Below are 55,399 nucleotides of genomic sequence, written 5' to 3'. Positions count from 1 at the left end.
GGGCCGGTTCGGCGACTTCCGGAGGGCGGGTCGTGCGCGCTCGCGGAGTGGCGGCACGTACGTGGCGCGGGGCCCGCGCGTGCCGACCCGCCGACGGGTTCTCCGGGAGAACACCCGGGCCTCATCCGTCCCAGGAGGGAAGCGATTGGCAGATCTGTGCCACCCCGACCGCCTCTCGACCGCCTGACCTGGGACTTTCCGAGCGCCTCTGGCTCAAATCTTCCAATCACCGCCGGAGCCACCCCGATTGGGCCACCGTCGCAACTCGGGAGAGCCGCCGAGAGGCCCCCAACCCACCGAGAGCCGCTGAGCCCACCCGGCGTGCATGCGCGGCGCGAGCGCGCACCCCACCCACGAACCCGTAAGCCGCTGAACCGGCCCGGCGTGCATGCGAGGTGCCGGCGCGCTCCGCAGCCGACGGGGCCAAGTCAGCGCCCTCGGGGCCGGTACCGGTCGGGGCCACCGCTCTTCCGGGCCGCTCGCTCGCTTCTTTCCCGGGGTGGAGCGAGGTGTGTCAAGGGTGGCCCGGAGGGCCATCGCCGAAGGCGACGCGCACGCGCCCTTGACTCACCTCGCGGAAGCCCGACACTGGCCGAGAAGCGAGCGGCCCAACGGCAACTGGCAAGCTTGGGCCCACAGCAGCGGACTTCGCCTCACCGCCCGGCCGACCCAGTCGGGTGGGCGGGTGGGCAAACGACGTCAGTGGTGCAGCGCAGCCGACCCCTCGGGTACGTGGGACGTGACAACCCGCCCCACCGACGGAGTCCCCCGGCGGCGGTCCACCGCGTACGCTACGCTCGCCACGCCCAGACCGAGCACCGCCAGCATCGCGCCCGCCAGCGCCGGGGACGTCGTACCGAAGCCCGCCGCCAGTGCCAGGCCGCCGATCCAGGCGCCGCCGGCGTTGGCCAGGTTGAAGGCCGCCTGGTTGGCGGAGGAGGCCAGGGAGGGGGCCGCCGATGCCTTCTCCATCACCATCAGCTGCAGCGGCGAACCCGTGATGAACGCCGCCATGCCCAGCAGGGTCACCGCGAGCGCCGCGCTCCACTCTGACCGCATGAGGAGGGGGAACAGCAGCAGGACGAGGCCCAGCGAGGCCAGGCCGCCGAACAGCGTGCCCCGCAGCGAGTGGTCCGCCAGGCGGCCGCCCAGCAGGTTGCCCGCCGTGGCGCCCACGCCGAACAGAGCCAGGAGCAGCGTCACGCTGCCCTCCGCGAACCCGGCCGACTGCGTCAGCATCGGGGTCACGTAGCTGTAGGCCGCGAAGAGCGCGCCGAAGCCCGCCACCGTCGTACCCAGAGCCAGCCAGACCGGCAGGGACCTCAGCGCGGCCAACTCGCCGCGCAGACCCGCCGACGAGGCGGCCTGCCCCCGGTCGTGCGGGATCAGCAGCGCCAGCGAGGCGATCGCTGCCAGGCCGATCGCGCTCACGCCCAGGAAGGCGGCCCGCCAGCCCAGGTGCTGGCCCATCAGCGTGGCCACCGGTACGCCCGCGATGTTGGCGACGGTCAGGCCGAGGAACATCAGGGACACCGAGCGGGCCTTGCGCTCCGGCGGGACCATCGTCGTGGCGACGACCGCTCCCACGCCGAAGAAGGCGCCGTGCGGCAGGCCGCTGAGGAAGCGGGCGGCCAGCAGGGAGTCGTTGCCGGGGGCGAACGCCGAGAGCGCGTTGCCCGCGACGAACAGCGCCATCAGGGCGATCAGGACCGTACGGCGGGACATACGGGCCGTCAGCGCGGCCAGCAGGGGGGCGCCGATCACCACGCCCAGCGCGTACGCCGAGACCAGATGCCCGGCGGTGGGGATCGAGATGTGCAGGTCGTCCGCGACGTCGGGCAGCAGGCCCATCATCACGAACTCGGTCGTACCGATACCGAAAGCGCCGACGGCCAGAGCGAGCAGGGCCAGGGGCATGAAGGGCCTGTGCCTTTCCAAGTCAGGGAGAAGCGAAAGAGGGTTCCGTCACAGCATATGTTCAGCTGCGGAACAAAGCCTCGCAGGCCCAGTATTCCAAGGGGTTACGACGACGTGTCCAGCTTCACACGGGCAGCCACCGGCAGGTGGTCGCTGCCGGTGCGCGGCAGTGTCCAGGAGCTCTCCGGCTCCACACCCCGGACCATGATCTGGTCGATCCGCGCCATCGGGAACGACGCCGGCCAGCTGAACCCGAAGCCGCTGCCCGCCGCACCCTGCGTGGAGCGCATCTGGGAGGTGACGGCGTTGAGGGAACGGTCGTTCATCGTGCCGTTCAGGTCGCCGAGCAGCACCACCCGCTTCAGCGGCTCGTCGGCGATGGCCTCGCCGAGCGCGTTGGCGCTCTTGTCGCGCTCCCGGGCGGTGAACCCGGCCTTCACCTTCACCCGTACCGAGGGCATGTGGGCGACGTACACCGCGATGGGGCCGTGCGGGGTGGCGACGGTGGCCCGCATCGCGCGCTTCCAGCCGAGCTTGATGTCCACCGCCCGCACATCGCTCATCGGGTACTTGCTCCACAGGCCGACCGTGCCCTCGACCCCGTGGTACCGGTACGTCGGCGCGAGCGCCTTCTCGTAGGTGGACACGGCCGTCCCCGGGACCTCCTCCAGGGCCAGGATGTCGGCGCCGGAGGCGGCCACCTCGCGGGCGGTCGTGGCGGGGTCGGGGTTCTCGGCGTTGACGTTGTGGGTCGCCACCATGAGGTCGCCACCCGAGCCCGTCTTGTCGCTGAGCAGTCCGCCGAACAGGTTCAGCCACACGATCGCCGGGAGGAGTACGGCGATCAGCGCGGTCGCCGACCTCCGCAGCAGCCCGAGCACCAGCAGCACCGGGATGGCGAGGCCCAGCCACGGCAGAAACGTCTCGGTGAGGCTGCCGAGGTTGCCCACCTGGTTCGGGATGTGCGAGTGCAGCAGCATCACCAGGGCGAGCAGGAGGGCGAGGACCGCGAGGACGACGCCCCGGCGCCAGATACGCGGATCGCCGCGCCATCCGGCGAACAGGCGGTGCACCAGGCGCCGAAGCCGGGATCCCGGTCGCTCGGGCCCCGAGCCGCCGTTGTCCGTCTCCGTCACGTACGCCTGCTGCGCCATACCGTCTGCCTCACTGCCTGCCGTGCACACCGTCGTTCCCCCCGTGTTCTTCCGACCCTAGGGGATGATCGGCTCCGCTCCCGCCGTCCCATGACGGCCGTACGGAAGACGATGACGAAGGAAGCGGGACAGGGAGTTCCGTTATCCCCGGGACACCTGGGGTTTGTGACAAAACGCGCACATGAGTGCTACGAGGCTGTCGAGCTGACGGGCCGTAGGCCTTCCAGGACCGTGTCGACGATCTGTTCCGCCAGGTCCTCGGGCAGGTCGCCCTCGGGGCGCATGACGGTGCGCACGAGCATGGGGCCGACGAACAGGTCGTTGGCCAGGTCCAGGTCGACGTCCGGTCGCAGTTCGCCGTTCTCCCGGGCCCGGTGCAGCACCTCCAGGGCGAGGGCGCGGCGGGGGGCGATGACGCCGGCGTGGTAGGCCGACCAGAGCTTCGGGCTGTGCTTCATCTGCGCGTAGACGTTGTGCAGGATCGCCGAGGAGCGGTGGACGAGTCCGCGTTGGCGCAGGGACTCCAGCAGTACGACGAGGTCGTCGCGCAGGGAGGTGCCGGGGAGTTCTGGGTCGGGGGGTTCGGCGGCGCGTACGACGTCGACGAACAGTTCCTCCTTGCCGCTCCAGCGGCGGTAGATGGTGGCCTTGCCGACCCCGGCCGTGCGCGCGACGCGCTCGATGGAGAGCTCGGCGAGCGGTACGCCGTCCTCCAGGAGCCTCATCACGCCTTCCAGAATGGCGCGTTCCACGGCCTCGCTGCGGGGGCGTCCCCGCACGGGCCCGTCCGGTCGCGGCCGGCTCTCGGCAAGGCTCACGTCGTCCGTCCTCTCACTGTGCTGCGGGAATTGTCCCGCAGCCGCCTCCTTCCCCCGTGTACGACTGCGTACGACCGCGTACGACCGCGTTTCGCGTCAGTCCGAGGCCGCGACCAACTCCGCCTCCTGTTCGCCCGCTTGCGCGGCCGGCGGCTTGCCGGGCAGGAACAGGCCCGTCACCACGGCGCCGATCAGCGCGACACCGACTCCGCACAGGGCGGTGACGTGCATGGCGTGCAGGAACGCGTCGTCGGCGGGGGTGACCAGGGCCTTGCCCTGCGGGCCGAGCTTGCCGGCGATGCCGAGGGTGGCCTCGATGGACTCGGCCGCCTTGTCGCGCAGGGCGGGCGGCAGCATGCCGAGCTTGCCCTCGATGCCGTTGCGGTAGGACGTGGCGAGCACCGAGCCGAGTACGGCGATGCCGAGCGCGCCGCCGACCTGGCGGAAGGTGTTGCTGAGCGCGGAGGCGGAGCCGGCCTTCTCGCGCGGCAGCGCCTGCATGATGACGACCGAGGTCGGCGTCATGATGTGCGCCATGCCGGTGCCCATGAGGAAGAAGACGACCTCGAGGATCCAGATCGGGGTGTCGGCCTCGAACGTGGCGAACGCGGCCAGCGTGGCGGCGATGAGCACCAGGCCGGCGGTCGTGGTGGCCTTGTTGCCGAACCGGTCGACCAGCAGCCGGGCGCGCGGCGCGAAGATCAGCTGGGCGCAGGCGAGCGGCAGCATCAGCACACCGGACTCCAGCGGCGAGTAGCCGCGCACGCTCTGGGTGTAGAAGACACCGAAGAACGTGACGCCCATGAGCGCGAAGAAGACCAGCGCGATGGCGCTCATGGCGGCCGAGAACACCTTGTTCTTGAAGTAGGTGACGTCGAGCGACGGGTGGTCGCTGCGCTTCTCGAAGACGACGAAGCCGGCCAGGACGAGGAGACCGGCGATGATGGTCGCCAGCACCTTGGCGTCGGTGAAGTCGGCGAGCTCGCCGCCCTTGATGATGCCGTAGACCAGCAGGACCAGGCCGACGACGGACAGGACGACGCCGACCGGGTCGAGGCGGCCGGGCCTGGGATCACGGGAGTCGGGCACCAGCCAGGTCATCAGGATCAGCGCGACGATCACGATCGGCACGTTGATGAAGAAGACCGAGCCCCACCAGAAGTGGTCGAGGAGCGCGCCGCCGGTGATCGGCCCGATGGCGATGGCGAGGCCGACGCCACCCGCCCAGATGCCGATGGCCTTGGGCTGCTCCTCGCGCTCGAAGACGTTCATCAGGACGGCGAGGGTGGCGGGCATGACGAAGGCGGCGCCGAGGGCCATCAGCGCGCGGAAGGCGATCAGCTGACCCGGCGAGCCGGACTCGGCGGCCAGGGCGGAGCCGATGCCGAACACGGCGATGCCGCCCAGCAGCACCTTCTTGCGCCCGAGGCGGTCGCCGATGAGGCCGGCGGTGAACAGCAGGCCGGCGAATACGAGGGTGTAGGCGTTGATCGCCCACTCGATCTGCCCCTGGGAGGCGCCGAGGCCGGTCGGCGCGGGGCTGGAGATGGTCTTGATGGCGACGTTCAGGATCGAGTTGTCGAGCACCACGATCAGCAGGCTCAACATGAGCACGCCGAGGATCGCCCAGCGGCGCCGGTGCACCGCTTCCGGTATCCGGGAGGCAGGGACGGGACTTGTCATGCGTTCGAGCCTAGGACCATTTCGATACGGAACGGTCTCGTATCTTAGTTCTTTACCAAGGCCTTACACAGTTGGGTCTCGGCCACGGTTGTGGATCACAGGCGGTTCCCCTGGCCCTGGCTGGCACGAGGTGCCACCATGGAGGCGATCCGGGGACGCCGTCAGGGCGCCTCGAGATGACTGAAGGAGCCGTTGCCATGACGCAGCTTTCGGCTGCCCAGAACAAGCCTTCCGACGGCAGCAAGGCGCTGTACGGGGGGAAGGGCACCCGCCGCATCACCGTTCGCGACATCGCCCTCGCCAAGGAGCGGGGCGAGAAGTGGCCCATGCTCACCGCCTACGACGCGATGACCGCGTCCGTCTTCGACGAGGCCGGGATCCCGGTGATCCTGGTCGGCGACTCGGCGGGCAACTGCCACCTCGGGTACGAGACGACCGTGCCCGTCACCCTCGACGAGATGACCATGCTGTCGGCGGCCGTGGTACGCGGCACGCAGCGCGCCCTGATCGTCGGCGACCTCCCCTTCGGCTCCTACCAGGAGGGCCCGGTGCAGGCGCTGCGCTCGGCGACCCGGCTGGTGAAGGACGCCGGGGTCGGCGCGGTCAAGCTGGAGGGCGGCGAGCGCTCGCACGAACAGATCCGGCTGCTGGTGGAGTCCGGCATCCCGGTCATGGCGCACATCGGGCTGACCCCGCAGTCCGTCAACGCGATGGGCTACCGCGTGCAGGGGCGCGGCGAGGAGGCGGCGCAGCAGCTGCTGCGGGACGCTAAGGCGGTGCAGGACGCCGGCGCGTTCGCCGTCGTCCTCGAACTGGTTCCGGCGGAGCTGGCGGCCGAGGTGACGCGGGTGCTGCACATCCCGACGGTGGGGATCGGTGCCGGGCCCGAGACGGACGCGCAGGTCCTGGTCTGGACGGACATGCTCGGGCTGACCTCCGGCCGGGTGCCGAAGTTCGTCAAGAAGTACGCCAACCTGCGTGAGGTCATGGGCGACGCCGTGAAGTCGTTCGCCGAGGACGTCGTCTCCGGGGCGTTCCCGCTGGAGGAACACTCCGTCCACTGAGCCATTGCGGCAACACCCGGGCAGCCCGCCGATCTTCCCCCGTCGGCGGGCTGTCCCTTTTGTGCGCCAGGACGTCGTACGCCTGGACCGGCGCCACTTCCGCAGACGTGCCGCTCGCACTCACGCGATCGCGCTCAGCACCGCCTTGACCCGCTCGGCGTAGGCGGCGGGGTGGGTCAGGTTGCCGTTGTGGCCGCCGGGGAACTCCTCGACCGGCACGCCGAGCGGCGCGCCGAGTTCGGCGGCGCACTTGCGGTCGAGGACATGCCGCGGGGTGGTACGCCCGGCGGCCGGGACGACGCGGACCGGGGTCCGGCGCAGCGCGGCGACGTCCACGTGATCACGCCTGACCGCGGTGAAGTCGTGCGCGATGAAGCAGTCGAACCCGGCGGCCCGGTCGGGGGTCAGCGGGGCGGGCCGGACGTCCGGCTCCAGCTCCTGGTTCGACGCCCAGTGTCCCGCTCCCGCCCGCCTATGTCGACACACTGGTCGACCACCTGCTGACCCGCCCGGCAGACGATGCCGCGGACGAGGGGTGACGAGGGAGAACGCCGGCTGACCGACGGACGCGCCGACGGGCTGTCGGTGCGCCGCAGGCGGCTGTCGGTGGCCTGTCGGTGGTTTGTCGGCAGCCCCTGGCACCGTCTTCTGCATGACGCGAATCCATGAAAACCCCGTCGGCGCAAGCCACGCAGTGACGGTACGGGGACTGGTCAAGCACTACGGCGAGACCAAGGCGCTGGACGGTGTCGACCTGGACGTGCGCGAGGGCACCGTGATGGGCGTGCTCGGTCCGAACGGCGCCGGCAAGACCACCCTCGTACGGATCCTGTCCACCCTGATCACCCCGGACGCCGGCCAGGCCACCGTGGCCGGGTACGACGTCGTACGGCAGCCCCGGCAGTTGCGCCGGGTCATAGGGCTCACCGGGCAGTACGCCTCCGTCGACGAGAAGCTCCCCGGCTGGGAGAACCTGTACATGATCGGCCGGCTGCTGGACCTGCCCCGCAAGGACGCCCGCGCCCGCGCCGACGAGCTGCTGGAGCGGTTCTCCCTGACGGAGGCGGCCAGGCGGCCGGCGAGCACGTACTCCGGTGGTATGCGGCGGCGACTCGACCTCGCCGCCTCGATGATCGGGCGCCCGGCCGTCCTCTACCTCGACGAGCCGACCACCGGACTCGACCCCCGTACCCGAAACGAGGTGTGGGACGAGGTGAAGGCGATGGTCGGCGACGGCGTCACCGTGCTGCTGACCACCCAGTACATGGAGGAGGCCGAGCAGCTCGCCTCCGAGCTGACCGTGGTCGACCGCGGCAAGGTCATCGCCACGGGAGGGATCGAGGAGCTGAAGGCCCGCGTCGGCGGGCGCACCCTCCGGGTCCGGCCCGTCGACCCGCTGCAGCTGCGCCCGCTCGCCACCATGCTGGACGAGCTCGGCATCACCGGTCTCGCGACCACCACCGTGGACCCCGAGTCCGGGACCCTGCTGGTGCCGATCCTCAGCGACGAACAGCTGACCGCCGTGGTCGGCGCGGTCACCGCGCGCGGCATCACGATCTCCTCCATCACCACCGAACTGCCCAGCCTGGACGAGGTGTTCCTGTCCCTCACCGGCCACCGCGCCAGTGCCCCGCAGGACACCACGCCCGCCGACTCCCGTGAAGAGGTCGCCGTATGAGCGCCCACCCGTCGCCCACCACCACCCTGCACGAGGCGCTTCGCGCCGCCCCTACGATCACCGCCGTACCCACCGACGCCGACGTCCGGATCCCGCTGCGCGGGCATCTGCGGCACACCGGCGCGCTCGTCCGCCGCAATCTGCTCTGGATCCGCCAGGACCCGGAGTCGATGTTCGACGCGCTGCTGATGCCGGTCGTCTTCACCCTGCTGTTCGTGTACGTCTTCGGCGGGTCCATCGGGCAGGCGCTCGGCGGCGGCCAGGGCCAGTACGTGCAGTACGTCATCCCGGGCATGATCGCGATGATGAGCATGACGCTGTCCCAGGGCGTCGGCACCGGGTTCAGCCAGGACTTCAACAGCGGGGTCATGGACCGGTTCCGGTCGCTGCCGATCGGGCGCGGGTCCGTGCTGTTCGCGAAGATCGCCGTCGAGCTGGCCCGGATGCTGTTCGCCACGGCCGTGCTGATGGTCGTCGCCGTGCTGGTCGGCTTCCACATCAGCCACTGGGCCGGCCTGTTCGCGGCGGTGGGTCTGTCCGCGCTGTTCGCCTCCTCGATCATGTGGGTGTTCCTCACCCTGGGCGTGATCCTGAAGAACGCGCAGTCCGTGCAGGCGATGGGCTTCCTGGTGCTGTTCCCGCTGCAGTTCGGCTCGTCGATCTTCGCGCCGACCAAGTCGATGCCGGGCTGGCTGCAGAGCTTCACCGACTACAACCCGCTGTCGACGCTCGCGGACGCGGCCCGCGGCCTGATGATCGGCGGCCCGGTCGCGCACGACCTGTGGGTGACCGTGGCCTGGTCGGTGGCGATCACGGCGGTCATGGGACCGGTCGCGATCCACAAGTTCCGTACCAAGAGCTGACGTCCGCCCGCTCGGAGCGGGACGGCTCAGACCAGGGCGGTGGCCTCCGCGAGGGAGAGGCCACCGCCCTCGGCGTACGCGGCCCGGTAGGCGGGTTCGTCCAGGACCTCCCGGATCCGGCTCTCGGCCATGTCATGGCACCGGCGCTCGACACCGGAGAGGATGTGCCCGGACGGCAGCAGGGTCTGGGCGGCGCCCAGGCAGCGGGCGGCGTCGACGGCGCGGCTGCCACCGTCGAGGCGGGCGAGGCCCATCGCCGCGGTGTAGAGGCAGATGGAGTCCAGATGCGGGGCGACCGCCTTGGACAGCGGGTCCTGAGCGAGCTCCAGCGCCCGCCGGACCCCGTCCAGCGCGTCCTCGGCACGGCCGTCGAGGGCGTCCAGCCAGGCCTCCTGAGTGAGGATCATGGCGTCGAAGACGACGAAGTGCGCGATCTTGAACTCCTCGCGCAGCGCCCGCAGTTGCTCACGGGCCTCACCGGTACGGCCGGTCAGGCCGAGCCAGCAGGCGAGGAACAGCCGGGCGGCGGGCATGGCCTCGTTGAGGGAGCCGTCCTTGCTCGCGATGACGTCCCTCAGCAGTTGCTCGCCGCGCTCCATGTCCCCCGCCTCCATGAGCACGCTGCCGAGGCGGGCGCGCAGGACGGCCATCTGGCCGCGCGCGCCGATACGTTCGGCGTATGCGATGGCCGCCCGGTAGTCGGCGGCGGCCTCCTGGTTGGCGCCCTGGCGTTCATGGGCCTCGCCACGGGCGGACAGCGCCTCGGCGGTACCCCAGGCGTCACCGAGGCGGTGGAAGATCGCCAGGGCCTCCTCGGCGTCCCGGGTGGCGTTGCCGGCCCAGGCGGCGCGGTTGGCGAGGAGGTTGGCGCGCAGCTGCAGAGCGCCGGCCAGCTCCCACTCGAAGCCGGGGGTCTCCCGGCAGGTCCGCACGCAGGCGTCGACGACCTCCCGCATCTGCTCCACACCGCCGCCGGCCAGTATCACGGCGTAGAACCACACCATGCCGGGCGCACGGCAGGTCTGCGGCAGCCCCGGTCGGTAGACCTGGGTGATGGCGCGGAGCTTGGCCTGGGCACCGGGGGTCTGCCAGGCCTCCAGCTCGTGGTCCATGCAGGCGAGGTGGGCGAGGTGGACGCCGCGCCGGGCCTCGGCGAGGACCTCGCCGCCGTACGGGGGCGGGGCGTCGGTACAGCGCTGCCACACCGGCTGCGCGGGCCGGACGGGTTCGGTGAAGGGGTCGGGACCGAGCGCCATGACCTCCCGGCACCAGTTGCGGGTCTCGATGCGCAGGTCGCGCATCTGCCAGAACCACACCAGGGACAGCACCAGGCACAGCCCCTCCTGCTCGTCGCTGGCGGCGACGGCGTGCCGCAGCGCGGTGCGCAGGTTCTCGTACTCCAGCTGGAACCGGTCGATGGCGGTGGGCTGTTCGGGGCCGCGCAGCAACGGGTCGGTGGTGCGGGCGAGTTCGCGATAGTACGTCAGATGGGCGCGCTCGGCCTCGCTGCGGTGCCCGGTCTCGTCGAGCCGTTCGCCGGCGTACTCGGCGACGGTCTCCAGGAGCCGGTAGCGCATCCCGCCCTCGGCCGAAGGGGCGGCAACCACCAGGGACTTGTCGACCAGGGAGCCGAGCGCGTCCAGGGCGACGGGCCCGCACACGGCCTCGGCGGCGGCCAGGTCGCAGCCGCCCGCGAAGACGGACAGCCGGGCGAGGACGTCCCGCTCGTCCGCGTCCAGCAGCTCCCAGGACCAGTCCACCACGGCCCGCAGGGTCTGCTGGCGGGGCAGGACGGTGCGGCTGCCGGAGGTGAGCAGCCGGAAACGGTCGTCGAGACGGTCCGCTATCTGGCGTGGGGCCAGCATCCGCAGCCGGGCCGCCGCCAGCTCGATCGCGAGCGGGAGTCCGTCGAGCCGCCGGCAGATCTCCGCACAGGCCTCGGGATCGTCCTCGACACGGAATCCGGGCCGGGCCGCCGCGCCCCGGTCGGCGAGCAGCCGCAGGGCGACCGGCTCCGGCAGCGGCTCCACGGGGCGCACCAATTCCCCCGGCACACCGAGGGGTTCGCGGCTGGTGGCGAGGACGGTGAGCTGCGGACAGCGGGCCAGGAGGCGCTCGGTGAGGTGGGCGGCGGCCTCGATCACATGCTCGCAGTTGTCCAGGACGATCAGCATCCGGCGCCGGGCGCAGTGCTCCACGATCCGTTCGAGGGGGTCGTCGTACCGGTCGGCGACCGCGCGGATGCTCTCGGCGCCGGCGCCGTGCAGCACGGTGTCGCGGGCGCCGATCGCGGTGAGCACGGCCTGCGGTACGGCCTCGGGGTCGTCCACGGGCGCCAGTTCGGCCAGCCACACCCCGTCCCGGACGGTGTGCCGTACCGCCTCGGCGGCCTCCTGGGACAGCCGGGTCTTCCCGGCGCCGCCCGGACCGAGGAGGGTGACCAGGCGGGCGGCGGCCAGATCGGCGCCGATGGCCTCCATGTCGGTCTCCCGGCCGACGAAGGAGGTGAGCCGGGCGGGCAGATTGCCGACTGCCGCCGGCCCGGGCCGCGGTGCCGGGGGCTCCTCGGTCAGCAGCTCGGTGTGCAGGGCTCGCAGTTCGGGCCCGGGGTCGGAGCCGAGCCGGTCCGCGAGCCGCCGTCGTACGTCCTCGTAGGCGGCGAGCGCCTGGGCCGGGCGGCCGGCGTCGCGCAGGGCGCGCAGCCGCAGCGCCTGGAGCGGCTCGTCCAGCGGGTGGTCGTCGCACAGGGCGGTCAGCTCGGGCAGGGACTGCTCGGCGTGCCCGAGGACAAGGGCGGCGGTGTGCCGGGCGCGCAGCGCGTCCAGGCGGCGGGTCTCCCAGCGGGCCGCCTCGGCGGCGTGGTCGGGCAGGTCGGCGAGCGCCGGGCCGTGCCACAGGGCGAGCGCGTCGTCCAGGACGGCGGCGGCCTTGGCCGGGTCGCCGTCGGCGAGGGCCCGCAGGCCGTCGCCGGTCAGCCGCTCGAAGCGGGTGAGGTCGACGTCGTCGGGCGCGGCGGTGAGCCGGTAGCCGCCCTCGGCGGAGGCGACGGCGTCCGCGCCGAGGGTACGGCGCAGCCGGCCGACCAGCGCCTGGAGCGCCCCGGCGGCGTCGGCGGGCGGGTCGGCGCCCCAGACCTCGTCGACCAGCACACCCACGGGCACGGTCCGGCCGGCCCGGAGCGCGAGCACGCCCAGCAGGGCACGCAGCCGCGCCCCGCCGACCGGGACGGCCGTACCGTCGGGGCGGAGTACCTGGGTGGTGCCGAGCAGGCGATAGCGCACGGGGTCCATTGTCACCGCAGCGGTCACCGGTGGTCACCGGGTTGCGGCGGCGTGCCGTCGGGGAGCTGCAGAGTGACGAGGACGCCGCGGGTGCGGCGGATGCGGTGGGGGCCCGGGTCCCTGCCGGGTTTTTGGCTCTCGAACCACTTCGGGCAGGTGTCGACGGCCTCCAAGGTGTGCGCGCCGGGCACCGGTTCCCCGCTGTACGGGGACGGGAGCAGGATCACGGCCGGGGCCTCCGAGGGCACGCTGGTCGGTGTACGCCAGGTACTCCTGGTGCACCAGGTCGATGGCCCGCACCCGGCCGGCGGTCTCCGCATCCGGACCGCCGTGGTTCTCCACCCACGCCTACGGCGCCGTAGCCGTGGCCCTCCCGGACGGCTTCGGCGCCGTAGGCGACCAGCTTCCACGACACCTCGTCGCCGACCGCGAACGGTGTGCCGCAGCACTCCATCTGCCAGTCCTCGTAGAACACCCTCATCCGTGGCATTCCCCCAGGGTCCAGGAACCCGACGGCGAGTGCGAGACGTTTCCCCCGCGAGGGCGCGGCCGGTACGGTCGCACTCCGCACCGTCCCCACCGCACAGGAGCCCGCCGATGACCATCGCCTCCACCCGCCGCGGCGACCACCGGGTCAGTCCCGTGTTCGTCGGGATCCTGGCCGTGACGGCGGTGACGGGCTGGGCCACCTGGACGGGGTTTGCGGCACGGCCGGGCGTCGCGGTGTTCCTGTTCGTGACGGCGGCCTGGATCGTCTCCCTGTGCCTGCACGAGTACGCGCACGCGCGCACGGCCCTGCACAGCGGCGACATCACGGTCGGCGCGAAGGGCTACCTCACCCTGAACCCGCTGAAGTACACGCACGCGCTGCTGAGCATCGTGCTCCCCGTCATCTTCGTGATCATGGGCGGGATCGGTCTGCCGGGCGGCGCGGTGTTCATCGAGCGCGGCCGGATCCGGGGCCGCTGGCGGCACAGCCTGATCTCGGCGGCGGGCCCGCTGACGAACGTACTGTTCGCGGCGGTGTGCACGGCCCCCTTCTGGCTGCACGCGCTGGACGGCATACCGAGCGACTTCCGGTTCGCGCTCGCCTTCCTGGCCCTGCTGCAGGTGACGGCGGCGATCCTGAACTTCCTGCCGGTGCCCGGCCTGGACGGCTACGGCGTGATCGAGCCGTGGCTGTCGTACAAGGTGAAGCGCCAGGTGGAGCCGTTCGCGCCGTTCGGCCTGCTGTTCGCGTTCGCGCTGCTGTGGGTGCCGTCGATCAACAGCGCGTTCTTCGGCCTGATCGACGCGATCCTGCGCGGACTGGGAGTCAGCGACCAGGACACCTCGTACGGCTGGAGCCTCTACCGCTTCTGGGCCTAGGCCGCCCGGCCGCGCTTGATGTAGTACCAGGTCATGTTGGACGTCAGGCCCGCCAGCAGCACCCAGACGATCCCCAGCCAGCTGCCCTGGACGAAGGAGACGACGGCGGCGGCCACGGCGAGCACGCAGACGACGAGGGTGTAGAGGGCGAGTCGCCGGGTCTGGGTGGGTGGGGGCGAAAAGGGCATGGGGGTCGGCTCCTTGCGGGGGACACTGCTACGCCGAACAGTGTCCCCCATCCGCTCAGACGTCGGTGATGCGGAGCCCGGCGTGTGCCTTGTAGCGGCGGTTGACGGAGATCAGGTTCGCGACCAGCGACTCGACCTGGTGGGCGCCTCGCAGCCGCCCGGCGAAGATGCCGCGCATGCCGGGGATGCGCCCGGCCAGGGCCTGCACGATCTCGACATCGGCCCGCTCCTCGCCCAGCACCATCACATCGGTGTCGATCTGCTCGATCTCCGGGTCCTGGAGCAGGACGGCCGACAGGTGGTGGAAGGCGGCGGCGACCCGGGAGTCCGGCAGCAGGGCGGCGGCCTGCTCGGCGGCGCTGCCCTCCTCGGGCCTGATCGCGTAGGCGCCCTTCTTGTCGAAGCCGAGCGGGTTGACGCAGTCCACGACGAGCTTGCCGGCCAGTTCGTCGCGCAGGGCCTTCAGCGTGTCGCCGTGGCCGTCCCACGGCACGGCGACGATCACGATGTCGCTGCGCCGCGCGGCCTCGGCGTTGGCGGCGCCCTCGACACCATGGCCGCACTCCTGGGCGGCGGCCCGGGCGCGGTCCGCGGACCGGGAGCCGATGATCACCTTCTGGCCGGCCCTGGCGAGCCGGTAGGCGAGGCCCTTGCCCTGCGGTCCGGTGCCGCCGAGCACGCCGACGACGTATCCGGAGACGTCGGGCAGGTCCCAGGGGTCCTTGGCGGGGGCCTTGGCAGGGGTCTGTGCACTGTCGGTAGTGGTCATGGGGCGAGCCTACGTCCGTGACGCTCGCGGCACGCTCAGGTGAGGCGGCGCACGGGCACCCGGCGGAAGGTGATGGTCTCGTAGGCGCTGAAGTCCCCGGTCTCGTAGAGGAGTCCCACCGTGTCCCGGTCGATGCGGACCAGGTCGGAATAGGCGGCGGGCAGCCCGTCGACGGTGAACGCCGTGCGCCAGGTGGTGCCGCCGTCGGTGGAGGCGCGGATCGTCATCAGGGCGCGGAAGGCGGGGTCGGCCGGGCCGGAGCAGAGGAGCAGGTCCGGGTCGCGGAGCTGCAGGACGGAGGCCTCGCAGACGGGTGCGGTCAGCCCGGCCTGCGGCCGGAACGGCTTGACGAGGGTCTTCCCGCCGTCCGTGGAGTGGGCGTCGGCGCGGTTGCCGGGCGAGGGCGAGTCGTTGCGGGTGTTGAAGTAGACACGCCCGTCGGGGAGTTCGGCGGCGGTGGTCTCGTTGACGTTGATGTAGCCGTCGGTGTTCTCGTCGACGTACCCGAGGTGCCAGGACTCTCCCCGGTCGTCGCTGAGCAGACAGTGGCCGCTGTTGTACCGGGGTTCGGCGCCGGTGTCGGTGCCGGTGGGCGGCACGGTGTGGTTGGCGGGGACGAGGACGCGGCCGGTGCTCAGCTGGAGGGCGTGGCCGGGGGTGGTGGCGTACCAGCGCCAGCCGCGCTTCTTCACCTGCGCGGTGATCTCCCGGGGCGCGGACCAGGTCGCCCCCTCGTCGTCGCTGTGCTGCACCCACACCCGCCGCCCGTCGGCGTCCGGGACCTGACCGCGCAGGATGGCGGCCTCGGTGGCGCCGGCGGCGGCCCGGATGTGCACGAGCAGGACGCGGCCGGTGTCGAGCACGACGGGGGCGGGGTTTCCGGCGAGGTCTTTCCCGTTTCTCGCGGCGACCTTGAGCGGCCCCCAGGTGCGGCCGCCGTCCGTGGACCGCTTGAGCACGATGTCGATGCGCCCGTGGTCGGCGGCGGAGGTGACACGGCCCTCGCAGAAGGCGAGCAGTGTGCCCGCTCGGGTGGCGACGACGGCCGGGATCCGGAAGCTGGCGTAGCCCTCGTGTCCGGCGCGGAAGGGGACGGTGACCTCGGTCATCGGACGGCTCCTCGGGAAGGGAGGGGAACGGGGACCTGTTCGCACGGTGACCGGTGAATGTCCCCGGGGCGGGCGAATTCCGGGTGAACTCCGCGTCACGAGTGACCGGTTGCGGCAGGATGCGGGCGCATGGACGCCGTACGGGTCGCGCTGCTGCGGGAAGTGCTCGCCGGGACCGAGTGGCTGGGGGCCACCCGGAGATTCGCGGGAGTGCTACGCGGGTCGGTGGTGGCGCACGGGGGCGGGCTGCTGCTGGTGGGCACACCGGAGTACGAGCCGTGGCATCTGGCGGCGCATCTGGTGGACGAGGCCGCGTGGTCCGGCACGCCCGAGCTGGCGCCGACCCTGGTACGGCATCACGCGCGCCCCTCCGACCCGCCCCACCTGGCCGTGGGGCCGGGCCGCATCGAGGCGGCGCGGCGCGGTGAGACCCTCCTGGTCGTGGCGCCCGAGGAGCCCGCGCCCCTGCTGGAGCGCGTGCACGACGCCCGCCGGGCCGGGGTGACGGTGCTGGCCCTCGGCGCGGACGGCGGCGACCTTGCCGCACTGGCCCACGACACGCTGCCCGTACCGGAGGCGGCGGAACTGGACCTGGACACCGTCCAGCACCTGGTCAGCGCGGCGGCGGGCGAGAACGGCGGCGATGTCTCTCCGAGGGTCCGGCGGGGTTTCCGGGACCGTCTGTCGAGGCTGGCGGAGATCCTGACGGCCCCGCCACCTGCCGCCTGGTGACCTTTGCCCACCCGCCCGCCCAAGGTTTTCCGGGTGCCCTCCAGCTGGGTCGGGTGGGTGGGCGGCGGAGAAAATCGGTTGCTCCGGTACCGTCGGCGGGCGAGCATGCCTCGGGTGGCCCGTGCTCTTCTCCCCGACCTCGACCCCTGGAAAGCCTCCGCGGACTTTCGCCGGCTCTGGAAGTCGGGGCTGATCAGCAACTTCGGCAGCTTCCTCACCTTCGTCGCGCTCCCGGTGCAGCTGAAGGACCTCACCGGATCCGCGGCGGCGGTGGGCGCGATCGGCGCCGTAGAGCTGCTGCCGCTGATCGTGTGCGGTCTGTACGGCGGCGCCCTCGCCGACGCGCTCGACAAGCGCAAGCTCATCGTGTGGACGGAGGCCGGGCAGGGCGTGCTGAGTGCCGTCCTGCTGCTCAACGCCCTGCTCCCGCACCCGGCGATCTGGCCGCTGTACGCCGTCGCCGCCCTCTCCTCCGCCCTGGTCTCCGTCCAGCGCCCGGCGCTCGACTCCCTGTGGCCCCGGATCGTCGCCCACGCCGACATGCCCGCCGCGGCCTCCCTGAACTCCCTGCGCTGGACCCTCGGCGGAGTCGCGGGCCCGGCCCTGGCCGGCGTGGTCGTCGCCTACGCGGGCCTCGGCTGGGCGTACGCCGCCGACCTGCTGACCTTCGCCGTCTCGCTGGCGTACATCGTGCGGATCGCCCCCTCCCCCGCCTCCCACGAGGCGTCGAAGCCCTCGCTGCACGCCATCCTGGAAGGCGCCCGCTACGCCTGGAGCCGTAAGGAACTCCTCGGCACCTACGTCGTCGACCTCGCGGCGATGTTCCTGGCCATGCCGCTCGCGGTGCTGCCGTTCCTCGCCGACGAGCTGCACGCCGACTGGGCGCTGGGCCTGATGTACGCCACCGTCCCCGCCGGGGCGATGCTGGTGAGCCTGACCAGCGGCTGGGCCTCCCGGATCCACCGGCACGGCCTGCTGGTGGTGCTGTCGGCCACGGGCTGGGGCCTCGCGGTCGCGGCGGCCGGTATCTGCGGGAACGTGTGGCTGGTCCTCGTCTTCCTGACCGTCGGCGGTGGCTTCGACATGGTCAGCGGGATCTTCCGGGCCGCCATGTGGAACCAGACGATCCCGGACGAGCTGCGCGGCCGGCTCGCCGGGATCGAGCTGCTGTCCTACTCGGTCGGCCCGCAGCTCGGCCAGGTCCGGGCGGGCGGCATGGCCGCCTGGGCGGGCGTACGGACCTCCGTCGTCTCCGGCGGGCTGGCGTGCGCGGGCGCCATGGGCCTGCTCGCGCTGTGCCTGCCAGGACTCATGACGTACGACGCCCGCACCAACGAGCACGCGGTACGGATGCGCGAGCACCGCGGCGCCGCCGTACCCACGGAGGTGTGATCACTCCTCGTCGGTGCTCCCGCCGGCCGGCGCGTCGTGCCAGCGCGGGTCGTTCTCCCACTGGAGGTTGCGCTCGGCGGCGGTCTCCATCGCGTGCCGGGCCTCCTCCGGGGAGGCGTACGGCCCGAAGCGGTCCTTGCCCGGGCACTCCGGGCCCTCCTCGACCTTCTTGTGCTCCAGGCAGTAGTACCACTCGCCGGGCTTGCCGACGGTGCGCTTCTTGAACAGGGCCATGAACAGCTCCTCTCGCCAACGACATGTTCCCCCATGTCGGCTGGATAGACTCGCTGTCATGTCTGGCCAGTCGCTGCTCGTACCTGGGGAGCTGTCCCCCACCCGTTCGGTCCCCGGAAACATCCGCCGCCCCGAGTACGTCGGCAAGCCCGCGCCGGCGCCGTACACCGGTCCGGAAGTGCAGAGCCCGGAGATCATCGAGGCGATGCGGATCGCCGGCCGTATCGCCGCGCAGGCGATGGAGGAGGCCGCGAAGATCATCGCGCCGGGGGTCACCACGGACCGGCTGGACAAGGTCGCCCACGAGTACATGTGCGACCACGGCGCCTACCCCTCCACGCTCGGCTACCGTGGCTTCCCGAAGTCCCTGTGCACCTCCGTCAACGAGGTCATCTGCCACGGCATCCCGGACTCGACGGTCCTGAGGGACGGCGACATCGTCAACCTGGACGTGACGGCGTACATCGGCGGGGTGCACGGCGACAACAACGCCACCTACCTGGTCGGGGAGGTGGACGAGGAGTCCCGGCTGCTGGTGGAGCGGACCCGGGAGGCCCTGAACCGCGCGATCAAGGCGGTCAGGCCGGGCCGGCAGATCAATGTCATCGGCCGGGTCATCGAGTCCTACGCCAAGCGGTTCGGCTACGGAGTCGTCCGCGACTTCACCGGCCACGGCATCAACTCCTCCTTCCACTCGGGCCTGATCATCCCGCACTACGACAGCCCGCACGCGACGACGGTCATGCAGCCGGGCATGACCTTCACGATCGAGCCGATGCTGACGCTGGGCACCCACGAGTACGACATGTGGGACGACGGCTGGACGGTCGTGACGAAGGACCGCCTGCGGACGGCCCAGTTCGAGCACACGCTGGTGGTGACGGAGACCGGCGCGGACATCCTGACCCTGCCGTAGCGCTGCGCTCGCTTCGGCCATGACCGCACGGCCCGCCCTCTGCGAGGGCGGGCTTTCTCTTGTAACCTTTTACCGACACGATGTCGGCAAGATGCGGGGACGGCCTCATGGACACCTTCTCGACCCTCATCCGCACCGCGTCCCACCAGGCGCACGTGGCGGCGGAGACCTCGTCGTTCATGAGCGACCTGCTCGGCGGCCGGCTGGGAGTGGCCGCCTATGCGCGCTACACCGAGCAGCTGTGGTTCGTGTACGAGGCGCTGGAGAGCGGCGCCGGACGGCTGGCGGCGGACCCGGTGGCGGGGCCGTTCGTCCGGCCCGAGCTGTTCCGGCTGGCCGCGCTGGAGCGGGACCTGGCGCATCTGCGGGGACCGGCGTGGCGGGCGGGCCTGAGCGCGCTGCCCGCCACGCAGGAGTACGCGGCCCGGGTCCGCGAGTGCGCCGCGCGCTGGCCCGGCGGCTATGTCGCCCACCACTACACCCGCTACCTCGGCGACCTGTCCGGCGGCCAGATCATCCGCGACCGGGCGGAGAAGACCTGGGGTTTCACGAGGAAGGGCGACGGCGTCCGCTTCTACGTCTTCGAGAGCGTCTCCAACCCGGCCGCGTTCAAGCGGAGTTACCGGCAACTGCTCGACGGGATACGGGCGGACGACCTGGAGAAGCAGCGGGTCGTCGTGGAGTGCGAGCGGGCTTTCGCCCTGAACACCGCGGTGTTCCGGGCGCTCGGGGACGAGTTCCCGCTGAGCGCCTAGCGTTCGGGGCGGTCAGCGCTCCAGGAACACCCGGCCCCCGACCTCCACCCACCCCTCCGGCTGGGGCGCGGTCAGGATCTGGGAGCCCCTGCCCTGGGTGATGTTCAGGGCGCGTCCCAGCCGGTCGGTGAGGAGGAGGGCGGCGGCGCCGGTGGCCTCGTCCTCGTCGATGCCGTCGTTCCGGCCGGGGAAGGCACGGGAGCGGATCCGGCCGGCCGCCTCGTCCTCCCAGGCCCAGGCGTAGACCCACTCGCCAGGCGGGGGCACGTCGAGGGCGTCGACCTCGGCCGCCGTGCCGTACTGGCGCAGGGTGCGCGGCGGCGCCCACTCCGCACGCGCCTCGATCCAGCTGAACTCGCCGTCCAGGCGGGCCCCGACCACTCCGGCGGGCGTGACCAGTTCGGGCACGTCGAGCAGCCAGGCGGTGCCGACGCAGGGGTGACCGGCGAAGGGCAGCCGCAGGGTGGGCGTGTAGATGTCGATCACGCCGCGCTCGGGGTCGTCCACGAACACGGTCTCGCTGAAGCCGAGTTTGGCCGCCAGTTCCTGCCGGTCGCTCCGCTCGGGCAGCACCGAGCCGTCTCGGACGACACCGAGTTCGTTGCCGTAGCCGCCGTTCGGTCCGCAGAAGACGCGGAGTACGTCGTAGTCAGTCACGGGGGAATTCAAACATCGCGGCAGCCGCGAGCACGTCCCAGGCGGGGGCGCCGCCGGGGAGGGGCCAGGATCGGGTGCGTGCCTCCCGGTAGGGCAGACCGGCCAGCGTGTCGGCGTATGTCCGCAGCATGGTCTCTTGCTGCCCTTCGACGCCGGAGGCGGCGGGCCGGGCGGCCGGCCGGTCCAGCCGCTTCCGGTGCCCCTCGGTCACCTCGTCGGCCGTCCGGCGCCAGTCCTCGTCTTCCGGCAGACGGGTCAGCACCACGCAGGGCGGGGCCCGCCCCTCCGCGAGCGCCGCGACGGCCCGGTCGTGACCGTCCAGGAGCAACCAGCCGTCGAGTGCGGTGACCCACCAGAGCAGAACCGGCGCCAGAGTGCCGTCACGGGCGTGCTTGCGGTAGGCCTTCACCCGCCCGGCGTCCGGCGGCGAGAGCGGGCGCAGGGGTACGACACCGTGCCAGCCCTTGCCGGACCAGTCGAGATGGCAGGTAGGCCAGTGCCGGATGAAATCCTCCGCGTGCCAGACGTACGGCGGAAACTGGTTGCGCGCCCGCAGGTGCCAGCGCGAGTCGTGCAGGGGGCCTTCCCTCGCCTCGTCCAGCCACCGCGCATACGTGTGCACCCAGTTGACGGCCCCTTGCATCGCCGCTGAGCGAACCGGCGGCAGGGGTGGGCGGTAGCCCTCGTACCGCTGCAGATACACCCCCTGGTTCCACGCCTCCACGCGGCCTAGCAGCAGGATTCGCTCGCCCTGCCGCAGCGCCATCCGGCCGCCGTCGGCCACCTCGAACCTCAAAGGGGGCGGGCCCGGCCGGTCCCCCGCACCCAGCACAACGGCCTCGTCCGCCACCAGTTCCCTGCGCGCCTTCCCCATGCCGGTCACCCTGCCACTGCCGACTCGGTCAGCGCACGCACCCGAGATGGATCACGCACGCGGATCTGCCGGTCGGTGACCTCGTACCTCACGCCTCACTCTCACCCGCAGCTCCTGCAACTCGAAGTGTGCATTTCCGGGCCATCGAACGCGTTTCGCACACAGCCCCGGGCCGTCCGCGCCTTTGAGACCTGAATCACGACCCCGAAGGGTATGAGTGAGGTAAGGCTCAGGTAAGTTAGGGCAGCCTCACCAAACGAGATCCGCCAGGAGCCCGCATGCGAGCCGTCCGACTGACCGTCACCGCCACCACGGTGGCCGCTCTGGCCGCCCTTACGGCCTGCACCGCGAAGAGCGATGCCAAGGACGGCGACGCCGTCCAGGTCACCGCGGCCGACGCGAAGTGCGACACCTCGGCGAAGTCGGTCCCGGCCGGCCAGGTCACGCTGAAGATAGAGAACAAGGGTTCCAAGGCCACCGAGGTCGAGATCCTGTTCCCGGACGACCGCATCGTCTCCGAGAAGGAGAACATCGGGCCGGGCACCAAGTACACGCTGACCGCCGAGGTGAAGGCCGGGTCGTACGAGATCGCCTGCCGCCCGGGCATGAAGGGCCACGGCGTCCGCCAGAAGCTCACCGTGACCGGTGGCGGTACGACGGCGAAGCGGGACCCCAAGCTGGACACGGCCGTTGCCCAGTACCGCATGTACGCCCAGGACCAGGCCGACGAGACGCTGCCGAAGGTCGAGGCCTTCGCCAAGGCGGTCAAGGCCGGCGACCTGGGCGCCGCGAAGAAGGCCTACGGCCTCTCCCGCCTCGGCTGGGAGCGCACCGAGCCGGTCGCCGAGTCCTTCGGTGACATCGACCCGAAGGTCGACGTCCGCGAGGACGGCCTGGAGGACGGCCAGAAGTGGACCGGCTGGCACCGGCTGGAGAAGGCCCTCTGGCGGGACAAGAAGATCGGCGCCGGGGAGAAGGCGCTCGCCGATCAGCTGGTGACCGACCTGAAGGACTGGCAGGAGCGGGTCGGCAAGGCCGAGATCACCCCGACCTCCATGGCCAACGGCGCCAAGGAGCTGCTGGACGAGGTCGCCACCGGCAAGGTCACCGGCGAGGAGGACCGCTACGCCCACACCGACCTGGTCGACTTCAAGGGCAACGTCGAGGGCGCCCAGAAGGCGTACGAGCTGCTCGAGCCCGTCGCGGCCAAGAACGACCCGGCGCTGACCAAGGAACTGGACAAGCAGTTCACCGCGCTGAACGCGCTGCTCGACACGTACCGCTCGGACAAGACGTCGTACGACTTCGTCTCCTACGACAAGGTCACCAAGGAACAGCGCAAGGAGCTGTCGGACGCGGTGAACGCGCTCGCCGAGCCGCTGTCCAAGCTCGCCGCCGCGGTGGTGAAGTAGCCATGACCGAGCACACCGACGGCAGCAGCCCGTCGCGCCGCGCGCTGATCGGCTGGGGCGGTGCCGGGCTCGCGCTCGGCGCCGCCGCGGCCGGCGGGGCCGTGGCGATGGCCAGGACCGGCGACGACATGGACCCGGCGGCCGCCGAGACGGGCGGCGCGGTGGAGTTCCACGGCGCCCACCAGGCCGGCATCGCCACCCCGGTGCAGGACCGGCTGCATTTCGCCGCGTTCGACGTGAAGACCGACGACCGCGAAGAGTTCGTCCGGATGCTGAAGGACTGGACGGCGGCGGCCCGGCGGATGACCGCCGGAAAGCCGGTCGGCGAGGGCGCCTTCGACGGTCTCGCCGAGGCCCCGCCGGACGACACCGGTGAGGCGATGGGGCTCAAGCCGTCCCGGCTGACGCTGACCATCGGCTTCGGGCCGTCGCTCTTCGACAGGTTCGGGCTCAAGGACCGCCGGCCGGAGGCCCTGGTCGACCTGCCCAAGTTCCCCGGCGACAACCTGGAGAAGGCCCGCACCGGCGGCGACCTGTGCATCCAGGCCTGCGCCGACGACCCTCAGGTCGCCGTGCACGCCGTCCGCAACCTCGCCCGCATCGGCTTCGGCAAGGTCGCCGTGCGCTGGTCCCAGCTGGGCTTCGGCAAGACCTCCTCGACCACCCCGGACGCGCAGACCCCGCGCAACCTCTTCGGGTTCAAGGACGGCACCCGCAACATCGCGGGCACCGAGACCGACCGGCTGAAGAGGTTCGTGTGGGTCGGCGACGGCGACGACCAGGACTGGATGACCGGTGGGTCGTACCTCGTCGCCCGTCGCGTCCGCATGAACATCGAGACCTGGGACCGGACTTCGCTCCAGGAGCAGGAGGACGTCTTCGGGCGGGACAAGCGCGAGGGCGCACCGGTCGGCAAGGCCAAGGAGCACGACGCGCCGTTCCTGAAGGCGATGAAGCCCGACGCGCATGTGCGCCTCGCGCACCCGGACTCGAACAACGGGATCACCATCCTGCGCCGGGGCTACTCCTTCACCGACGGCACCGACGGCCTCGGCCGGCTCGACGCCGGGCTGTTCTTCCTGGCCTACCTGCGGGACGTGCGTCAGGGCTTCATCCCGCTGCAGCGCAAGCTGTCCGCGCACGACGCGCTCAACGAGTACATCCAGCACGTGGGTTCGGCGGTCTTCGCGATACCGCCCGGCGTCCGGGACGCGGACGACTGGTGGGGCCGCTCGCTGTTCTCCAAGGAGGCCTAGCCCGTGTTCTCCAACTACCTGATCGGCCTGCGCGAGGGGCTCGAGGCGTCGCTCGTCGTCTGCATCCTGATCGCCTACCTGGTCAAGACCGGCCGCCGGGACGCGCTGAAGCCGATCTGGATCGGCATCGGCATCGCGATCGCCATCGCGATGGGCTTCGGCTGCGTGCTGGAATTCGGCTCGCAGGAACTGACGTTCCAGGCGTCGGAGGCGCTCGGCGGCTCGCTGTCGATCGTCGCCGTGGGCCTGGTGACGTGGATGGTGTTCTGGATGCGGCGAACCGCCCGGCACCTGAAGTCGGAGCTGCACGGCAAGCTGGACGCGGCCCTCGCCATGGGCACCGGCGCACTGGTCGCCACCGCCTTCCTCGCCGTCGGCCGGGAGGGCCTGGAGACCGCGCTGTTCGTGTGGGCGTCCGTGCACGCCGCTTCCGACGGAACCCCGCGCCCCCTGATCGGGGTGGCGTTGGGCCTCGCCACCGCCGTCCTCCTCGGCTGGCTGTTCTACCGGGGCGCCCTGAGGATCAACCTGGCCAAGTTCTTCACCTGGACCGGCGGCATGCTGGTCGTGGTCGCGGCGGGCGTGCTGGCGTACGGCTTCCACGACCTGCAGGAGGCGGGCTGGCTGCCCGGACTGACGCACCTGGCCTTCGACATCAGCGGCACCATCCCGCCGGACAGCTGGTACGGCACGCTGCTGAAGGGCGTGTTCAACTTCCAGCCCGACCCGACCGTCCTCCAGATCACGGTGTGGCTGCTGTACCTGATCCCGACGCTCGCGATCTTCCTCGCCCCGGTAGGGTTCGCCTCCGGAAAGGGGAAGGTGAAGGGATCCGATGAGCAGGGATCGCAGCCCGCGCAGACTCCGCAGGCGTGACCGGAACGCACTCATAGCGGCCGCGCTGACCGCTTTGTCGTTGACGGCGAGCGGATGTGTGGTGGTGCACGGGGAGCGCGAGGTGCTCCCCGCCGCCACCCGCGCCGAGGCCGCCAAGGCGCTCACCGCGTTCACGACCGCGTACAACAAGGCCGACAAGGCCTACAACAGCTCCCTGGACGCGCCCTACCTCACCGGCCCGTTCGGCGACATCACCGCCGCGCGGCTGAAGGCCGGGCACGCCAACAGCCCGTCCGGCAACCCGGACCACGTGCCGCTGAAGCTGTCGGACGTGAAGATCACGATCCCCGAGAAGGCCGGCTGGCCGCGCTGGTTCGTCGCCGACGCCCAGGGCAACAAGACCGGCACGGCACGCTGGCTGATGGTGTTCACCCGGGGCGACCTCGGCGAGCGGTGGCGGGTGGCGTATGTCACGCTCGTGGCGCCCGGCGCCGTACCGGAGTTCAAGACGGACAAGGACGGCTGGGCCGAGGCGGTACCGGCCGGCTCCCGGCAACTCGCCGTCGCGCCCGAGAAGCTGAGCCAGGAGTACGTGACGTACCTGAAGAAGGGCGGCCAGACCTTCGCCGACGGCAGGTACACCAGCGTCGAACGCGCCGCCCGGACCAAGCGGGCCCGTAAGCCGGGCCTGGTCACCCAGTTCATCGACGGTCCGCTGACGAACGGCGGCTACGCGCCGCTGGCGCTGCGCACGGCGGACGGCGGTGCGCTGGTGTTCTTCACCACCCACCACTACGAGAAGCAGACCGCCGCCACCGGCACGACGGTGCCCCCTCAGGGCAAGGACGTCCAGGCACTGACCAAGGGCGAGGTGAAGCAGTCCCTGACGCTGGAGTTCATGTCGGGAGAGGTCGCGCTCGACCCGGCGGGGAGCGGCAAGGTGGCGGTGCTGGGGCGGGTGCCGGGTCTGACCGCGGCGCAGGGCGAGTAATCCGCGCCCTGTTGGCTGCGCGGCCCCTGAAGCGCCCTGGCGCTCGCGAAGTGCTCAGTGCCGAAGAGGCCAGCCCGTACCCTCGGCGCCCGCGTACCGCGAGCACGCGTCGGTGAGCACCTCCAGCAGGCTCAGGGGATCCGGCAGCGCGTGCTCCGGCCCCCGCACCCACCGCACCCGCTGGTCGTCACCGGGCAGCCGGGCGGGCGGCACCAGCACGTACGACCCCCGGCAATGCCAGCGCAGCCCCGGGTGCTCGTCCATGGTCTCGGGGTGGCAGTCCAGCTCGCACGGCCACCACTCGTCCTCATCCTCGGGGGTGCCACGGGTGAGGGTGAAGAACAGCATGCGGCCGTCGTCGCTCTCGGCGACGGGCCCGACCTCGACACCGGAGCCGAGCAGCCGCTCAAGGGCCTCCCGGCCGGCTTCCAGGGGGACGTCGAGCACGTCGTGCACCATGCCGGTCGCGGTGATGAAGTTGGCCTGCGGCTGGTGCCGGGCCCAGCGTTCGATCTGCGCGCGGTCGGTGGTGGACTGCGTCTGCCAGGCGAACGACACCGGGTGCCGGGCCGGGGTGGGACAGCCGACGCGGTCGCAGGAACAGCGGTAGCCGGGGGCGGGGTGCGCGGCGGGGGCGAGCGGCAGGCCCGCCGCGGCGGCGGCCAGCAGCAGGGTCTCACGGCCCCCGTCGTCGGCGGCCTCCTTCGGGCGGCGTCCAAGCAGCCACTGGGAGAGTTTGCCCTGCCGGCCGGACCGGCCGCCGAACGTCGCGCTCATCTATCCCCTCGCCTCGCTGGTGTGCGGACAGTGTGCCTTATCGTCCCATCTTCGTGCGCTTCGGGGTGGCTGCCGAGGGCAGGAAGCCGACCGGGACAGGTGGGCGCGCGGGCAGATCAATGCGGTGCGATTCCGTGCAGTGCGTACTCGACCAGGGTGTCCGTGTAGTCGTACGAAATGGGCCCGGTCCTTTGCAGCCACCTCTGCGCAAGTGGCGAAACGAACAGTTCCAGGGCGATACGGGGATCGACATCGGCCCGTACCGCCCCACTGTCCTGTGCGGTGCGCAACCGGTCGACATACAGCTGAAGCTGGGGTTCGAGCAGCCTCTCGACGAACTCCCGCCCGACCTGCTCGTTGAGAAGCCCCTCCGCGGCCAGCGCCCGCGCCGGCACCTCGAAGCGTGGGTCGAGGAGCTCGTCCACCGTGGCCCGCAGCACCGCCTTGAGGTCGGCGGCGAGATCCCCGGTGTCCGGGATGGTGTACGGCTCCTGCCCCGCCGCCCGGGCCGTCTGCTCGCCGAGGTCGAGGAACGCCTCCAGCAGGACGTCCGCCTTGGAGGACCACCAGCGGTAGATCGTCTGCTTGCCGACGCCGGCCCGCGCGGCCATCCCCTCGACGGTGGTCTTCGGGTAGCCGACCTCGCCGATGAGGGCGAGGGCGGCGGCGTAGATCGCTCTGCGGGACTTCTCGCTGCGACGGGTGGCGTCGGGGGCGGGCTGCTTGACCATGGCCCGACGCTAACAAGCCGCGCCGGCTACGCGGACGGCTCCTCCGGGGAACCCTCCGGCGGCCACGGGTCACCCCACTCGGCGTCCCGGGCCGCCTTGTACAGGGAGCCGTGGCGTTTGGTGACCGTCGTACGGGCCAGCCGCTCGTCGGTCTCGCACAGGTCCAGGAGCACCAGGCCCTTGCGGATCTGCGGGCGCCGGATCACCCGCGAGGGGGCCGGCGCGGCGGGCAGTCGGGTGGCGGCGACGTAGGAGAACTTCTCGTCCTCGTACGGCAGGGTGCCGCCCTTGACCCGGCGGTGCAGGGAGGAGCGGCTCACCCGGGCGGAGAAGTGGCACCAGTCCGTGCCGGGCTCTATGGGGCAGGCGGCGCTGTGCGGGCAGGGGGCGACGATGTGCAGCCCGGCGCGGATCAGGCGGTCGCGGGCCTCGATGACGCGGGCGTAGCCGGCCGGGGTGCCGGCCTCCACGATCACCACGGCCCGGGCGGCGGCCGCGGCGGCGTCGACGAGGGCGGCGCGGTCGGGCTCGGAGAGCTCGTTGAGGACGTACGACACCGTGACGAGATCGGTGTCGTCCAGGGTGAGGTCGGCGCCGATCCGGGCGCGCTGCCAGCGGGCGCCACGCAGGGCCGGGTTGGCGGCGGCGATCTCCCGGCCGAGGGCCAGTGCGGGCTCGGCCCAGTCCAGCACGGTGACGCTGCGCTCGCCGGCCCAGGTCGCGGTGACGGCCCAGGTCGCGGCGCCGGTGCCGCCGCCGACGTCGACATGGCTGCCGGGCGTCCAGGCGCGGACGGTCGCTGCGAAGGCCTCCAGCGCCGAGTGGACCGCTTCGAAGGTGGCCGGCATGCGGTAGGCGGCGTAGGCGGCCACGTCGGCGCGGTCGCGGAGGATCGGGGCGTGCGTGGGGGTGTCGCCCCGGTAGTTGGCGATGAGCCTGTCGACGGCGCCTGCGGCCTGGGTGGGCGGGAGTCCGTCGAGCAGGTCGGCGAGGCTTCGGCGGAGGGCTTCGGCCGGTGGTACGGGGGCGTTCACCCGGAGATTCTATGGCGCCGGCGTCCGGGTCGGCCCTGCTGGGGTCCGGCTCGGCCGGCTGGGAGCCGCGGGTCAGATCACCGCCCTCGCCAGGCGTGTCGCCAGTCGCGCTCTCGGCCTGCTGTCCGCCGGCCTGCGCCGCGGATGCACCGTGTTGGCCAGCAGGATCAGGAACGTGTCCGTCCTCGGGTCGAGGACGAGCGACGTGCCAGTGAAGCCCGTGTGGCCCGCCGCCCCGCGGCCCGCGAGTTCGCCCATGAACCATGGCTGGTCGACGGCGAAGCCCAGCCCCGGCGGGGTGAGCAGGAGCTCGACGAAGTCGGGGCCGAGGATGCGGCCGGGGCCGTAGGAGCCGCCGGCGAGCAGGGCGCGGCAGAAGACGGCCAGATCGCGGGCGGTGGAGAACAGGCCCGCGTGGCCGGCGACCCCGCCGAGCGCCCAGGCGTTCTCGTCGTGGACCACGCCCCGCAGCATCCCCCGGTGCGCCTTGGCCCAGGGCCGCCGCTGGTCCTCGGTGGCGGCCGCGCCGGGGCAGGGCCCGAAGCGGGTCGCCGTCATGCCGAGCGGCCGGGTGATGCCGTCCCGGACGAGGACGTCGAGGGTCCGGCCGGTGATGCGCTCCAGCACGGACTGGAGGAGAAGCATGTTCAGGTCGGAGTAGAGGTACCGGCCGGGCTCGCCGGTGGGGGCCTCGGCGCGCAGCAGGGCCAGGCGGGAGGCGTCGTCGGGGCAGTCGTACAGCGGCAGCTCGGGGCGCAGCCCGGAGGTGTGGGTGAGCAGCTGCCGCACGGTGATGCCGTGCGCGGCGGCGGCGTGGAAGTCGGGCAGGTAGTCGCCCACCCGGGCGTCCATGCCGAGGGTGCCGCGCTCGATCTGCTGCACGGCGGCGACGGAGGTGAACAGCTTGGTGAGGGAGGCCAGGTCGAAGGGCGTGTTGATGGTGGCCGGGACCCGGGCGGCGGGCGGCAGTTCGACACCGTTGTCGGTCTCGCGGTCGTAGCCGGAGTAGCGGACGGCCCAGCCCGCTGCCTCGGCCACGGCGATCACGGGCCCGCGGCCGGCCAGTACGACGGCGCCGGCCGCCCAGGGGCGGTCTCCGGCGGTGAGGGCGGGCACCTCGCCGACCAGGTGCTCGAGTTCCACGGGGTCGAGCCCGGCCCGTTCCGGTGTGTCGGCGCGCAGTCTCGGTGCGCTCAGTTGTCGTCTCCCTCCGACCCCGCACGTGCGTTCCCACGTGTGTTCCAGGGACGGCACATTCCCATGAAGCAGGCCGCCGCGACCAGTGCTCCCGCCAGTTGGACCACCGCCATGGGTACGGCGGTGTGCTCTCCGGCCACGCCGACGAGCGGTGAGGCGACCGCTCCGACGAGGAAGGAGGAGGTGCCGAGCAGGGCGGAGGCGGAGCCGGCGGCGTGCCGGGTACGCAGCAGGGCGAGGGACTGGGCGTTGGGGAGGGTGATGCCCATGGCGGACATCAGGACGAAGAGCGCGGCGGCGATCGGCGGCAGACCGACCTCGCCGAGGGCGCCGGTGGACATCAGCAGCAGGGCGGTCGCGGCGAGCACGATCACCGCGAGACCGCAGGCCAGCACCTTCTCCAGGGCGACCCGGCCGACCAGCAGCTTGCCGTTGACCTGCCCGGCGGCCACCAGCCCGACCGAGTTGAGGCCGAACAGCAGGCTGAAGGTCTGCGGGGAGGCGCCGTAGATCTCCTGGATGACGAACGGGGAGGCGGATATGTACGCGAACAGCGCGGCGAAGGCGAAGCCGCCGGCCAGCATGTAGCCGGTGAAGGGCAGGTCGGCGAGCAGACCGCGCATCGCGCGCAGGGCCGCCCCGACTCCCCCGTCGTGCCGTTCCGCCGGCGGCAGGGTCTCGGGCAGCCGCAGCCAGACGAGCGCGGCCAGCAGCACGCCGACGACCGTCAGGACGACGAAGACGCCCCGCCAGTCCGTCACCCGCAGGATCTGCCCGCCGATCAGGGGCGCCACGATCGGCGCGACCCCGGAGATCAGCATCAGGGTGGAGAAGAAGCGGGCCATGGCGACGCCGTCGTACAGGTCGCGTACGACGGCACGCGCGATGACGATGCCGGCCGCGCCCGCGAGGCCCTGGGCCAGCCGGAAGGCGACCAGTGTCTCGACGTTCGGCGCGAGGGCGCACAGGGCGGTGGCGAGGAGGTAGACGGCGAGGCCAGCGAGCAGAGGACGGCGGCGGCCCCAGCGGTCGCTCATCGGGCCGACGACCAGCTGCCCGAGGGCCATGCCCAGCAGGCAGGCGGTGAGGGTGAGCTGGACGGTGGCGGCGGGCGCGTGCAGGGACTGGGTGACCTCCGGCAGGGACGGGAGGTACATGTCCATCGCGAGCGGGGGTGTCGCGGTGAGGCCGCCGAGGACCAGCGTGACGAGCAGGCCGGTGCGGCGGCCGGCGGCGGATGTCCGGGCCGGGGTGGACGAGTGGTGGGTGTCCGGTGTAGGTGCCGCCGCGTGCTCGGGCATCTGTCCCCTCCCCTTGGTGAAACGGCCGCCTGCTGAAAATCCCCTTGGAATCGGCCGCCTGCCGCAGACGACCGGCACCTATGCTCTCAGCTCGTACACACTGCCGGGGCACACAGGACCGATGGGTGGGGCGATGGTGGAGCGGAAGGTGCGCTGGGGGATCCTGGCGACGGGCGGGATCGCGGCGGCGTTCGCGGCGGACCTGGTGGATCTGCCGGACGCGGAGATCGCTGCGGTGGCCTCGCGGCGCCGGGATTCGGCGGAGGCGTTCGCGGAGCGGTTCGGGGCGGCGCGGGCGTACGGCGACTGGGAGTCGCTGGCGGCGGACCCGGACATCGATGTCGTGTACGTCGCCACTCCGCACTCGGCGCACCGCGCGGCGGCCGGGCAGTGCCTGGAGGCGGGGCGGAACGTGCTGTGCGAGAAACCGTTCACGCTGAACCTGCGCGAGACGGAGGAACTCGTCGCACTGGCGCGGGAGCACGACCGCTTCCTGATGGAGGCGATGTGGATGTACTGCAACCCGCTGATCCGGCGGCTGAAGGCGCTGGTGGACGACGGGGCGATCGGCGAAGTCCGCACGGTGCAGGCCGACTTCGGCCTTGCCGGTCCCTTCCCGCCGGCGCACCGGCTGCGGGATCCGGCGCTGGGCGGCGGGGCGCTGCTGGACCTCGGCGTGTACCCGGTGTCGTTCGCGCAGCTGCTCATGGGCGAGCCGGACGCGGTCGCGGGGAGCGCGCTGCTGTCACCGGAGGGCGTCGACCTCCAGACGGGCGCGGTGCTGTCCTGGGAGAGCGGGGCGATGGCCGCGCTGCACTGCTCGATCGTCGGCGGTACGGGCGGCACGGCCTCGGTGACCGGTTCGCGGGGCCGGATCGACGTGCCGTCCGGCTTCTTCCACCCGGAGCGGTTCGTGCTGCACCGCGAGGGCCGTGATCCGGAGGAGTTCGCCGCCGACCCGGCCGACGGGTCGCGCAGCACCCTGCGGCACGAGGCGACCGAGGTCATGCGGGCGCTGCGCGCGGGCGAGAAGGAGTCGCCGCTGGTGCCGCTGGAGGGTTCGCTGGCGGTGATGCGGACGCTGGACGCGGTGCGGGAGCGGATCGGGGTGCGGTATCCGGGAGACGCGGTCGCGATGACGGTGTGAACCGGTATCCCGGGGTGGCGGTGACCGTCGCCCTCGGGTAACCGTATGGCGGACATGGCATTCCGCATGGCGGACTCGCCGCCTACGCTGCGGTGCCATGACTGACAGGCATTCGAAGATCGCGGTGGTGACCGGCGCCGGCTCCGGCATCGGGCGGGCCGTCGCCGTGGAGCTGTTGCGGGCCGGCTGGTCGGTGGCGCTGGCCGGCCGGCGCACCGAGGCGCTGGCGCAGACGGCGGCGCTGGCGCCGGAGGGCGCCTCCGTCGCCGTACGCACCGACGTGTCCCGGCCCGAGGACGTGGACGCGCTGTTCGCGGCGACGGTGGACCGGTTCGGCCGGGTGGACCTGCTGTTCAACAACGCGGGGACCTTCGAGCCAGGCGGGGTGCCGGTCGAGGAGCTGCCGTACGACGCCTGGCGCCACGTGGTGGACACCAACCTCAACGGGGCGTTCCTGTGCGCCCAGGCGGCGTACCGGCGGATGAAGGAGCAGGATCCGCAGGGCGGCCGGATCATCAACAACGGCTCCATCTCGGCCCACACGCCCCGACCGCTCTCGGTCGCCTACACCGCGACCAAGCACGCCCTGACCGGTCTCACCAAGTCGCTGTCCCTGGACGGGCGGCCGTACCGCATCGCCGTCGGGCAGATCGACATCGGCAACGCGGCGACCGACATGACGGCCCGGATGCAGACCGGCGCGCTGCAGGCGAACGGCGAGACGGTCCCGGAGCCGGTGATGGACGTGGCCGACGTGGCGCGGACCGTGCGGCACATGGCCGAGCTGCCACTGGAGGCGAACGTGCAGTTCGCGACGGTGCTGGCGACGGCGATGCCGTACATCGGGCGGGGTTGATCCCCCTACCACAAACGGAATTCGAACATCCGCGGTATTGCGGCCTGTCGGGCCTATATGCTCAACTTTCCTTCACGAGAGCTTCACAGTTGGAGCAAGTGGATTCCACGGCCAACACCGAGGGGGAGGCGACGGCCGTTCCACCGGGCCGGAGTTGGGGGTGGCCCTCGCGACGGGACGCGAGGTACACGCCGGTCGGTGGAACGGCCGCCGCACTGTTCAGCGCCGGTGCCGGCCGCCGGGCTCCGTGGTCCCCGCAGCCCCCTCGGGCTTCGAGGACGCCTCCTCGGCCGTCGCGGCCGCCGCGACCGCCCTGCGCCGCCGCTTGACCACCAGTGCCCCCGCCGCCGCCAGCAGCAGCGCCGTACCTCCCGCGCCCTTCACCAGCCGGCCGGTGGACGGGCCGCCGGAGCCCGAGTCCGACGCGCCGACCGCCGTCTGCGCCGCCTTCCCGTCCGCCGGTGACGGACTCGCCTTCGCCCCGCCCTCGCTGAGCGGATCGACCAGTGTGCCCACGGCCCGCGCCGAACGTCCGCGTCCGAAGCCCCAGTCGAGCAGCGCGGCGGTCTGCTCGTAGACGGCGTTGCTGCCGGTGGCCGGGTGCATCACGGTGACGAGCAGGGTGCGTCCGCCCCGGGTGGCCGCGCCGGTGAAGGTGTTGCCGGCGTGGCTGGTGTAGCCGTTCTTGACGCCGATCAGGCCGTCGTACGTCTTCAGTCCCCACGCCCCGGTCAGCAGGCGGTCGGTGTTCTGGATCTGGAAGGTCTTCTTGCCGCCCGCCGGGAAGTCGGCGGTCCGCGTGCCGCAGTAGCCGCGGAAGTCGGCGTCCTTCAGGCCGTGGCGGGCGAACAGCGTGAGGTCGTACGCCGAGGAGATCTGGCCCGGGTGGTCGAAGCCGTCGGGGCTGACCACATGGGTGTCCAGGGCCTGCAGGTCCTCGGCCTTGGCCTGCATCTCGGCGACGGTCCTGGCGATACCGCCGTTCATGTGGGCGAGCACGTGCACGGCGTCGTTGCCGGAGCGCAGGAACACGCCCTGCCACAACTGCTCGACGGTGTAGGTGATGCCGGGCTTGATGCCGACCAGGCTGGAGCCGAACGGTACGTCGTCGACATCGGAGTCCTTGACGGTGTACCGCTGGGTGCGGTCGAACTTCTTCAGCACGGTGTCCGCGAACAGCATCTTCAGCGTGGACGCGGGCGGGAGCCGCCGGTGCGCGTTGAACGAGGCGAGCACCTCGCCGCTCGCGCAGTCGGCGATCAGCCAGGAGCGGGCGGTGAGCTTCGCGGGCAGTCCGGAGGCGCCGCGCACCTGGACGCCGGTACGGGCCAGTTGCTCACCGCCTATCACGGTCGCGGCGGAGGCCTGAGTGGTCGCGGACAGGGGAAGGGCGGCGGCCGTCAGTCCGAGGACGGCACGCCGGCTGAGCCGGGAACATTCGCGCACCCGGGGACGGTACACCGCGCCCAGCAGCGGGTTCCGCACCGCGGGCCCTCCACCGCCGTGGAATTTGCCACGTTATGAAAATCCGATGAGTTAGCCGGTCTTCTCAGGCCTTACACATCCTTTACCAAGGGCGGCTCAAAGGTTCCTCCCTAGCTTGTGGCCGCGCCCACAGAGGGCGCCAAGAACCTTCGAGGAACGGGATGTTTGGCATCTATCTCAAGCGCGAGCTGAGCCGCCGCAAGAAGGCCGCTCTGGTCATCGCGATGGGTCTGGCGCTCGGTATCGCGCTGGTCATCACCGTCAACTCGGTGTCGGCCGGCATGACGCAGGCGCAGGACGAGGTCCTGAAATCGCTCTACGGCCTCGGCACCGACATGACCGTCACCAAGGCCCAGTCGGCGCCGAAGGCGGGCAGCTCACAGGGCCCGAGGTTCCAGTTCGACGCGAAGTCGAGCAGCAAGGCCAGCCAGAGCTCGGACCGGGTGATGACGCAGGGTGGTCAGGCCCTGAAGTCCTCGCTGGTCCAGCAGGTCGCCGCGCAGAAGGGCGTGGCCTCGGCGGTCGGCGCCCTGTCCCTGAACGTCACCAAGGTCGACGGCTCCTTCACCCAGGGCAAGGCCCAGTCGTCCGGCAGCGGCGGGCAGCAGGGCGGCCCCGGTGGCAGTGGCGGCGCCCAGCCGCAGGTGCAGGGCGGTGGCGCCAACTTCAACGTCAACAGCTACTCGGTCGCCGGCGTCGACGTCGCCAACCAGGCCCTCGGCCCGCTGGCCACGATGAAGATCACCTCCGGGAAGACCTTCACCTCGGCGCAGACCGACGCGAAGGTCGCGGTGGTGAGCAAGTCGTACGCCAAGGAGAAGAAGTACAAGGTCGGCTCGGCCTTCAAGATCTCCGGCACCAAGTACACCGTCATCGGCATCGCCACCCCGGACAGCGGCGAGTCCTCCACCGACGTCTACCTGCCGCTGAAGCAGGCCCAGTCGCTCGGTGACGCCAAGAACAAGGTCACCACGATCTACGTCAAGGCGACCGACTCGAAGCAGATCGCGACCGTGAAGAAGACCATCCAGAGCAACATCTCCGGTACGACGGTCACCACCTCCTCCGACCTCGCCTCCACGGTCTCCGGCTCGCTGTCCACCGCCTCCGACCTGGCGACCACCGTCGGCAAGTGGCTGTCCATCGCCGTGCTCGCCGCCGCGTTCCTGGTCGCCGCGCTGCTCACCTCGTCGGCCGTCTCCCGGCGCGTGCGCGAGTTCGGCACGCTGAAGGCGCTCGGCTGGCCGAGCCGCAGGGTGACCCGGCAGGTGGTCGGCGAGTCCGTCGTCAACGGCCTGATCGGCGGCGGCCTCGGCATCGCCCTCGGCCTCGCGGCGGCCTGCACCGTCACCGCGATCAGCCCGAAGCTCACCGCGCAGCTCGGCAGCACGGGCGGCGGCGGGATGGGCGGCAGTCCGGGCGGCGGCCCCGGCGGTGGCGGTCCCGGACAGCAGGCGAAGAACACCGTGGAGATCGCGCTCTCCGCGCCCGTGTCCGTGACGACCATCGCGCTCGCCGTCGGCCTCGCGGTCGCCGGCGGTCTGATCGCCGGTGCCATGGGGGGCTGGCGCGCGTCCCGGATGCGCCCGGCGGACGCCCTGCGCAGCGTCTCGTAACGCGCGCCGGGAGACCCCTCGAACCGGGGCGCCGCCTCCGACATTCCCCCCGGGGAGGCGGCGCCCCACCCCCTACCTTGCGGACCTTGTGGAGAACCCATGTACAGACTCACCGGCGTCACCAAGCGCTATACGCGGGGCAAGGAGACGGTGGAGGCGCTGCGCGGCATCGACCTCACCATCGCCGACGGTGACCAGCTGGTCATCCAGGGCCCGACGGGCGGCGGCAAGTCCACCCTGCTGCAGATGATCGGCGGCCTGGACCGCCCGTCCTCCGGCACCGTGGAACTGGACGGCGTCGACCTGGCGACCATCGGCGAGGCCCGGCTGACCCGGCTGCGCGCCGAGAAGATCGGCATCATCTTCCAGGCCTTCAACCTGATCCCGACGCTCACCGCCCAGGAGAACGTCGAGACCGCCCTGGTCCCGCTCGGCGTGAAGCCCGCCGAGCGCCGGGAACGGGCGGCGGAGGCCCTGCGCTCGGTCGGCCTCGGCGAACGCCTGGCCCACGTCCCCTCGGAGATGTCCGGCGGCCAGCAGCAGCGCGTCGCGATCGCCCGCGCACTGGTGAAGAACCCCAAGGTGCTGCTCGCCGACGAACCCACCGGCAACCTCGACGAGGGCACCCGCGACGACATCATGGCCCTGCTGGAGGGCCTGTGGCGGGAGCACGGCCTCACCTTCGTCATGGTCACCCACGACTCCTCCATCGCCCGCCGCGCCCCGCGCCTGGCCACGATCAAGGCCGGGCAGATCACACTGACCGAGCAGGGCGGACGGCACGGGGGACCCGCGGGGCACGGGATGCCCGGGCAGCCGTACGCGCGGGACGGGTACGCGCAGCAGCCGTACGCGCCCCAGCCGTACGGTGGTCACGGCTACTGACCTGCTCCGCGGGCGGGCCGCTCACCTCCCGAGGATCTGGTCGATGTCGGCCAGCTGCCCGGCGGTGAGTGGCCCCTTCTCCATCGCCCCCGCGTTCTGCTCGGCCTGCGCGACCGAGCGGAAGCCCGGGATCGGCACGGTGCGCGGGCTGCGGGCCCACAGCCAGGCGAGGGCGCCCTGGGCGAGGGTGCGGCCGCCGCTGGTGAGGACGTCCCGCAGGGCGTCGATCCGGGTCAGCCAGTCCTCCTCGGCCCCGGACCCGTCACCGTCGTACCCCTGCATCCAGGCCGGCGGCCGGCTCCGGATGTCCCCGGCCTCCAGCGACCCGCTCCGCCTCCCGGCGAGCAACCCCATGGCCAGCGGACTGCGGTTGATGCTCGCGAGCCCCGTCCGCTCGCACATTTCTAGGAGTTGCGGCGCGTCCTGGAGGACGTTGAGGGCATGCTGTACGGCCGTGCAGTGCGGCCCCTCGGCGAAGACGGCGGCACGGTGGGGGTCGTCGGTGCTCCAGGCGTAGGCGCGGATGAGCCCTTCACCGACCAACTCCTCGCACAGGTCGCGAAGTTCGGCCCCCCGCGCCGGATCGGCATCCGACAGGTGGAACTGGTACAGATCGATGTGGTCGGTGCCGAGGCGGCGCAGGGAGGCGGTGAGGGCGCGGCGGGCGTGCTCCGGGGTGTCGTCGCTGCCGGTGAGGGTGCGGGTGTCCGGGTCGAAGACGTTGCCCCACTTGGTGGCGAGCACGATGTCGTCGCGCCGCTTGCCGAGGGCGCGGCCGAGGACGGTCTCGCTGTGGCCGGTGCCGTAGACGTCGGCGGTGTCGAAGAAGGTGACACCGAGATCGAGCGCGCGGTGGACCGCCCGCACGGACTCCTCGTCGTCCACCTTGCCCCACCCGAGCGGCTGCCCGTCGGCGGACTGCCACTCCCCGCCGATGGCCCAGCAGCCGAAGCCGAGTGCGCTGACTTCGATCCCACTGCGTCCCAGAGTTCGCTTCGTCGTCATGCTCAGGGACGGTAGGAGTTGGAGCGCACGCCAAGGCAACCCCTGGGAGCTTTTTATGCCTGCCCGGTCTCGAATCGCGAGATCCGCCCGTCGTCCTCCACGGTGAAGGTCCACTTGGTGCGCATCTCGCCCCAGGTGTCGTTGCGGTAGCGGGCGAGGAGGGTACGGCCGCCGCCGGACTCGTTGTCGACCTCCATGTGGCCGTGGGAGGAGAAGATCTCCCGGTCGATCCACTCGGCGAGGTCACGGTCGGAGCCGTCGTCGGACATGGTGGCGCCGGGGGCGAGCAGCGCCATGAAGCCCTCCCGGTCATGGGAGTTGACGGCGTTCACGAAGGCCCGGACGGCCGCATCGCTGAGCTTGGCTGGCTGAATCGTCATGGCGCCAGAGTCACACCGCAATCCCGGCCCCGCCACCCGAACGCCGTCCACAGCGGGCCGACGGGTGTCGGACCTGCGACGGTGGAAACACGAGCCTCTGCGTCTCTCCGCCTGGGAGTCACCGTGAGCTGTTTCGACCGACGTGGTCTGGGTCTGCTGTTGCTCCGGCTGGGGACCGGCGGGGTACTGGCCGCGCACGGCGCGCGGAAGCTGTTCGGCTGGTTCGGCGGGCACGGTCTGGAGGGCACCGGCCAGTTCATGGAGTCCGTCGGCTATACGCCCGGCAGGGCCAGCGCCACGGCGGCGGGCCTCGCGGAAACCGGCGGCGGTGCCCTCCTCGCACTGGGCCTCGCGACGCCGACGGCGGGCGCGGCGGCGGCCGGAGCGATGGCCGGGGCGGCGGCGGTCCACCTGCCCAACGGCTTCTTCGTCCAGGAGGGGGGCTACGAGTACGCGGCGAGCCTGTGCCTCGCCGCAGCGGGCCTCGCGGTGGCGGGCCCCGGCCGCCTCTCCCTCGACCACGCCCTCGGCCACGCCTTCGACCGCGGCTGGATGGTGCCGCTGGCCCTGGGCGTCACGGCAGCGGCGACGACGGTGGTGATCGGGACACGGAACCAGCGGGTGCGGGCGAAGAAGGAAGGGGAGCAGGAGGTGTTGTTCGAGGAGTAGCCGGTACGGCGCGGTGCCGGGGCATGGGAGGCTGCCCGGCATGACCGATCAGGACACCACCGGCACCGCCGCCCTCTGGCCCGCCATCGACGAGCTCTGGTCCCGCCTGGAGGCCACCCGCAAGCACGCAGGCCAGGAAGGCGTCCTGCTCCGCGTCCTGAAACTCTCGGAGGAGGTCGGCGAGGTAGCCGAGGCGATCATCGGCACGACCGGCCAGAACCCCCGCAAGGGCGTCACCCACACATGGGAGGACGTCCAGGCGGAACTGTGCGATGTGGCGATCACGGCCCTGGTGGCCCTCCGGACACTGACGCCTCAGGCGCGGGAGGTGTTCGACGGGCATCTGGCGAGAGTGACCGCACGTCCCCTTCGGCCCGGCGACTCGGCGTGATTCCCCGTCCCCGCACCTGCCACGCCTTACGCCCGCATGACGTAGGGGCAACAGGTGTCACGCCCGCAGGAAGGCGAGGACCGCCAGTACCCTTCGATGGGTCTCGTCCGTCTGGGGCAGGTCCAGCTTGGTGAGGATGCTGCTGATGTGTTTGCCGACGGCTGCCTCGGACACCACCAGCTCGCGGGCGATCGCCCCGTTCGACTTGCCCTCCGCGATCAGGGCCAGGACCTCTCGCTCGCGCGGGGTGAGCCGCTCGAGCGGATCGCGGCGGCGGCGCAGCAGCTGGCGTACGACTTCGGGGTCGACGACGGTGCCGCCTTCCGCGACCTCCCACAGGGCGTCGATGAACTCCTCGACCTGCCCCACCCGGTCCTTCAGCAGGTAGCCGACGCTCGTTCCGTCGCCGGAGTCCAGCAGTTCGGAGGCGTACGTCCGCTGCACGTACTGGCTGAGGACCAGGACGGGCAGAGTGGGTCGTTTGTCGCGCAGCTGCACCGCCGCGTGCAGACCCTCGTCCTGGAAGCCCGGGGGCATCCGTACGTCCGTCACCACGACGTCGGGAGCGTGCTCCTCGACAGCGGCGATCAGCGCGACAGCGTCTCCCACGGCCGCGACCACCACGTGACCACAGCGGCTGAGCAGGCTGATCAGGCCTTCCCGCAGCAACACGCTGTCCTCGGCCAGTACTACGCGCAGCGATCGGTCCGTTCGCAAGGAAACTCCACACGCAACAGGGTCGGTCCGCCCGGCGGGCTGGACAGGGAGAGTCTGCCATCCAGCACCGACACCCGGTCCGCCAGTCCGGTCAGCCCGGTGCCGGCCCCGGCCTCCGCACCGCCCCGGCCGTCGTCGCACACCTGCAGGAACAGGCGGCCGTCACGGTGGCTGCCGGTCACCTCCGCGCGGCTCGCCCCGCTGTGCTTGGCGATGTTGGCGAGGGCCTCGCAGACCACGAAGTACGCGGCGGACTCCACCGCCGGGGGCAGCCGTCCGTCCAGTTCCAGGTCGACGTCCACGGGAACGACGGAGCGGTCCGCAGCGTCGGTGACCGCCGCTTCGAGGCCGTAGTCGGTGAGCACCTTGGGGTGGATGCCGTGAATGAGTTCGCGCAGCTCCGCGAGGGCCTTGCCCGCCTCCTCATGGGCTTTGGCGAGCTGGTCGGCGAGCGGCCCCGGCGGCACGTCCAGGCGGGCGAGACCGAGCGTCATGGTCAGCGCCACCAGCCGCTGCTGCGCCCCGTCGTGCAGATCGCGCTCGATACGCTGCCGCTCCGCCTCGAAGGCGTCGACCAACCGGACGCGCGAGCGCGTGAGTTCCACGACCTTGGCCCCCAGATCGCCCTCGCGCGGCGCGATCAGCAGACGCGTCAGTTCGGCCCGGGCACCGGCCGCCACCCCCAGGACGTAGGCGCCCAGGACCAGGGCGAGCAGCCCGAGTACCGCGATGCCGAAGGCCGTCGGCCAGTCCGTGACCGTCCATGCCTTGAGCACTTTGGTTTCCCGGCCGCCGCCTGCCGTGGCCATCAGCAGCGGGGTCGCGACCATGGCCAGGGGGTAGAGCAGGCCGACCGTGATCGCGAGGGCGTCGACAGGCCACAGCACCCCGGCGAAGAGCAGGGCGTAGCCGAGCTCCCGCCACGTCGCCTGTTCCCTCAGGCGTGTGGTGAGCCAGGGCCACAGCCCCTCGGCGACGGGTGCCCGATGCCAGTCGGGTGCCGGATCGCGGTCGATCAGACGGAGCCTGTGCCGCTCGGCCCAGGCGACCGGGATTCCGGCGAGGGCCACGATGACCAGCAGCGGAAGTCCCACCAGCACGATCGCCAGAGCGCCGCCCACGGCCGCCGCGCCCAGGAGCCCCACGAGGGCGACGACGCCGGCCAAGGCCCCCGTGAGCAGATAGCCGACCGACCGCCACGGCCACGGCGAAAGCAGGAATCCCGGCCTGGACATGGCCTGCCACACGTTTCGAGGGTGCATGGCCGTCACCGTAGAGGGCCCGTCCGGCCGGTGCCATCGGTCCAAGGGGCGGACCGGGGGTAGGGCCAGCTCTACCTTCCGGGGTGGGGTGACGGGTCACGGGGCGTTCCTCGCAGCCTCTTGCCAGCGCAGCCTGTTGCCAAATCGAAGGCAAAATTCCGCCACCTGGTGACGCAAACATTGGCCGGAGAACGACCCTTCAGCGTTCCGCGCCGACCGGGTCGTCTGTACGGCCCAGGTCGCACGAGGTGGGGGATGACTCATGGAATTCCGGCTTTTGGGACCGGTGGAGGCAAGGGACGGTGCGCGACGCGTCGCGCTGTCGGGCTCCAAGGTGCACACGGTGCTGGCCGCGCTGCTGCTCGCCCGCGGCCGGGTGGTGAGTGACGAGCGACTGAGCGGGCTGCTGTGGGGGTGGAGTCCGCCCGCCACGATGAACGCCCAGATCTACACCTACGTATCGCGGCTGAGGAAACTCCTGGGCCCCGGCGTCGACCTGGTCCGTCGACAGCCCGGTTACCAGCTGATCGCCACCGATGCGCAGGTCGACGTGCTCGAATTCGAGCGCTTGGACCGGCTCGGCCGCAAGGCCCTGGAGGAGCGGCGGTTCGAGGAGGCGGCCGGTGCTCTGCGGCGCGCGCTCGATCTGTGGCACGGTCCGGCGCTGGCCAATGTGACACCGCATCTCGCCGAGGCGGAACTGCCGCGTCTGGAGGAGGCCCGGACCAGCGCCCTGGAGCACCGGATCGACGCCGATCTCGAACTCGCCCGGCACGAACGGCTGGTCCCGGAACTGAGGGGGCTGGTCTCCGAGTTCCCGGTGCGGGAGAGGCTGCGGGCCCAGCTGATGACCGCCCTCTACCGCTGCGGACGGCAGGCCGAGGCGCTCCGGGTGTTCCACGAGGGCCGCGAGGTGCTCGCCGAGGAACTCGGCGTGGACCCCGGCCACGACCTGACGGCCACCCATCAGGCGGTGCTCAGCGGAGAGTTGGGCCACCTGCCACGGCCCGCATCCGCACGGGCGTCCCTGACCTCACCGCGTACCACACCGCCGGTCATGGTGCCGCCCGCGCTCGCCGACTTCACCGGACGGGAGGTTGAACTGGCCGAAGTATGCGCCCAGTTGACATCCGAATCCGGTCATCATGGTGTCCGTTCTCCGGCCCGCCGCATTCTGATCACCGGTATGGCGGGGGTCGGCAAGACCGCGCTGGCCGTGCAGGCCGTGCACGCCGTGGCCGACGACTTCCCCGACGGCCTGCTCCATGTCCGGCTCCGCCGCGAGGACGGCACGGTCAAGGACTGCGCCGCCGCCCTCACGCAGTTGCTGCGGGCCCTCGGCGAACCCTGTGACGACACGTCGGCGCCCCATGGCGGGCCCGAGCAGCTGGACGACCTGATCCGCCGCTACCGCACCCGTACTGCGGGCCGCCGGCTGCTGATCCTGCTGGACGACGCGACAGACGAACTTCAGCTCGACGCGCTGCTTCCGGCCACGACCGACGCCGCCGTCCTCATCACCAGCCGCAGCAGGCTGTTCGCCCTGCCCGGCTCCCGTACCGTCGCGCTCGACCCCATGGGGACCACGGAGTCGCTGGCCCTGCTCGCGGCGATCGCCGGAAGCGCGCGGATCCTGGTCGAACGCGACGCCGCCGGCGTCATCACCGAGGCGTGTGCCGGTCTGCCGCTTGCCCTGCGGGCCGCCGCCACCCGGCTGGCCGCCCGTCCCCACTGGCCCGTGGCCCGGCTTGCCCGGCGCCTGTCGGATCCGGCCCTGCGCGTCGAGGAGTTGTGCACCGGCGACCTGGACGTACGTCGGAGCCTCGGCTCGGCGCTGCGACAACTTCCCGCCACCGAACAGGAGTTGGTCCGCACCCTGGCACCCGGGGCGAGCGGGACGTTCAGCACGGCCGCCGCCCTGGACCTCGGCCTGCCCCAGGAGGTGGCCGAGGAACTCCTGGAGCGGCTGGTCGAGAAGTCGGTGCTGGAGTTGGCCGGCATCGACGCCGATGGCGCGCCGCGATACCGCTTCCACGAACTGATGCGACTGATCGCGGCAGGCCCGCACGAGTGCCGTGCAAAGCTCCGGCTGACCCGGGCGAGTTGAACCGAGTGTCGCGGGTAGGGCTGGCCCTACCCCAAGTCTCGCTCCTGCCGCACTGCGCCGAGGTGCCCCCGCACGGTTTCGTGGAGTCACCGAGCGGACGAGAGAGGCGGCGCCTGATGACGGGATGGCTCGCGGAGCACATGACGGCGCACGGGGGCTCCGGCATCCTCGCCGCGGTGCTGCTGCTGCCCGCCTTGGAAGCGGCGCTGCCCATGGTGGGCGTGCTGCTGCCGGGGCAGACGGCGGTGGTCCTGGGTGGCGCGCTCGCCTGGCGGGGCCACGTCACCGTCGAGGCGGCGCTGCTCACCGCGGTCGTCGGCGCGGTCCTGGGCAATCTTGTGGGGTACGCGGTCGGCCGTCGGTGGCAGGCGTGGGTCCTGGCTCCCCAGCGGGGCCCGGCCCTTCGGCGCCGGTACACCGAGCGGGCCCTCGGCCTGATCGAACGGCACGGCGGCTGCGCGGTGTTCGTCGGACGCTTCGTCGCGGTGCTGCGCACACTCGTCCCCACCCTGTGCGGGGCGACCCGCATGCCATTGCGGCGCTATCTCCTGTGGTCCGTGGTCAGCGGCGCCGTGTGGGCGCCGGCCTTCGTCCTGATCGGTTACCTCCTGGGGCCCGCCGGACCCGGCTGAGCCCGCACAGCTTGCTGCCGACGCAGCCATCTGCCACACGCCGGGCCCGGCACCCCGGTTGCCCGCAATGGCCGTATCTAACGCCGTTTTCCGATGATTTCCGTCCCGCCGGGTGCGCGGGAGGACCGACACCGAACAGTAGGGACAGATGAACAAGGACGCGATCCAGATGCGCTCCGTCAGCAGGCGGTACGGGTCGGGTGAGAACGCGGTGACAGCCCTCGACCAGGTCTCGCTCTCGTTTCCCGCGGGAACGTTCACCGCCGTCATGGGCCCCTCAGGCTCGGGCAAGTCGACCCTGCTGCAGTGCGCCGCCGGGCTGGACCGCCCCACGTCGGGCTCGGTCACTGTGGGCGGGACCGATCTGACGAAGCTGAACGAGACCAAGTTGACCCTGCTGCGGCGCGAGCGCATCGGGTTCGTCTTCCAGGCGTTCAACCTGATGCCGTCCCTGACCGCCGAGCAGAACGTGGCGCTGCCCCTTCGGCTCGCCGGCCGCCGGCCGTCCAGGGGCCGGGTGCGCGAGGTTCTCGACCAGGTCGGCCTCGGCGACCGGGCGGGCCACCGGCCGACGGAGCTGTCCGGCGGCCAGCAGCAGCGCGTCGCCCTCGCCCGCGCCCTGATCACCCGCCCCGAGGTGCTGTTCGGCGACGAGCCGACCGGTGCCCTCGACTCACAGACGAGCCGGGAGGTACTGAAGCTGCTGCGCGGCATGGTCGACTCCGAGGGCCAGACGGTCATCATGGTCACGCACGATCCGGTGGCCGCCTCGTACGCCGACCGCGTCGTCTTCCTCGTCGACGGACGGGTCAACGGCGAGATGCTCGGGGCGAGCGCCGACGACATCGCCGCCCGCATGACCAAGCTGGAGGCCGCGCCGTGCTGAGTGTCGCCCTGCGCACCCTGCGCACCCGCTGGGTCACCTTCGTGGGCAGCTTCGTCGCGCTCTCGCTCGGTGTCGCGCTGATCGCCGTGATGGGCCTGGCCCTCGCCTCGTCGCTGGACGCGCCCGACCGCAAGCCGGAGCGATTCGCCGCCGCGGCGGTCGTGGTCAAGGGAGCGGACACGCTGCGGGTGTCCACCCCGATCGGCGAGCGGGTCCAGAAGCTCGCCCAGCCGCGCCCCGTGCCGGCCGAGATTCTCACGAAACTGAAGAATCTCGGCACCGTCGTTCAGGACCGGTCGTTCGCCGTACGGGCCCAGGGCGGGCCGGGCAACCTGGTGGGACACCCCTGGTCCACGGCCGCCTTCGCCCCGTACGAGATCGGCAGGGGACACGCACCCCGCGCGGCCGACGAGGTCGTCGTCAGCGGCGACTGGGCGAGGCCGGGCGAGCGTGTGCGGACCGATCGCGGCACCGTCCGGGTGGTCGGAAACGTCGCCGCACGCGGCTTCGAGCACGCCGTCTTCTACACCGACGCCCGCGCCGCCCAACTGGCGCCGGTCAGTACCCAGTCGGTCGTGGACGCGGACGCCGCGGCGGTGCGCGCGGCGGTGCGCGGCAGCGACGGCGTGCGGGTCCTCACCGGTGACGGGCGACGCTACGCCGACGCGGACCCCGACCGGGACAGCGAGGCGCTCACCGCGATGAACGCCATGTTCGGCACCGCGGGCGGCGTGACCACCTTCGTCTCGGTCTTCGTGGTGGCGTCCACCTTCGCGTTCTCGGTGGCGCAGCGGCGCCGGGAGTTCGGGCTGCTGCGTACGGCCGGGGCGACTCCGGGACAGATCCGCAGGATGGTGTTCGCCGAGGCTCTCCTGGTCGGCGTGCTCGCCTCGGCCGCCGGCTGCGTGCTCGGCGCGTACGGTGCGCCCCGGCTGGCCACGTGGGTGGTCGACGGGGGCCTCGCCCCGAGCTGGTTCGGGATCGGCGCCGCCACCTGGCCGTACTACATGGCCTTCGCGACAGGCCTGGTCGTCGCGCTGTGCGGTGTGGTGGCCGCGTCCTGGCGGGCGGGCCGCACCGGCCCCACCCAGGCGCTGCGCGAGGCGTCCGTGGACAGCCGGACGATGACGTGGGGCCGCTGGCTGTTCGGCGCGGGGTTGCTGCTCACCGCCGTCGTGACGCTGGCGATGGCGCTGTTCAGCGACCCGGGTGACCTGCTGCACCGCAAGACCTACGTGAGCCGGCCGATGCTGCTGATCACCGCGGTGGCGCTGCTCGCGCCCGTGGTGGTGCGCCCGCTGACCCGGTTGCTCGCCTGGCTACCGGCCCAGCTGCCCGGTGCCGGCGGCATGCTGGTGCGGGAGAACGCCGCCGCCGGCGTGCGGCGGACCGCCGCGATCGCGGCGCCGGTTCTGGTCACGGTCGCGCTCGCGGGCTCGCTGCTCGGTGCCACCGCGACGCTGAACGAGGCGAAGGCCACCGAGACGCGCGAGCAGACGACCGCCGCCTTCGTCGTCACCCCGGCGGGCAACGCAGGCTTCGACCCGGCGACTCTGCGGAAGCTGCGCGACGTGCCCGGCGCCGAGGTGTCCGCGAGCTCGTCCAGCGCCGTCTACGTCCTGGAGGACGGTGTGGCGCTCAACAGGGACGAGGCCCGCGCGGCGACCCCTGGCCCGCTCACCGCGACCACCCACCTGCCGATCGCCTCCGGGAAGGCGAGCGACCTCGACGACGACTCGATCATCGTCAACGAGGAGTGGCAGCAGCACACCGTCGGACAGCGGGTGCGGGTGTGGCTCGGCGACGGTACGGCGAAGACACTGCGGATCGCCGCGGTGATGACCGCCGGGACCGGCAACAACGGCGTCTACGTCACGCCGCGCAACGCCCCGGGCGCATCCGTCGACCGGGTCGACGTGGCCCTCGCGGACGGCGTCGACGCAAGCGCCGTGGCCGCCGGACTGCGGGCCGCGGTGCACACCTCGGGCGGGCAGGTCCTCACCAGGGCCCAGTGGGTGCAGGCCAGTTACCCCGAGACGAACCGGACGACCCGGATGGGCTTCCTGCTGGTGCTGGGCATCGCCCTGCTGTACACCGGTATCTCGCTGGCCAACACCATGGTCATGGCGACCTCCGACCGGGTGCGCGACCTGGCGGTGCTGCGGCTGGCCGGGGCCACCCGGTGGCAGGTGTTGCGGCTGGTGGGCGCCGAGGCGCTGATGGTCGTCGCGGTCGGCGCGGTGCTGGGACTCATCGTCGCCGCGCTCAATCTGGCGGGCATGTGGAGCGCCCTGGGCGTGCTGTCGGTGTGGACCACGATCGAACTCCCCTGGACGGCCATCGGCGTGGCCGTGGGCGCCTGCGCGTTGCTCGCCGTGGTCTCGTCCGTCGCCCCCGCCTCGGTCGCCCTGCGCCGCCGTGCGGTGGAGCTGGCGGGCGTGCGGGAGTGACCCGCTTACCCGGCGCCGGACGGTACGTTCCCCCGCCCCGGCCGGCGCCGATCCTCCGCGACGCGCGGCTCCACCCCCGTGGCCCGCGCCGCGGAGCATCGACGGCCGGGACGTCTCTTGGAGAGCGTCCCGGCCGTCCGGTGTTCGACGGACGCGCACGGAGAGCCGTAACGGAAGACGGCCGGGCACCCCTCTCGGGGCACCCGGCCGTCTCGTACGTGCAGGACCCGTCGCACGGCCGCGGCACCAGGCGGGTTGCTGCCGTGCGACGGGTCCTCGTGTCAGCTCGTTCCGGCAGCCGACGCGTCGGACAGCTCGGCCATCGCCACCGCGATCTTCCGAGGACCGGTGAACGGTTCCCGGCCGTGCGCGGCGAGCATGTTGTCGACGATCAGCACGTCGTCGCGCTGCCAGTCGAAGCGGGTCGTCGCCGAGCGGTAGGCGTCTCGCAGGTGCGCGACCGTCTCGTCCGGGATGCGCCCGCCGTCGCCGAAGTAGGTGTTGGTGGGCAGGTCCTCGTCGGCGAAGATCTCCCTGAGCCCTTCCCGCACCTCCGGTGCCAGCGAGGTGACGTGCCAGAAGGTGGCGTGGTTGAACCACACCTGCTCGCCGGAGACCGGATGGGTGCGCACCACCGGCCGGACCGCCGTGGTGCGCAGCCCACCGTCCGTGCGCCATTCGGCCGTGATGCCTTTGTCCCGGCAGTACGCCACGACCGCGTCCCGGTCGTCGCTGCCGAACGACTCCTGCCACGACACGCCGAAGTCCGCGTGGAAGTTGCGCACCACGCGCCAGCCGCCGCGCCGCACGAACTCCTCCCGCACCGCGGGGTCGATGGCCCGGTACACCTCACGGATGTCCGCGAGCGGGGTCGCGCCCCGGGTGTGGGCGGGCTCGATGCAGTAGAAGTAGAGCGTGTTGGGCCAGACCGCCTGGTACGAGTTCTCGTTGTGCAGGAAGATCTCCTCGTCGGCGGGATAGTCCGTCGACGTGTAGACCTGCCCCTTGATCGTGGAGCGCGGCGAGGACCGCTCGGCATAGCGCAGCGGCCCGCTGCCGGAGAAGGCGTGCACCACCGCGTCGAACCCGTCGACCCCGCCGACCTCGAAGCCGCGCAGCAGGATCGCGCCGCGCTCGCCGAGGACCGTCCGCAGCTTCTCGCGGTGGGCGCGGATGAACTCGTGGACCGGGGCGCCCGGCTCTCCGGTGTACTCGATCGCGGTCATCGGACCAATACCTCTCTCGTGTGCGCGGTGCCTGCCAGGCCTTCGTCGTAGTCCCGGACCACGACGGGCCCTGCCGGGCCCGTCTCCCGGGCGAGTGCCGCGAAGACGCCGTCGGGCACCGGCAGGTCTTGCACCAGCCAGGTGCCGGGGCCGCTGCCCTCGGCATGGGTGACCAGTGCCGGACCGTCCTCGGCGGGTTGTGTGTCGATGCTGCTGAGGTCCGTGACGATGCCGACGCCGATCGCCTTGACGACGGCCTCCTTCCGCGTCCAGCACCGGAAGAAGGCATGCGTGCGCGCCCTGTCGTCGGGTGCGGACAGGACGTGGGCGAGTTCGGCGGCGCTCATCGCGAACCGGGAGGCGCCGTCCACGTCCAGCGGGCGGCCGCCCTCCAGGTCCACGCCCACCCGGCGCCCGGCGACCACGGCGAGCAGCCAGTGCGGGCCGGAACGCGAGAGGCTGAACTCCAGGTCGGTGGGCGGCCAGTCGATCCGCGGCCGGCCGTGCCCGGGGTGGGCGCAGCGCGGACACGGGCGCCTGCCGAAGACCACGTCGCGCGGCGGCACGCCGAGATATCCGGAGAGCACCCGGCGCACAGCCGTGTGCGCGGCCGCGTACCGTAGCGCGGCCGCGGCCGGCAGCCGCCCGGCCTTCCCCGACTCCTCGTCCGACAGCGGTTCGGTGTCACCCGGGCCGAGCACATCGGGGGCCCGGCCGCGCCAGATGTGGACCGCGTCGCTGTCCCCGAGCGATTCGTACGCGGTGGTGGTCATCGCCTCAGTCCGACATCGCGACCAGGATCCGGCGGTCGCCGGTGAACGGGCGGCGGCCGTGGGCGAGCAGGACGTTGTCAATGAGCAGCAGGTCACCGGTGCGCCAGTCGACGTCGACGGCGTGCTCCAGGCCGCGGTCGCGGATCTGGACGACGTACTCGGCGGGAATGGGGCTGCCGTCGGCGAAGGTGACGTGCTGCGGCAGGTCCTCCTCGGGCAGGATCTGCACCAGGGCGGCCGCCGTTTCGTCGCCCAGGCCGGCCGGGTGCCACTGGTCGGCCTGGTTGAACCACACCTCGGTGCCGGTGTCCGGGTGCCGGGTGGTGGCCGGACGCACCGAGGAGACTCGAATGCCTCCGTCGGCCTTCCACTCCCATGTGGCGCCGGTCGGCTCGAGGAACGCCTCCACCTCCTCGCGGCTGGTCGTCTCGAAGGTGTCCTGCCAGCTCTTGCCCAGGCCGTAGCCGTCGTGCAGGTTCTGCACATAGCGCACCCCGCCCGCGAAGGCCTCGCGCACCTCGTCGTCGAGGGACTCGAGCCAGAGCGCGGCGTCGACGACGGGGGTGGCACCGCCGCTGCCCGGCTGAATCTGGCAGTAGAAGGCGAGGCGGGCCGGCCAGGAGTGGGCGTAGCTCATCTCGTTGTGCATGGAGATGGTGAACTCCCGCGGGTATTCGGTCGAGGTGTAGACGTTGCTGCCGACCTTGGTGCGCGGCGAGTTGCCGTGCACATAGGCGAGCCGGTTGGGCAGCAGCCGGCCGAGCACCTGGTCCAGGCGGTCAGGGCTGGCCTCGAAACCCCGGAACACCAGGCCCTTCTCCTCCGTCAGCATCCGGGTGAGCTCCTCCGGACCCATGTCGTCGAGCCGGCCGATCAGTTCGTCGGTGCCACCGACGCCCTCGGACTCGATCTCCAGGGGTGTCCAGATGTTCGTCTGCGTCATGGTTCATGCCTCCAGGTCCTTGGTGATGTCGGCGACCAGCTCGGCCTCCCGCTCGGCGAGGTAGAAGTGGTCGCCCGGATAAGTGCGCAGGGCGAAGTCCTGGACGCGGGTCAGCTCGGACCAGGCCAGTACGTCGTCGGGGTCACAGCCCGGGTCGCCGAGCCCGAGGCACGCGGTGATCGGGGCCCGCGTCGGCACGGGCGGCGAGGCGGGGCGGTAGCTCTCGATGAGCCGGTAGTCGGCGCGCAGGACGGGCAGCAACAGCTCGCGCAGTTCCGGGATGTCGTAGGCTTCCGAGCCCAGCGAACCCAGCCGGCGCACCCCGGCGACCAGTTCGTCGTCGTCGCGCAGGTGCAGCCCGGTGGGGCGGGAGCGGTGGGGCGCGGAGCGGGCCGAGACCACCAGGCGCCGCGGGACGACCCCGTGCCGGTACTCCAGCCGGAGCGCGGTCTCATAGGCGACGGAGGAGCCCATGCTGTGCCCGAACAGGGCGACGGGCCGGCCGAGGTGGGGCAGCAGCGCGGTGGTGACCGCGTCGGCGAGCGTGTTCATGTCCCCGACGAAGGGCTCGGCCAGCCGCTCCTGGCGGCCCGGGTAGCGGACCGCCAGCAGTTCCACGTCGTCCGGCAGGTGGGCGGGCCAGCCGTGGAAGAGCTGGGCGTTGCCGCCCGCGTGCGGGAAGCACACGAGGCGGATCCTCGGCGCGCGGCCGGAGGCGGGACGGTAGCGCCGCAGCCACAAGTCGTCCCGCACGGTCCGGTCAGTGGGCCGCGTCGGTGCCGGTGACGGTTCCGTCATCCCGGATCTCTCCCTTCAGGTCCGGTGCCAGTGCGGCGAACAGGGCCAGTACGGCCATGGCGGCGGCGATCGCGCGGACCGTGGGCAGGGCGCCACAGGCGGCGAGGAGCAGGCCTCCGGCGAACGAGCCGAGCGCGTTGGTTCCCGAGCCGATGAGTCCCGCGGTGGCGGCGACCCGGCCCTGGAGCTCGTCGGGGGTGGTGCGCACCTGGTAGACGGCGGCGGCAACGTTGAACACGGCGCCCACGAATCCGGTGCCCGCGTACAGCGCGCCGAGCGCCACGGGCCCGCGGGTGAATCCCATGGCCCCGATCAGCACCGTCCAGGTGACGGCCCCGGCGACCAGCAGGGTGCGCTGCCGGATCCGGCGCTGGATCCGGCCGCCCGCGAGCGCCCCGCACAGACCGCCGACACCGCCGATGCCCAGCACGATCGCGAGGGTCGCCGACGGCAGCCCCGCCTCCTTGATCCGCAGGATCAGGGCGAGCGCGAGCATCTGGAAAAGGATGTTGGTGCCGGCGACATAGCCGAACGCCGCGCGCAGGAACCGCTGTCGCCACAGCCAGCGCATCCCCTCGGCGACCTCGCCGGACATGCCGCGCCGGCCGGCGGTGGGGTTGCGTTCCTGCTGGAAGTCCTTGCGGATGAGCAGCAGGCTGAGGGCGGAGACGAGGTAGCCCAGCGCGCCGAAACCGAACGGCACCCAGCGGCCCGCCGACTGCAGCAGCACACCGCCGGGCTGTCCGAGCAGCCCCGCCGCCCGGCCCCGTGCCTCGTTCTGCGAGAACGCCGTGGACAGGTGCTCCGGATGCACGATGTTGCGTACGGCGCCGCGCTCGGCGAGCCGGTAGAACACGGCGAGGGACGCCTCCGTGAACGCCACGGCCGCCAGGTGCGCGACCGTCACCCGGCCCGCCGCGAGGGCGAGCGCCACGCTGCCCACGGCGGCGACCCGGCCCGTCTCGCACACCAGCATCAGCCGGCGCCGGTCCCAGCGGTCCACGAGGGCACCGGCCGGCAACTGCACGAGCAGCAGCGGCAGCAGCGCCGCCGTGGACACCACGGACATGGCCAGCGGGGAACCGGTGTGCCACAGCACGATCAGCGGGTAGGCGACTGCCGTGACCCGGTTGGCCAGGAACGACATGCTCGCCCCCGACCACAGGAGCAGGAAGTCGCGATTGCGGCGCAGCGGCGGGGGCGAGGCCGCGACCGCGCCGGGAGCGGACCCGGGTCCGCTCCCGGCGCCCTCGACGAGGGTCATGTACGGCACCACTCCAGGACCGCCATCGCGCTGTGCATCTTGTTCTCGGCCTGTTCGAAGGCGATGCTGGCCGGGCCGTCGAGCACCTCGGCCGTTACCTCGTCGCCGCGGTGCGCGGGCAGGTCGTGCATGAACACGGCCTTGGGGCTGTTCTCCCACAACGCCGCGGTCACCTGGAACGGCGCGAACACCGCTCGCCAGTTGGGGTCGGGCTTGCTGGTGCCGGTGGTCTGCCAACGCGTGGTGTACACGACGTCCAGGCCGCCGGGCAGGTCGGTCATGTCGTGGCGCTCGCGGAACACCGCGCCGTACCGGGCGGCCTGTGCGGCGGCGCGCTCGCCGTAGCGCGGAGCCAGACCGTACCCGGGCGGTGTGCGCAGCTCGAACTCGACGCCCGGGAACCGGGTCAGGGCGAGCGCGAGCGCCGACGCCGTGTTGTTGCCCTCACCGACGTAGAGCACGCGCAGTCCCTCGACGCCGCCGAACTGCCGCCGCAGGGTGGTCAGGTCGGTGAGCGCCTGCGTCGGGTGCTCGTCGGCGCTCATGGCGTTGATGACGGCCATGCGCTCCTGGGCGGCCCAGGCGCGCATCTCGGCGGGGTCGCCCGCGGTGCGGGCGACCAGGACGTCGAGCATGCGGGACATCACCCTGCCGGTGTCCTCGCTGGTCTCACCGGTGTTGAGCTGGAGGTCGCCGGGTCCGTACGCGATGATCTGCGCGCCCAGGCGCAGCGCGCCGCTGGAGAAGGCGGTGCGGGTGCGGGTCGAGGTCTTGCTGAAGTAGACGCCCACGACGTCGCCGGCCAGCGGGGCGGAGCGGGCCGCGGTGCCGGCCGAGAACTCGGCACCGCGGGCGACGAGCGCGTACAGGTCGTTGTCGTCGAGGTCGTCGATGGAGATCAGATGCCGTACGGATGCCACGGGTTCCTCCTGGAGGGTGCGTGGGAGGCGCGGGTCATGCCCGCTCCTCGTCGGTGACGACAGGGGCGAGGACCGCGGGGAGTTCGGCGGACCGCCCGGCGGAGCGCCAGTCGGCGGCCAGTCGCCCGGTGCCGAAGGCGCTGTCGTCGCGGCCCAGTTCGGCGGTGAGGTGCTTGACCACCGCCTTGCCGGAGTCGGCGTTGGTCAGTGCGACGAAACCGGTGCCGCCGTGGAGTCGGCTGATCGCCATGTTCCAGTAGCCCGAGGGCTCGCCCCCGTGGCCGAACTCCAGGTCGTCGCCGCTGTCGTCGACGATCGTGCCGAGTCCGTAGAAGGTGCCGGTCTCGCCCGCCAGCAGCTCACGGGCGAGGGCCTGCGGCACCAGCGCGCCCGGTGCCCCGAGCAAGGCGTCCCGTACGGCGACCACGAACCGGGCGGTGTCGGCCGCGGTCGTCCACAGGCCGGCTGCCGCGAGGTGTGCGCGGGTGCGCCAGCCGCCCTTGAGCACGGCGCCGTGGGCGTCGTGGCCGAGGGCCACGGAAAGCCCGGAGGCGCGCGGGTGGTCCTGGTCGAAGCTGGTGTCGGCGAGACCGAGCGGGTCCAGCACCAGACGCCGCATCAGCGGCTCGAACTCCTCCCCCGTGGCGTCCTGAAGCAGCTGCTGGAGCACCCAGTAGTGCGTGCTGCTCTTGCGGAAGGTCCCGCCCGGCGGCAGTTCGCGGCGCACCCGTGACGTGTTCGCCGGCGGCCTGCCGTCCAGCAGGTCGAGCAGGCCCGGCATCGGCTCGCCGGGCCGGAACCCGACGCTGCGCTGCCGCGCGAGGCCGGCCCGGTGCCCGAGCAGCAGCCGCGGGGTGACCGGTCCGGGGGCGTCCGGGGCGTCGGCCAGGTGCCAGGACGTCAGGTACGTCTCGATGTTGGTGTCGAGGTCGATCACCCCCTCGGCCACCAGGCGCAGCACGCCCAGCGCGGTCACGTGTTTGCTGATGGAGCCGACTTGGAAGAGGGTCCGCGCCGTCACCGGCGCGTCCCCGCCCGCGGCCAGCACGCCGTGGCCCGCCACGGACGCGACCGCGCCGTCACGGATGACGGCGAGGGCGAGGCCGGGCACATGGTGGTCGGCCATGACGGCATCGATTCCCGTCACGCTCGCGACCGGTCCGGTCGTGCCCGTCACGGGGCCGCCCCGCGCCCGCGCCACCGCCCCGATCAGCGCGGCGGCCTGTGCCGGTGCCCCGGTCGCCAACGCGTCCGGATCACCCGCCGCGGCCTGCTGCAGCAGCCGTGCCAGCAGCTCGGTGGGAACCTCGACGGTGGCGGGGGCACGGTCCGCGGCGTCCTCCCCCGGCGCCCCGGTGGAGGGGGTGTCCGCGCTCACCGGTTGCTCGGCGGCCGGGGTGTGCGGCACGGGCGCGGTGCCGGTGTTCCCGGGTGCGGCATGTGCCGCCGCGTCCGCGTCGACCGCCGCCGCCAGGTCGATCAGGGTGTCGTGCTGGTACATGCGGTAGATCGAGACCGCCAGCCCGGCCGCGCGGGCCGCCGCCAGAACCTTGATCATCAGCAGCGAGTGGCCGCCGAGGTCGAAGAAGCGGTCGTGGACGCCGATCTCGTCGACGCCCAGAACGTCGGACCAGATGGCGGCGAGGGCCTTCTCCGTGGGCGTGCGGGGCGGCACGTGGTCCGAGCCGGTGCGCAGTGCCCCGCGGTCGGGCACGGGCAGGGCGCGGCGGTCGACCTTGCCGTTGGCGTTGAGCGGCATCGTCTCCAGCGCCACGAAGGCCGCGGGCAGCATGTACTCCGGCAGCCGCGCCGCGCAGTGTCCGGACAGCTCCTCCGCGGACGGCTCGGCGGCGTCCGCCGTCGCCGTCCAGTACGCGACCAGGCGGCGGTCACCGGGAACCGGCTCGTGGGTCGTCACGAACGCCTCGCGGACGGCGGGGTGTTCGGCCAGCACCGCCTGGATCTCGCCGAGTTCGACCCGGTAGCCGCGGATCTTGAC

At 72.1% G+C, this 55,399-nt stretch carries 53 protein-coding genes; 22 read left to right on the top strand and 31 right to left on the bottom strand.

The window, feature by feature from the left end; translation table 11 throughout:
• Nucleotides 1-699: 699 nt before the first annotated feature.
• The 4 genes from AB0M27_RS00265 to AB0M27_RS00250 form a co-directional block, all read right to left on the bottom strand.
• A complete protein-coding gene (locus AB0M27_RS00265; RefSeq protein WP_365716271.1) occupies nt 700-1,917 on the bottom strand; it encodes an MFS transporter in 1,218 nt (405 codons plus the stop codon).
• A 104-nt stretch (nt 1,918-2,021) separates the two neighbouring features.
• Nucleotides 2,022-3,071, bottom strand: a complete 1,050-nt coding sequence (locus AB0M27_RS00260; protein ID WP_365716269.1) for an endonuclease/exonuclease/phosphatase family protein — start codon at nt 3,069-3,071, stop codon at nt 2,022-2,024.
• Between the two features lie 188 nt (nt 3,072-3,259).
• The gene (locus tag AB0M27_RS00255; RefSeq protein ID WP_365716267.1) at nt 3,260-3,889 is read right to left on the bottom strand and encodes a TetR/AcrR family transcriptional regulator; all 630 of its coding nucleotides are present in this window, start codon (nt 3,887-3,889) and stop codon (nt 3,260-3,262) included.
• A gap of 96 nt (nt 3,890-3,985) precedes the next feature.
• Complete coding sequence (locus tag AB0M27_RS00250; RefSeq protein WP_365716265.1) at nt 3,986-5,572, bottom strand: MFS transporter; 1,587 nt, start codon at nt 5,570-5,572, stop codon at nt 3,986-3,988.
• 197 nt (nt 5,573-5,769) lie between these two features.
• Between AB0M27_RS00250 and panB the strand changes: the two genes are divergently transcribed.
• Nucleotides 5,770-6,636 carry a 3-methyl-2-oxobutanoate hydroxymethyltransferase gene (panB, locus tag AB0M27_RS00245; protein WP_351798344.1) on the top strand — a complete coding sequence of 289 codons (867 nt, stop codon included), beginning with the start codon at nt 5,770-5,772 and terminating at the stop codon, nt 6,634-6,636.
• Nucleotides 6,637-6,756: 120 nt separating this feature from the next.
• Here panB and AB0M27_RS00240 read toward each other — a convergent pair whose 3' ends face one another.
• Nucleotides 6,757-7,122, bottom strand: coding sequence for a hypothetical protein (locus tag AB0M27_RS00240; RefSeq protein WP_365716263.1), 366 nt, complete (start codon nt 7,120-7,122; stop codon nt 6,757-6,759).
• Nucleotides 7,123-7,288: 166 nt separating this feature from the next.
• Here AB0M27_RS00240 and AB0M27_RS00235 point away from each other — a divergent pair, with 166 nt between their 5' ends.
• Nucleotides 7,289-8,314: an ATP-binding cassette domain-containing protein gene (locus AB0M27_RS00235; RefSeq protein WP_365716261.1), complete on the top strand. Its 1,026-nt coding sequence runs from the start codon at nt 7,289-7,291 to the stop codon at nt 8,312-8,314.
• Nucleotides 8,311-9,177 carry an ABC transporter permease gene (locus AB0M27_RS00230; protein WP_365716259.1) on the top strand — a complete coding sequence of 289 codons (867 nt, stop codon included), beginning with the start codon at nt 8,311-8,313 and terminating at the stop codon, nt 9,175-9,177. The genes AB0M27_RS00235 and AB0M27_RS00230 overlap by 4 nt, the downstream gene beginning before the upstream one ends.
• Nucleotides 9,178-9,203: 26 nt before the next feature.
• Here the strand turns inward: AB0M27_RS00230 and AB0M27_RS00225 are convergent, their stop codons facing one another.
• Genes AB0M27_RS00225 through AB0M27_RS00215 form a run of 3 tightly spaced genes read right to left on the bottom strand, consistent with a single transcriptional unit; the run spans nt 9,204 to nt 12,939 of the window.
• On the bottom strand, nt 9,204-12,467 hold the full coding sequence (locus AB0M27_RS00225; protein WP_365716836.1) for a BTAD domain-containing putative transcriptional regulator: 3,264 nt from the start codon (nt 12,465-12,467) through the stop codon (nt 9,204-9,206).
• Between the two features lie 14 nt (nt 12,468-12,481).
• Nucleotides 12,482-12,706 (bottom strand): hypothetical protein, encoded by a 225-nt coding sequence (locus AB0M27_RS00220; RefSeq protein ID WP_365716257.1) that lies wholly within the window; start codon nt 12,704-12,706, stop codon nt 12,482-12,484.
• Nucleotides 12,682-12,939 (bottom strand): DUF6578 domain-containing protein, encoded by a 258-nt coding sequence (locus AB0M27_RS00215; RefSeq protein ID WP_365716834.1) that lies wholly within the window; start codon nt 12,937-12,939, stop codon nt 12,682-12,684. The genes AB0M27_RS00220 and AB0M27_RS00215 overlap by 25 nt, the downstream gene beginning before the upstream one ends.
• Nucleotides 12,940-13,055: 116 nt before the next feature.
• On the opposite strand from AB0M27_RS00215, the gene AB0M27_RS00210 reads away from it, so the two are divergent.
• Nucleotides 13,056-13,826 (top strand): site-2 protease family protein, encoded by a 771-nt coding sequence (locus AB0M27_RS00210; protein WP_365716255.1) that lies wholly within the window; start codon nt 13,056-13,058, stop codon nt 13,824-13,826.
• On the opposite strand, the gene AB0M27_RS00205 is transcribed toward AB0M27_RS00210, so the two are convergent.
• Genes AB0M27_RS00205 through AB0M27_RS00195 form a run of 3 tightly spaced genes read right to left on the bottom strand, consistent with a single transcriptional unit; the run spans nt 13,823 to nt 15,892 of the window.
• A complete protein-coding gene (locus tag AB0M27_RS00205) occupies nt 13,823-14,065 on the bottom strand; it encodes a hypothetical protein (RefSeq protein ID WP_365716253.1) in 243 nt (80 codons plus the stop codon). The genes AB0M27_RS00210 and AB0M27_RS00205 overlap by 4 nt on opposite strands.
• Nucleotides 14,066-14,069: 4 nt before the next feature.
• Complete coding sequence (npdG, locus tag AB0M27_RS00200) at nt 14,070-14,783, bottom strand: NADPH-dependent F420 reductase (protein ID WP_365716251.1); 714 nt, start codon at nt 14,781-14,783, stop codon at nt 14,070-14,072.
• Nucleotides 14,784-14,818: 35 nt separating this feature from the next.
• Nucleotides 14,819-15,892, bottom strand: a complete 1,074-nt coding sequence (locus AB0M27_RS00195) for a sialidase family protein (RefSeq protein WP_365716249.1) — start codon at nt 15,890-15,892, stop codon at nt 14,819-14,821.
• 129 nt (nt 15,893-16,021) lie between these two features.
• Here AB0M27_RS00195 and AB0M27_RS00190 point away from each other — a divergent pair, with 129 nt between their 5' ends.
• Nucleotides 16,022-16,624 carry a hypothetical protein gene (locus AB0M27_RS00190; protein WP_365716247.1) on the top strand — a complete coding sequence of 201 codons (603 nt, stop codon included), beginning with the start codon at nt 16,022-16,024 and terminating at the stop codon, nt 16,622-16,624.
• A gap of 105 nt (nt 16,625-16,729) precedes the next feature.
• A complete protein-coding gene (locus AB0M27_RS00185) occupies nt 16,730-18,016 on the top strand; it encodes an MFS transporter (RefSeq protein WP_365716245.1) in 1,287 nt (428 codons plus the stop codon).
• Here the strand turns inward: AB0M27_RS00185 and AB0M27_RS00180 are convergent, their stop codons facing one another.
• Nucleotides 18,017-18,250 (bottom strand): hypothetical protein, encoded by a 234-nt coding sequence (locus AB0M27_RS00180; protein ID WP_351798326.1) that lies wholly within the window; start codon nt 18,248-18,250, stop codon nt 18,017-18,019. It abuts the gene before it with no gap.
• A 58-nt stretch (nt 18,251-18,308) separates the two neighbouring features.
• Here AB0M27_RS00180 and map point away from each other — a divergent pair, with 58 nt between their 5' ends.
• Together map and AB0M27_RS00170 are read left to right on the top strand one after the other, a co-directional pair.
• A complete protein-coding gene (gene map, locus AB0M27_RS00175; RefSeq protein WP_365716243.1) occupies nt 18,309-19,166 on the top strand; it encodes a type I methionyl aminopeptidase in 858 nt (285 codons plus the stop codon).
• 107 nt (nt 19,167-19,273) lie between these two features.
• Complete coding sequence (locus AB0M27_RS00170) at nt 19,274-19,921, top strand: biliverdin-producing heme oxygenase (protein WP_365716241.1); 648 nt, start codon at nt 19,274-19,276, stop codon at nt 19,919-19,921.
• A 12-nt stretch (nt 19,922-19,933) separates the two neighbouring features.
• On the opposite strand, the gene AB0M27_RS00165 is transcribed toward AB0M27_RS00170, so the two are convergent.
• Together AB0M27_RS00165 and AB0M27_RS00160 are read right to left on the bottom strand one after the other, a co-directional pair.
• The gene (locus AB0M27_RS00165; RefSeq protein ID WP_365716239.1) at nt 19,934-20,578 is read right to left on the bottom strand and encodes a PhzF family phenazine biosynthesis protein; all 645 of its coding nucleotides are present in this window, start codon (nt 20,576-20,578) and stop codon (nt 19,934-19,936) included.
• Nucleotides 20,571-21,452, bottom strand: coding sequence for a hypothetical protein (locus AB0M27_RS00160; protein WP_365716237.1), 882 nt, complete (start codon nt 21,450-21,452; stop codon nt 20,571-20,573). The genes AB0M27_RS00165 and AB0M27_RS00160 overlap by 8 nt, the downstream gene beginning before the upstream one ends.
• A 278-nt stretch (nt 21,453-21,730) precedes the next feature.
• Between AB0M27_RS00160 and efeO the strand changes: the two genes are divergently transcribed.
• Genes efeO through AB0M27_RS00140 form a run of 4 tightly spaced genes read left to right on the top strand, consistent with a single transcriptional unit; the run spans nt 21,731 to nt 25,948 of the window.
• Nucleotides 21,731-22,864, top strand: coding sequence for an iron uptake system protein EfeO (efeO, locus tag AB0M27_RS00155; RefSeq protein WP_365716235.1), 1,134 nt, complete (start codon nt 21,731-21,733; stop codon nt 22,862-22,864).
• Between the two features lie 2 nt (nt 22,865-22,866).
• Nucleotides 22,867-24,120 carry an iron uptake transporter deferrochelatase/peroxidase subunit gene (gene efeB, locus AB0M27_RS00150; RefSeq protein ID WP_365716233.1) on the top strand — a complete coding sequence of 418 codons (1,254 nt, stop codon included), beginning with the start codon at nt 22,867-22,869 and terminating at the stop codon, nt 24,118-24,120.
• A 3-nt stretch (nt 24,121-24,123) separates the two neighbouring features.
• Nucleotides 24,124-24,996: an iron uptake transporter permease EfeU gene (efeU, locus tag AB0M27_RS00145; protein WP_365716231.1), complete on the top strand. Its 873-nt coding sequence runs from the start codon at nt 24,124-24,126 to the stop codon at nt 24,994-24,996.
• On the top strand, nt 24,956-25,948 hold the full coding sequence (locus tag AB0M27_RS00140; protein ID WP_365716229.1) for a hypothetical protein: 993 nt from the start codon (nt 24,956-24,958) through the stop codon (nt 25,946-25,948). Before efeU ends, AB0M27_RS00140 begins: the two co-directional genes overlap by 41 nt.
• Before the next feature lie 54 nt (nt 25,949-26,002).
• On the opposite strand, the gene AB0M27_RS00135 is transcribed toward AB0M27_RS00140, so the two are convergent.
• From AB0M27_RS00135 to AB0M27_RS00115, 5 genes are all read right to left on the bottom strand, one after another.
• Nucleotides 26,003-26,725, bottom strand: coding sequence for a bifunctional DNA primase/polymerase (locus AB0M27_RS00135; protein WP_365716227.1), 723 nt, complete (start codon nt 26,723-26,725; stop codon nt 26,003-26,005).
• A gap of 116 nt (nt 26,726-26,841) precedes the next feature.
• Nucleotides 26,842-27,456 (bottom strand): TetR/AcrR family transcriptional regulator, encoded by a 615-nt coding sequence (locus AB0M27_RS00130; protein WP_365716225.1) that lies wholly within the window; start codon nt 27,454-27,456, stop codon nt 26,842-26,844.
• A 26-nt stretch (nt 27,457-27,482) separates the two neighbouring features.
• Nucleotides 27,483-28,490, bottom strand: a complete 1,008-nt coding sequence (locus AB0M27_RS00125) for a small ribosomal subunit Rsm22 family protein (RefSeq protein ID WP_365716223.1) — start codon at nt 28,488-28,490, stop codon at nt 27,483-27,485.
• A gap of 72 nt (nt 28,491-28,562) precedes the next feature.
• Nucleotides 28,563-29,744 carry a serine hydrolase domain-containing protein gene (locus tag AB0M27_RS00120; RefSeq protein ID WP_365716221.1) on the bottom strand — a complete coding sequence of 394 codons (1,182 nt, stop codon included), beginning with the start codon at nt 29,742-29,744 and terminating at the stop codon, nt 28,563-28,565.
• Nucleotides 29,684-30,988, bottom strand: a complete 1,305-nt coding sequence (locus tag AB0M27_RS00115) for a multidrug effflux MFS transporter (RefSeq protein WP_365716219.1) — start codon at nt 30,986-30,988, stop codon at nt 29,684-29,686. Before AB0M27_RS00115 ends, AB0M27_RS00120 begins: the two co-directional genes overlap by 61 nt.
• A gap of 121 nt (nt 30,989-31,109) precedes the next feature.
• Between AB0M27_RS00115 and AB0M27_RS00110 the strand changes: the two genes are divergently transcribed.
• Nucleotides 31,110-32,135, top strand: a complete 1,026-nt coding sequence (locus AB0M27_RS00110; protein ID WP_365716217.1) for a Gfo/Idh/MocA family oxidoreductase — start codon at nt 31,110-31,112, stop codon at nt 32,133-32,135.
• A 97-nt stretch (nt 32,136-32,232) separates the two neighbouring features.
• Complete coding sequence (locus AB0M27_RS00105) at nt 32,233-32,991, top strand: SDR family oxidoreductase (protein WP_365716215.1); 759 nt, start codon at nt 32,233-32,235, stop codon at nt 32,989-32,991.
• Between the two features lie 219 nt (nt 32,992-33,210).
• Here AB0M27_RS00105 and AB0M27_RS00100 read toward each other — a convergent pair whose 3' ends face one another.
• A complete protein-coding gene (locus AB0M27_RS00100) occupies nt 33,211-34,437 on the bottom strand; it encodes a serine hydrolase (RefSeq protein ID WP_365716213.1) in 1,227 nt (408 codons plus the stop codon).
• Between the two features lie 200 nt (nt 34,438-34,637).
• Between AB0M27_RS00100 and AB0M27_RS00095 the strand changes: the two genes are divergently transcribed.
• Both AB0M27_RS00095 and AB0M27_RS00090 read left to right on the top strand, forming a co-directional pair.
• The gene (locus tag AB0M27_RS00095) at nt 34,638-36,092 is read left to right on the top strand and encodes an ABC transporter permease (RefSeq protein ID WP_365716210.1); all 1,455 of its coding nucleotides are present in this window, start codon (nt 34,638-34,640) and stop codon (nt 36,090-36,092) included.
• Nucleotides 36,093-36,191: 99 nt separating this feature from the next.
• A complete protein-coding gene (locus AB0M27_RS00090) occupies nt 36,192-36,977 on the top strand; it encodes an ABC transporter ATP-binding protein (protein ID WP_365716208.1) in 786 nt (261 codons plus the stop codon).
• 21 nt (nt 36,978-36,998) lie between these two features.
• On the opposite strand, the gene AB0M27_RS00085 is transcribed toward AB0M27_RS00090, so the two are convergent.
• Nucleotides 36,999-37,982, bottom strand: a complete 984-nt coding sequence (locus tag AB0M27_RS00085) for an aldo/keto reductase (RefSeq protein ID WP_365716206.1) — start codon at nt 37,980-37,982, stop codon at nt 36,999-37,001.
• 53 nt (nt 37,983-38,035) lie between these two features.
• Nucleotides 38,036-38,362 (bottom strand): nuclear transport factor 2 family protein, encoded by a 327-nt coding sequence (locus AB0M27_RS00080; protein ID WP_365716204.1) that lies wholly within the window; start codon nt 38,360-38,362, stop codon nt 38,036-38,038.
• Between the two features lie 123 nt (nt 38,363-38,485).
• Between AB0M27_RS00080 and AB0M27_RS00075 the strand changes: the two genes are divergently transcribed.
• Nucleotides 38,486-39,031, top strand: a complete 546-nt coding sequence (locus AB0M27_RS00075; protein ID WP_365716202.1) for a DoxX family membrane protein — start codon at nt 38,486-38,488, stop codon at nt 39,029-39,031.
• Between the two features lie 40 nt (nt 39,032-39,071).
• Nucleotides 39,072-39,422, top strand: a complete 351-nt coding sequence (locus tag AB0M27_RS00070) for a MazG-like family protein (protein WP_365716200.1) — start codon at nt 39,072-39,074, stop codon at nt 39,420-39,422.
• A 57-nt stretch (nt 39,423-39,479) separates the two neighbouring features.
• Here the strand turns inward: AB0M27_RS00070 and AB0M27_RS00065 are convergent, their stop codons facing one another.
• Both AB0M27_RS00065 and AB0M27_RS00060 read right to left on the bottom strand, forming a co-directional pair.
• A complete protein-coding gene (locus AB0M27_RS00065) occupies nt 39,480-40,139 on the bottom strand; it encodes a response regulator transcription factor (protein WP_365716199.1) in 660 nt (219 codons plus the stop codon).
• Complete coding sequence (locus AB0M27_RS00060) at nt 40,112-41,374, bottom strand: sensor domain-containing protein (protein ID WP_365716832.1); 1,263 nt, start codon at nt 41,372-41,374, stop codon at nt 40,112-40,114. Before AB0M27_RS00060 ends, AB0M27_RS00065 begins: the two co-directional genes overlap by 28 nt.
• A 289-nt stretch (nt 41,375-41,663) precedes the next feature.
• Here AB0M27_RS00060 and AB0M27_RS00055 point away from each other — a divergent pair, with 289 nt between their 5' ends.
• From AB0M27_RS00055 to AB0M27_RS00040, 4 genes are all read left to right on the top strand, one after another.
• The gene (locus AB0M27_RS00055) at nt 41,664-43,508 is read left to right on the top strand and encodes a BTAD domain-containing putative transcriptional regulator (protein WP_365716197.1); all 1,845 of its coding nucleotides are present in this window, start codon (nt 41,664-41,666) and stop codon (nt 43,506-43,508) included.
• Between the two features lie 116 nt (nt 43,509-43,624).
• The gene (locus AB0M27_RS00050; protein ID WP_365716193.1) at nt 43,625-44,140 is read left to right on the top strand and encodes a DedA family protein; all 516 of its coding nucleotides are present in this window, start codon (nt 43,625-43,627) and stop codon (nt 44,138-44,140) included.
• 148 nt (nt 44,141-44,288) lie between these two features.
• Nucleotides 44,289-45,026 carry an ABC transporter ATP-binding protein gene (locus AB0M27_RS00045; protein ID WP_365716191.1) on the top strand — a complete coding sequence of 246 codons (738 nt, stop codon included), beginning with the start codon at nt 44,289-44,291 and terminating at the stop codon, nt 45,024-45,026.
• Nucleotides 45,020-47,476, top strand: coding sequence for an FtsX-like permease family protein (locus AB0M27_RS00040; RefSeq protein ID WP_365716189.1), 2,457 nt, complete (start codon nt 45,020-45,022; stop codon nt 47,474-47,476). Before AB0M27_RS00045 ends, AB0M27_RS00040 begins: the two co-directional genes overlap by 7 nt.
• A gap of 281 nt (nt 47,477-47,757) precedes the next feature.
• On the opposite strand, the gene AB0M27_RS00035 is transcribed toward AB0M27_RS00040, so the two are convergent.
• From AB0M27_RS00035 to AB0M27_RS00005, 7 genes are all read right to left on the bottom strand, one after another.
• Nucleotides 47,758-48,702, bottom strand: a complete 945-nt coding sequence (locus AB0M27_RS00035) for a TauD/TfdA family dioxygenase (protein WP_365716188.1) — start codon at nt 48,700-48,702, stop codon at nt 47,758-47,760.
• Nucleotides 48,699-49,475, bottom strand: a complete 777-nt coding sequence (locus tag AB0M27_RS00030; RefSeq protein WP_365716186.1) for a 4'-phosphopantetheinyl transferase superfamily protein — start codon at nt 49,473-49,475, stop codon at nt 48,699-48,701. The genes AB0M27_RS00035 and AB0M27_RS00030 overlap by 4 nt, the downstream gene beginning before the upstream one ends.
• Nucleotides 49,476-49,479: 4 nt before the next feature.
• Entirely contained in the window at nt 49,480-50,418 is a 939-nt protein-coding gene (locus tag AB0M27_RS00025) for a TauD/TfdA family dioxygenase (RefSeq protein ID WP_365716184.1), read from the bottom strand.
• A gap of 3 nt (nt 50,419-50,421) precedes the next feature.
• Nucleotides 50,422-51,171: an alpha/beta fold hydrolase gene (locus AB0M27_RS00020; RefSeq protein WP_365716182.1), complete on the bottom strand. Its 750-nt coding sequence runs from the start codon at nt 51,169-51,171 to the stop codon at nt 50,422-50,424.
• A 7-nt stretch (nt 51,172-51,178) separates the two neighbouring features.
• Nucleotides 51,179-52,480: an MFS transporter gene (locus tag AB0M27_RS00015; protein ID WP_365716180.1), complete on the bottom strand. Its 1,302-nt coding sequence runs from the start codon at nt 52,478-52,480 to the stop codon at nt 51,179-51,181.
• Complete coding sequence (locus AB0M27_RS00010; RefSeq protein WP_365716178.1) at nt 52,477-53,400, bottom strand: ornithine carbamoyltransferase; 924 nt, start codon at nt 53,398-53,400, stop codon at nt 52,477-52,479. The genes AB0M27_RS00015 and AB0M27_RS00010 overlap by 4 nt, the downstream gene beginning before the upstream one ends.
• A 34-nt stretch (nt 53,401-53,434) precedes the next feature.
• The coding region (locus tag AB0M27_RS00005) for a serine hydrolase (protein ID WP_365716176.1) at nt 53,435-55,399 on the bottom strand (1,965 nt) is incomplete at its 5' end.

It is taken from the genome of Streptomyces sp. NPDC052107, from assembly GCF_040680215.1.
Lineage (GTDB): Bacteria > Actinomycetota > Actinomycetes > Streptomycetales > Streptomycetaceae > Streptomyces.
The sequence above is the reverse complement of the archived record's forward strand: the minus strand, read 5'-3'. Positions and strand labels throughout refer to the sequence as shown.

Coding starts and splice junctions, on each gene's coding strand:
- AB0M27_RS00265 (WP_365716271.1), bottom strand. CDS start 1,917: ATGCCCCTGGCCCTGCTCGCTCTGGCCGTCGGCGCTTTCGGTATCGGT.
- AB0M27_RS00260 (WP_365716269.1), bottom strand. CDS start 3,071: ATGGCGCAGCAGGCGTACGTGACGGAGACGGACAACGGCGGCTCGGGG.
- AB0M27_RS00250 (WP_365716265.1), bottom strand. CDS start 5,572: ATGACAAGTCCCGTCCCTGCCTCCCGGATACCGGAAGCGGTGCACCGG.
- panB (WP_351798344.1), top strand. CDS start 5,770: ATGACGCAGCTTTCGGCTGCCCAGAACAAGCCTTCCGACGGCAGCAAG.
- AB0M27_RS00235 (WP_365716261.1), top strand. CDS start 7,289: ATGACGCGAATCCATGAAAACCCCGTCGGCGCAAGCCACGCAGTGACG.
- AB0M27_RS00230 (WP_365716259.1), top strand. CDS start 8,311: ATGAGCGCCCACCCGTCGCCCACCACCACCCTGCACGAGGCGCTTCGC.
- AB0M27_RS00225 (WP_365716836.1), bottom strand. CDS start 12,467: ATGGACCCCGTGCGCTATCGCCTGCTCGGCACCACCCAGGTACTCCGC.
- AB0M27_RS00215 (WP_365716834.1), bottom strand. CDS start 12,939: ATGAGGGTGTTCTACGAGGACTGGCAGATGGAGTGCTGCGGCACACCG.
- AB0M27_RS00210 (WP_365716255.1), top strand. CDS start 13,056: ATGACCATCGCCTCCACCCGCCGCGGCGACCACCGGGTCAGTCCCGTG.
- AB0M27_RS00205 (WP_365716253.1), bottom strand. CDS start 14,065: ATGGGGGACACTGTTCGGCGTAGCAGTGTCCCCCGCAAGGAGCCGACC.
- npdG (WP_365716251.1), bottom strand. CDS start 14,783: ATGACCACTACCGACAGTGCACAGACCCCTGCCAAGGCCCCCGCCAAG.
- AB0M27_RS00195 (WP_365716249.1), bottom strand. CDS start 15,892: ATGACCGAGGTCACCGTCCCCTTCCGCGCCGGACACGAGGGCTACGCC.
- AB0M27_RS00190 (WP_365716247.1), top strand. CDS start 16,022: ATGGACGCCGTACGGGTCGCGCTGCTGCGGGAAGTGCTCGCCGGGACC.
- AB0M27_RS00185 (WP_365716245.1), top strand. CDS start 16,730: ATGCCTCGGGTGGCCCGTGCTCTTCTCCCCGACCTCGACCCCTGGAAA.
- AB0M27_RS00180 (WP_351798326.1), bottom strand. CDS start 18,250: ATGGCCCTGTTCAAGAAGCGCACCGTCGGCAAGCCCGGCGAGTGGTAC.
- map (WP_365716243.1), top strand. CDS start 18,309: ATGTCTGGCCAGTCGCTGCTCGTACCTGGGGAGCTGTCCCCCACCCGT.
- AB0M27_RS00170 (WP_365716241.1), top strand. CDS start 19,274: ATGGACACCTTCTCGACCCTCATCCGCACCGCGTCCCACCAGGCGCAC.
- AB0M27_RS00160 (WP_365716237.1), bottom strand. CDS start 21,452: ATGGGGAAGGCGCGCAGGGAACTGGTGGCGGACGAGGCCGTTGTGCTG.
- efeO (WP_365716235.1), top strand. CDS start 21,731: ATGCGAGCCGTCCGACTGACCGTCACCGCCACCACGGTGGCCGCTCTG.
- efeB (WP_365716233.1), top strand. CDS start 22,867: ATGACCGAGCACACCGACGGCAGCAGCCCGTCGCGCCGCGCGCTGATC.
- AB0M27_RS00140 (WP_365716229.1), top strand. CDS start 24,956: ATGAGCAGGGATCGCAGCCCGCGCAGACTCCGCAGGCGTGACCGGAAC.
- AB0M27_RS00135 (WP_365716227.1), bottom strand. CDS start 26,725: ATGAGCGCGACGTTCGGCGGCCGGTCCGGCCGGCAGGGCAAACTCTCC.
- AB0M27_RS00130 (WP_365716225.1), bottom strand. CDS start 27,456: ATGGTCAAGCAGCCCGCCCCCGACGCCACCCGTCGCAGCGAGAAGTCC.
- AB0M27_RS00115 (WP_365716219.1), bottom strand. CDS start 30,988: ATGCCCGAGCACGCGGCGGCACCTACACCGGACACCCACCACTCGTCC.
- AB0M27_RS00110 (WP_365716217.1), top strand. CDS start 31,110: ATGGGTGGGGCGATGGTGGAGCGGAAGGTGCGCTGGGGGATCCTGGCG.
- AB0M27_RS00105 (WP_365716215.1), top strand. CDS start 32,233: ATGACTGACAGGCATTCGAAGATCGCGGTGGTGACCGGCGCCGGCTCC.
- AB0M27_RS00095 (WP_365716210.1), top strand. CDS start 34,638: ATGTTTGGCATCTATCTCAAGCGCGAGCTGAGCCGCCGCAAGAAGGCC.
- AB0M27_RS00090 (WP_365716208.1), top strand. CDS start 36,192: ATGTACAGACTCACCGGCGTCACCAAGCGCTATACGCGGGGCAAGGAG.
- AB0M27_RS00085 (WP_365716206.1), bottom strand. CDS start 37,982: ATGACGACGAAGCGAACTCTGGGACGCAGTGGGATCGAAGTCAGCGCA.
- AB0M27_RS00080 (WP_365716204.1), bottom strand. CDS start 38,362: ATGACGATTCAGCCAGCCAAGCTCAGCGATGCGGCCGTCCGGGCCTTC.
- AB0M27_RS00070 (WP_365716200.1), top strand. CDS start 39,072: ATGACCGATCAGGACACCACCGGCACCGCCGCCCTCTGGCCCGCCATC.
- AB0M27_RS00060 (WP_365716832.1), bottom strand. CDS start 41,374: ATGTCCAGGCCGGGATTCCTGCTTTCGCCGTGGCCGTGGCGGTCGGTC.
- AB0M27_RS00055 (WP_365716197.1), top strand. CDS start 41,664: ATGGAATTCCGGCTTTTGGGACCGGTGGAGGCAAGGGACGGTGCGCGA.
- AB0M27_RS00050 (WP_365716193.1), top strand. CDS start 43,625: ATGACGGGATGGCTCGCGGAGCACATGACGGCGCACGGGGGCTCCGGC.
- AB0M27_RS00045 (WP_365716191.1), top strand. CDS start 44,289: ATGAACAAGGACGCGATCCAGATGCGCTCCGTCAGCAGGCGGTACGGG.
- AB0M27_RS00035 (WP_365716188.1), bottom strand. CDS start 48,702: ATGACCGCGATCGAGTACACCGGAGAGCCGGGCGCCCCGGTCCACGAG.
- AB0M27_RS00030 (WP_365716186.1), bottom strand. CDS start 49,475: ATGACCACCACCGCGTACGAATCGCTCGGGGACAGCGACGCGGTCCAC.
- AB0M27_RS00025 (WP_365716184.1), bottom strand. CDS start 50,418: ATGACGCAGACGAACATCTGGACACCCCTGGAGATCGAGTCCGAGGGC.
- AB0M27_RS00015 (WP_365716180.1), bottom strand. CDS start 52,480: ATGACCCTCGTCGAGGGCGCCGGGAGCGGACCCGGGTCCGCTCCCGGC.